We start from the raw sequence: 57671 nt of genomic DNA, 5'->3' as shown, positions 1-57671 counted from the left end.
GCTGGCTGCGGAAGTAGGCCGGCATCACCTTCTTCACCAGCCCTTCCAGCCCCGTGCTCTCCTGGCCCAGGTCGGCGGGCCAGCGCAGGATCAGCCCGGGACTCTGCGCGCGCTGTGGTGAGGGCGAACGGGTGTCGTGCACGGTGAGCTGTGCGATCAGGTCGTCGCCCACGGCCATGCCGAGGGCCTTCAGGTCGAGCGACGCACTGAAGCGACGGGATGTCGCCGGACCTGTGCCACGCAGCGTCATCACCTGTTCCTTGAAGGCGATGTTCTCGCCGCTGCCTTGCGCGAGCGTCAGCTTCAGCGTGGCGCTGGGCGTGATGCCGTAGTCGTCGCGGGCCTCGAAAGCGAGCGGCCACCGTGTCTGCCCCACCGTCACCTGGCTGAGGCCGCGATCCGGGGCCAGCACCTTCACTTCCGGCACGCGGTCGAGGATCGCATCCAGCCGGTGCAGCTTCGTCGGCGGTTGGCCCTCGGTGCCGGCGGCAACCACGCGATACAAGGTCGACTTCGCCAGCACGCGTGTCGCCTGCCAGGTATCGCCGTCGCGGGCCAGCGCGATCCGCTGCCCGTCGTGGAAGACCAGCGCCGCCGCGGTCGGTTGCGGATCGAAGCGCAGCGTCCACGCCAATCGCGAGCCGGCCGGGGCCTTCGCGTCCAGCGAGGGCTCGTCATGCGCTGCGATGCCAGTGTAGGCGGGCGGGGCCACATGCAGGCGCTGGGCCACGAGGTGCGGGATGCCGGGCGTGGTGGGGACAGGTTCGTCCGAGGGCTGGAGCACACCGGGCTCGCCGGCACGACCGGGCCATAGCAGCGCGGTTGCGATCACGACCGTCGCCGCGATCCACAGCGCCGCGATGCGCGCCCATGGCCACGGGGTACGCAGGTCCGGCGCCGGCCGCGTGCGCAGACGGTCGCGCACGCGTGCCTGCTGCAACTGTTGCAGGGGTGACAACGAAGCGGGCGGCGTCAGCAGCAGGTCGGCGCTGTCGTCGAGATCCTTGCGCCGCGCATCGAGCTGGCGCACCAGCCAGGGGGTGTCGAAGGCGCGCGTCCGTCGCCACGCGAGGACCGCGAGCAGCGCGATGCCCATGGCGACGATCCAGGTCGCGAGACCTGGCGACGCGGCGCGCCACAACACGCCGCCGACCGCCACCGGGATAGCCGCACCCAGCAGCACCTGGCCGAGCAGCGCATGCCGGCGTACCTGCGCCAGACGGTCGGTCGCCGAGAGCGTCATGGCGCCGCGCTCCGCGTGCGTCGCGTGGCCATCCAGCGCTCCACCAGCAGCAGCAGGGCAATCAGCAGCGCCAGCCACGGCTGCAGGTCGCGTGGCGCGACGGGATAGGTCTCGCCGCCGGTCACCGGTGCGTAGTCGGTGGCCCGCACACGACGGGGCGCCTCGACAGGAGCATCGAACAGGGCGCGCAGGCGCTGCGCAAAGTCGGCTTCGACCAGCGCCGGCATCGCATCGGGCCGCAGCGGCCGGGTGAAGCGCAGCACGCGTCCCTTGCCGCGGATGGCGGATTCGACCACGGCAGTGCCATCGGCATCGCGCCACGGCGTCGTGTCCGGCGCAAAGCCGTCGAACGTACTGTCGTTCGCCAACAACACGGTGCCGCCCGACGCGACCCACTGCACGACCGGTGTGGGCACCGGACCGGGGACCAGCCAGATCAAAGGACGCGTGTTCGCAGGCAGGGCGTCTTCACGCATGCCGATCTGCAAGGGTGATGGCCTGTCGGGATCCGGCTGCCAGGCACGCGCGGCGGCGCGCAGGTAACGAAGGCCGGTGACGTCGCCCGCCTCGTGGCGCAGGACGAGCGACGGAGGTGCCGACGGCGGCGCGGGCGACGCCGGCATCGCGCCATCGACCACCATCCACGTCACCGCGCGCGACAGCATCGGTCGCTCGGCATCCGCGCCTTGCAGCGTCGCAGGTACCACCACGGTCAGCGGCGTATCGGGCGGCAGCTCGGCGTCCAGTTGGCGCAACAGGCTGGCGATGGCGGGCGTTCCGCCGGGGACGGGTTCGTCCAGCGACGGAAAGCCGGGTGACAGCCAGCGCAGGCTCGCCTTCTGATCGCCGGTCTGTCCCCGGGCCATCGCGGCATCCACGCCGGGCACGGCGACGACCCACGGGCGCGCATCGTCCATGCCCGACAGCACCGGCCGGGCCAGCCAGAGCGCCAGCAGCGCAAGCAGCAGAAGACGAAGCAGCAGCAGCGGCCACTCGTCGAAGCGGATCTGGTGGCGGGGCTTGGGCTTCTGCCGCAACCAGCGCAGCGCGGCGAAGTCGGTCGGTGTCTGCTCATGCCGGCGCGCCAGGTGCAGCAGCAATGGCAGCAGCAACGCCACAAGCGCGACCAGCCCGGCAGGCAGCAGCAACGCCAGGCTCATGCGTACTCCGCCGCGTCGCGCGCGCCGAACAGCCGCCGCAGCGGCAGGTCCAGCGGTTGGTCGGTGTAGTAGCGCGCATGGCGGATCCCGCTGGCATCGAGTCGCGCATCCAACAGGCGCTGAGCCTCCGCGAAGCGTTGCAGGTAGTCCGCACGCAGCGCGGCGGCATCGCCCAGCAGTTCCTCGCCGGTTTCCGGATCGCGGAAGCGATGCCCGCCGGTGAACGGAAAGTCGCGCTCGTCCGCCGTCAGCAGCTGGATCGCGAGCACTTCGCGGCGCGCCGCCGCCAGGCGTTCCGCCAGAGCGGGAATCGCGTCGTCGAACCAATCGCTGAGCACCAGCACCAGATCGCCGACGCCGATGCGTTCGAACACAGGACCCAGCCGTCCCTGCGCGGGAAATGCGCCGTCCGCACGCAGGCTGTGCAAGGCGAGTAGCAGCTGGTCGCGCTGGCGCACGCCGTTGCCCGGCGAGACCAGGCGCACGCCATCACCATGCAGCACCAGCAGGCCGAAGCGGTCGCCCTGACGCAACGCCAGCTCGGCGATGCAGGCGGCCAGCCGGCGCGCGGCATCGAAGCGCGTGCCACGCTCGCCATCGCGCTGCGTCATCGAGGCGGTCGCATCGAGCACGATCCACACCGTCAGCGGACTCTCGCGCTCGGCTTCGCGCACGAAGAAGCGGTCCGAGCGTGCGTACAGCTTCCAGTCGATCTGGCGCAGTTCGTCGCCGGGTTCATAGGCGCGGTACTGCGCGAACTCCAGACCGGCACCGCGGCTGCGGCTATGGTGCACACCGATGCCCTGCGCACCGATGGCGCGGCGCGCGGTCAGCCGCAGGTCCTTCAACCGGCTGCGGACGTCGGCGGGGATCAGGTCGTGCGCCACGGTGCGTCGATCAGGCGGTCAATGGCACGCCGCGCAGCAGCGCGGCGATCACGTCGTCCGCGCCGACCTGCTCGGCTTCCGCCGCGAACGACAGCAGCAGGCGGTGGCGCATCACCGGCTTGGCCAGCGCGACGATGTCCTCGCGCGTGGCCGCCAGGCGGCCGTGCAGCAGCGCGCGCGCTTTCGCGGCGAGCACCAGCGATTGGCCCGCGCGCGGACCGGCGCCCCAGCGCACGTACTTGCGGACCTCGTCGGGCACCCCGTCGCCGGGACGGCTGGCGCGCACCAGTTTCGTGATCCAGCGCAGCAGGTCGTCGCTGACATGTACGTCGCGCACGTGCTTCTGCAGCGCCAGCACGGCTTCGCCCTCCATTACGCGGGGCACGTCGCCATCCGCGCGGCCTGTGGTCTGCGCCAGGATGTCGTGCTCTTCCTGTTCGGTCGGGTAGTCCACGCGGATGTGCAGCAGGAAACGGTCCAGCTGCGCTTCCGGCAGCGGATAGGTGCCGGCCTGCTCCAGCGGGTTCTGCGTGGCCAACACGAAGAACGGCGAGGGCAGTGCATGCGTGGTGCCGGCGTAGCTGACAGTGCGTTCCTGCATGGCTTCCAGCAGTGCGGCCTGGGTCTTGGGGGGCGTGCGGTTGAGTTCGTCGGCCAGCAGCAGGTTGGTGAAGATCGGTCCCGGCTGGAAGCGGAAATGGCGATGACCCGTGCCATGGTCTTCTTCGAGCAACTCGGTGCCCAGGATGTCGCTGGGCATCAGGTCGGGCGTGAACTGCACGCGCCGGAACTGCAGGTGCAACGCCTGGCCCAGCGAGCGCACCAGCAGGGTCTTGCCCAGGCCGGGCACGCCTTCGAGCAGGCAGTGGCCGCCGGCGAGCAGGCCGATCAGCAACTGCTCCACCACATCCTGCTGGCCCACGATGGCCTGGCCGATGGCGGCGCGGAGCTCGCCGAGTTTGGCGAGCTGTTGCTGGAGGTCGGATTCGGTGAGGGGGGTCATGGTCATGTCGTCAGGGGAGGCAATGTAGGAGGGGCTTCAGCCCCGATGCTTGCTGCGGATCGACGGTCGGGCCTGAAGGCCCTCCTACAGGGGTGGTTCGGTAGTCATGTCGTCAGCGCATAGATCACGAGGTTGACAGCGAACTTCGTATTGTCCTCCGCCAGGAATCGCTTGTTGCGCCAGTCGTAGTCCCACTCGCAGCCGTAGTCCTTGTTGCTGTAGAGCACGCCGAGGCGGCCATTGATCTCGATGCCCTGCAGGTATTCGTGCACCAGGTCGTCGCCCCAACCGTTGAGTTCGAAGCTGGTGGCCGGCGGGCCGTCGAACGTGAAGAACGAGGAATAGATGGCATGCGTGTTCGGCAGTTTCTTCATCGCCTTGGCACCGAAGATCGACGCCATCTGCGCTTCGAACGACTTGGCGAACAGGCCGTCGATGTCGTGGTTGCAGTCGTCCACGAACACGAAGCCGCCGTTGCGCACGTAGCGCTCGAAATTGCGCCGCTCCGCCGGGTTGAACTCCACCAGCTTGTGCCCGGCCAGGTAGCAGAACGGTGCCGTCAGCATGCGCGGGTCGGACAGCGCCAGCACATGTTCCTTCGGGTCCACGCGCAGGGTGGTGTAGTCGATCAGCGACGTGATGAGGTTGGACGGCATGCGCGCGTCCACGTCCCAGTCGCCGGAGTCGTATTTCAGCCGGGTGAACCAGAAGTCGTAGGCGCCGGCGGCGCGTGCCTGCCTGGTCAATGCAGCCGTCACCACGCCGCCGAGCATGAGGTGGAGGAATTGTGCTCGCGTTAGCCGGGAGTGGAGCAAAGCCGGGAGTCTCTGAAAGCCCCTCTCCCGACGGCGACCGGAGGAAGTCCCTGTGGGAGAGAGGGGTTGGGGTGAGGGGCGATGGCGTCCTGACGGTTCAGGCATCACGGACTGCGCTCGCCCCTCATCCGCCCTGCGGGCACCTTCTCCCGAGGGGAGAAGGAGAAAGCGTTACACCGCGTCCGACAGCGACGTGAACGTGAAGTCGCGCAGTTTCATCGGTGGGATCATCATCACGAAGCTGGACTCGTCGCCGGCCACGCGCACCGGCTTGCCGAGCTCTTCGATGTTGTTGAGCATGATCACCGGCGACTCGTTGAAGCGGAAGTTCTTCACCGGGTGCTTGATCTGTCCGTTCTCGATGTAGAACGTGCCGTCGCGGGTCAGGCCGGTCAGCAGCACGGTCTGCGGGTCGACCATGCGGATGTACCAGGTGCGCGTGACCAGGATGCCCTTCTGCGTGCCGGCGACCAGCTCGGCGGTGGACTTGGTGCCGCCGGCCACCAGCAGGTTGCCCGGCGAACCGATCGCGCGCTTGCCCTGCTTCTGCGCCCAGAAGCGCGAGTACTCCAGGTTGACCACCTTGCCGTTCTCGACGATGGCCATCTTCTCCCGCGGCAGGCCTTCGTTGTCCCAGGGCATCACTTCCGCGCCCGGGTGCCACGGGTCGGCACTGATGTTCACGCGCGGGTCGTAGACCTGCTCGCCCAGTTTGTTGCCGCCGCCCTTCTTGGACAGGAAGCTGCGGCCTTCATCGGCCTGGCGCGCGTCGAAGAAATTCATCATGAAGGAGATCAGGCCCGCGGCCGCGGCCGGTTCCAGGATCACCGTGTACTTGCCCGGTTCCAGCGCCTTGGCTTCGGCCGATTCGCTGGCCTTGCGCATGGCAGTGCGGATGTCGCTATCGGCCTTGAAGGTATTCGCGTCCTTCAGGTTGCGGCCCACCCAGCCGGAACCCCGGCCGTCTTCGGTGCGCACCGTGCAGGTGTAGTTGAACGCGGTGGCCTTCTGGTAGCCGAAGTTGCCCTTGCTGTTGGCGAAGGCGACGAAGCTCTGGCCATCTTCAAGGAAGCCGGCGGCAATCAGCTTCTCGGCCTTGCACGGGCCGATCGAGTCGGCGGCCACCTGCGCACGGAATTCCGGCGTGATGGCGGCGGTGGATTCGCTGAAGGTGGGCGAGGCCTTGTAGGTCTGCTTCTCGACGGCCGGCATGAACTCGGGGTTTTCCGGTGCCAGGCGGGCGAGGTCTTCGGCGCGGCGGACCACGCGCTCCAGCGCGGCGTCGTCGAACTCGTTGATCGTCGCCACGCCGGTGCGCTTGCCGAACGCCACCTGCACGGCCAGGTCGGTATTGCTGACGATGCCGCTGGTGGACACATTGTTGAGGGCGAAGCGGATGTTGCCTTCGATCGAGCCGGTGAGGGAGGCGGTGCACTCATCGGCCTTGGACAGCGCGATGACCTTGTCCAGGATGGCCTTGGCCTGCGCTTCGGTGAGGATGCTCATGTTCTGGTGATCTCCTTAAAGCGCCGGTCAGCCGAGCGAGCGGGCGGTGTTGATGACGTTGATGCCGTTGAAGCGCGCGGTGGACGATCCGTGCGAGACGGCGGATACCTGGCCGGGCTGGCCCTTGCCGTCGAAGAACGAACCGCCCAGGCGGTAGTCGCTCTCGTCGCAGACCGCGGCACAGGCATTCCAGAATTCCGGCGTGCGGATCTGGTAGGCAACGTCCTCGATCTGCTGGGTGATCCTGCCGTTCTTGATCTCATAGAACAGCTGGCCGCCGAACTGCGCGTTGTAGCGCTGCTGGTCGATGGAGAACGAACCGTCGCCGATGATGTAGATGCCGTTCTCGACATCCTTGACCATGTCGGCGACCGAGAGCTTCTGCTTGCCGGCCGCCAGCGACACGTTGGCCATGCGCTGGAACTGCACGCTGCTCCACGAGTCGGCGTAGCAGCAGCCGTCGGATTCGGTCTTGCCCAGGATATGGGCCTGGTCGCGGATGGTCTGGTAGTCGACCAGCTTGCCGGCGCTGACCAGGTCCCAGCGCTTGGTCTTGACGCCTTCGTCGTCGTAACCGACCGCGCCCAGGCTGCCGGGCTGGGTCTTGTCGGCGAACAGGTTGACCAGCTCGCTGCCGTACTGGAAGCGCTGCTCGCGCTTGTCCAGCGTGGCGAAGCTGGTACCGGCGTAGTTGGCCTCGTAGCCCAGCACGCGGTCCAGTTCGAGCGGATGGCCGACGGATTCGTGGATGGTCAGCCAGGTGTGCGACGGGTCCAGCACCAGGTCGTACTTGCCCGGCTTCACCGACGGCGCGGTCAGCTTGGCGCGCGCCTGTTTGGCCGAGGCGATGGCGTCCTCCTTCATGTCGTAGGAGAGGCCGTAGTTGATCACCCCGTTGGGCGTGGTGAACTTCTGCGAGGCGTCGCCGTCCAGGTACTCGTAGCCCAGGCCCATCGGCGAGGACAGGCCGTCGCGGGTGCGGAACTTGCCGCTGGCCTTGTCGATGGCGGTCACGGTCATCGGCACCCAGATGCGGTGCACGTCCTGGTCGATGTACGAGCCGTCGGTGCTGGCGAAGTACTTCTGCTCGTTGACCAGGAACATCATCGAGTTGACGAAGTCCGCGCCCGCGTTGATCGCGGCGGCGTTCACGCCCAGCAGCAGGTCGACCTTGTCCTTGATCGGCACCTCCATCGCGTTCTTCTTGATCGGCGTCTTCCACGACACCTCGCCGAAGCCCGGCGCCTTGGCCAGTTGCACCGGCGCGGTCTGGGTCTTGCTGTTGGCCTTGGCGATGGCGGCGGCCTGGCGCGCGGCGCTGGCCACGCCTTCGGCGGTGAGCGTATTGGTGGCGGCGAAGCCCCAGGCGCCGTTGGCGATCACACGGATGCCGGCACCGGTGGATTCGGTGTTCACCACGTTCTGCACCTTGTCCTCGCGCGTGATCACGAACTGGCGCAGGTAGCGGCCGATGCGCACGTCGCAGTAGGTCGCGCCGGCCTGCTTGGCCGCTGCCAGCGCCGCATCGGCGAGGCGCTTCTTGAAGGCGACGTCCAGGGTGGACTGCAGTTGTTCGGCGGCGATCGCCTTGCCGAAGAAGGACGGCACCATCAGGCCGCCTACGCTGAGGCCGGTCAGGGCCAGAAAGTCACGACGTTGCAAGGCTGTTCTCCACCGGTTGGGCCTGCATGGGCAGGCGGGGACTGCGACGGACGCGTTGTGGCCCGCGCCATCCCCGCGCAGGTCGTCCCCGATTCTTGCCCCGTGTGCCGACAGCGTCAAATGACTTTAGGCATACATGGACCCACATTGCCTGTAGGAGCGCCCTCGGGCGCGATGCTCTTATGTGGCGGAACGAAGAGCATCGCGCCCGAGGGCGCTCCTACGGCCCGGCGGTCATCCGAGGCTGCGCGCGGTGTTGATGATGTTGACGCCGTTGAAGCGCGTGGTGGCCGATCCATGCGACACCGCTGAGACCTGGCTGGGCTGGCCCTTGCCGTCGAAGAACGAACCGCCGAGGCGGAAGTCGCGTGCATCGCAGATCGCTGTGCACGCATTCCAGAATTCGGGCGTGCGGATCTGGTAGGCGGCGTCCTCGACCTGGCGGGCCACTTCGCCATTCTTGATCTCGAAGTACAGCTGTCCGCCGAACTGGGCGTTGTAGCGTTGCTGGTCGATCGAGTACGACCCGCGTCCATGGATGTAGAGGCCGTTCTCGACACCCTTCACCATTTCCGCCACCGTCAGCGGCGTCTTGCCCGGCGCCAGCGACACGTTGGCCATGCGCTGGAACTGCACGCTGCTCCACGAATCGGCGTAGCTGCAGCCGTGCGAGGCGTCCTCGCCGAGGATGTGCACTTCGTCGCGGGTCGCCTGGTAGTTCACCAGCACGCCGTCCCTGACCAGGTCCCAGCGCCGGGTCTTCACGCCCTCGTCGTCGTAGCCGACCGCGCCGAGGCTGCGCGGCTCGGTCTTGTCGGCGGTGAAGTTGACGATCGGGCTGCCCCACTGGAACTTCTGTTCGCGCTTGTCCAGGGTGGCGAAGCTGGTGCCGGCGTAGTTGGCCTCGTAGCCCAGCACGCGGTCCAGTTCCAGCGGATGGCCGACGTTCTCGTGGATGGTCAGGAACAGGTTGGACGGGTCCAGCACCAGGTCGTACTTGCCCGGCTTCACCGACGGCGCGGCCAGCTTCGCGCGCGCCTGCTTCGCCGCGGCCACGATGTCCTCGCGCAGGTCATACGACGCGCCATAAGCCACCACGCCGCCCGGCAGCGCGAACTTGTCGGCAGCGTTGGCATCCAGATACTCGTAGCCCATGCCCATCGGCGCGGACAGACCGTCGCGGGTCTTGAACCGGCCGGTGGCCTTGTCCACTACGGTCACCGTGAAGGGCACCCAGATGCGGTGCACATCCTGGTCGATGTACGACCCGTCGGTGCTGGCGAAGTACTTCTGTTCGTTGATCACGAACATGCGCGAGGCCGCGAAACTGGCCCCGGCGGCCAGCGCGGTGGCGTTGGCGCCCAGCAGCAGGTCCACCTTCTCCTTCACGGGGACCGCCATCGCGTTCTTCACGATCGGGGTGCGCCACGCCACCTCGCCCACGCCCTTCAAGGGCGCCAGCTGCACCGGCTTGCCCTGGATGCGGGCGTTCGCCTGCGCGATGGTCACGGCCTGCCTTGCCGCAGCGGCGACGCCGTCGGGGGTCTGGTCGTTCGTCGCCGCGAAACCCCATGCGCCCTGCGCGATCACGCGCACGCCGATGCCGGAAGATTCGGTGTTCACCACATTCTGCACCTTGTCCTCGCGCGTGATCAGCGACTGGCGCAGGTAGCGGCCGATGCGGACATCGCAATAACTTGCGCCTGCTGCCGTCGCAGCCGCCAGCGCGGCATCGGCCAGGCGCTTCTTCATCGCCACGTCGCCGGGTTCCAGCAACGCCTCGGCAGCGATCACGCGCGTGGCGGGCAGGGCGAGTCCGGCGAAGGCCAGTCCGCCCAGGGCGAGGAAGTCGCGTCGTTGCATGTCGGGGTCCGGAAGCGGAAGCCCCCGGACTGTCGTCGGCATGCAGCGCAGCGTCAAGTGACGCCGGTCATGCCATCGATACGTGGTGCACAATGCGCCGTATTCCGCACAGGAGTCACCCCGCATGAAATCCCGTCCGACCTCCCGGCCCGAGAACGACGAGGAGCAGCCACGACTCGCGGTGCTGATCGATGCCGACAACGCCCAGCCCGCCGTCATCGAAGGCCTGCTGGCGGAGGTGGCCAAGTACGGCGTGGCCAGCGTGAAACGCATCTATGGCGACTTCACCAGCACGCGCATGACCCAGTGGAAGCAGGCGTTGCTGAAGCATTCGATCAATCCCGTGCAGCAGTTCGCCTACACCAGCGGCAAGAACGCCACCGACAGCTCGCTGATCATCGATGCGATGGACCTGATGTACACGCGGCGCTTCGATGGCGTCTGCCTGGTGTCGAGCGACAGCGACTTCACCCGTCTGGCGCAGCGGCTGCGCGAGGAAGGCCTGACGGTGTATGGCTTCGGCGAACGCAAGACGCCGGACGCGTTCGTGCAGGCGTGCGACAAGTTCATCTACGTCGAAGTGTTGCGCAGCGAGGTGTCCGCGCCGCCGCCGCCGCCGCCGGCCAAGCCCGCGAAGAAGTCCACCAGGCCCGTTGCGAAGAAGCCTGTGCCGCAGGCCGAACCGACTGCGGCGCCGGTAGCCGACGTCGTCAAGCCGGAATCGCTGCCGCTGCGCCTGATCCGCCAGGCCATCGAGGAAGCCAGCGACGACCAGGGCTGGGCCTTCCTCGGCAGCGTCGGCAGTTACCTGAGCAAAGTGCGTCCGGACTTCGATACCCGCCTGTACGGCCACAAGAAGCTCAGCGACCTAATGAAGGCGCATCCGCGCCACTTCACCGTCGAGGAGCGTGCGGGTGAGGGCGGGGCGAAGCGCTTCTATGTCCGGTCGGTCGGGTGATGGCGACGGAGAAGCCGTTCGCGCCGTCATGCGAACGCAACCAGGGACCGATCCTCGAGGTCCTGTTGCGCCACTTCGGCGATACGCGAAGCGTCCTTGAGATCGGCAGCGGCACCGGCCAGCATGCGGTGCATTTCGCAAACGCGATGCCCTGGTTGGCCTGGCAGTGCAGTGATCGCGCCGAGAACCTGCCGGGCATCGCGCTGTGGCTGGACGAGGCGGCGCGGCCCAATACGCCGCCTGCCATGGAGCAGGATGTCGACGGACCGTGGCCCGACACCACGTTCGATGCCGTCTTCACCGCCAACAGCCTGCACATCATGGGCTGGCCGCAGGTGCAGGCGTTTTTCGCCGGCGTCGATGGCGTGCTCGATGCCGGCGGGCACCTGATCGCCTACGGGCCCTTCAACTACGGCGGCGACTTCACCAGCGACAGCAACCGCGTGTTCGATCAGTGGCTGAAGGATCGCGATCCCGCTTCGGGCATCCGGGACTTCGAGGCGGTCGATGCGCTGGCGCGCGGCATGGGACTGGGGCTGGTCGAAGACAACGCGATGCCGGCGAACAATCGTTGCCTCGTCTGGCGGCGCATCGCCTGACGCTCAGGGAATGAAGGTCTGTCCGGGATCGTCGAACGACTTGAACTCCAGCGCGTTGCCCGACGGATCGAACAGGAACATGGTGACGTGCTGGCCCGGCTTGCCCTTGAGCCGCAGGTGCGGCGCTTCGTGGAACCGAATGCCGGCAGCCTTCAGGCGCATCGCGAGCGCCTCCCACGCGGCGCGGTCCAGGTTCATGCCGAAGTGCGGCACCGGCACCGCCTCGCCATCGAAGCGCCCGCTGTGCAGCGGCTCGCCATCGCCCCCGATGTGGGCCACCAGGTGGTGGCCGAAGAAGTCGAAATCCTGGTAAGAGGCGTCGCTGCGGCCCATCGGGCAGCCCATCGTGCCGCCGTAGAAGCGGCGGGCCTCGTCCAGGTCGCGCACGGGGAAGGCCAGGTGGAACTGGCTGATCGTGGCGGTGACGGCGTTCACGAGGCGACCTCCAGCTGCGGTGCGTGCGCATCGAGGATGTTCTGCCAGAACAGGTTCCAGGCGGTAATGCTGCGTTCGTAGCCGCGCGCGAGTTCGGGCAGCACGCTCGGGTCCTGGCGCAGGTACTCGTCGATCGCCGCGCGCGTCAGCTCGCCGTGGACGATGTCCTCCTCGCCGGTGTGGATCGTCCAGAACTCCCAGTCGATCATGTCCTCGTGCGCGCGCAGGTACGGGTGCTCGCGCATGTGGTCGAACATCACCGACAGGTAGGTCTGGCACAGGCATTCCCCGCCCATGCCGCGCAGCCCCACGCCGTAGGCGACGGGATTGCGGGTCATGTCGCGGGTGAGGCCCTGCAGGATGCGCGCGTTCGCCGGAAGCACGCGCTCGATATCGCGCTCGTCCACGCCGATGCTGGCCAGGAAGCGGTCGTACACCGTCGGGTGCGCGCGTGCCGGGTCGCCTTCGCCAAGCTCCTCCGACAGGATCTGGCCGAGCAGGCTGCGCAGACCACCGAACGGCAGCCGCGAGACCAGCAGGGCGAGATCGGTGATGTAGTCGATGGTGAAGAACCGGTACTGCACGCAAAAGCCGCGCAGGTCGGCGATGTCGAGGCTGGGAAGGACCTTCATGCGCTGTACGGCCAGCGCTTCGGTGGCCTCCTTCGCGGCGTCGGCGAAGCGCCAGAATCGCTCCCGGGTCAAGGGCTGGTCTTGCATTGCATCGCTCCAGTGGGTGGGGCGGAGCGCAGCGCGGCGGAAGCGCGCGTGCACGCCGTCGTCACGGATGATGGAGATCGCCGGCGTGAGAAGAACGTGCACACACGAGATGAATGCGCGACGCGTGCGTGAACGAACGCGCGGCGTCGGGCAGCGCTCATCGATGTGAAGAGAAACCGCCGTACGTCCATGGCGGGATTGCTAGCATCGCCGCGACGAACCGGAGGTGGCCATTGCGATACGGCCCGCAGGAACCGCGACATGAACGACCCGGCAAGCGAAGGCGTGCGGCTGCTGTGGACCAGCGGCTGGGATTCCACCTTCCAGCTGCTGCGCCTGCTGCTGGTGCATCGTCTGCCGGTGACGCCCTACTACCTGGAAGATCCGACGCGGGCGTCGACGCCCACCGAACTCGCGGCGATCGCGCGGATCACCGACGCCGTGCATGCGCAGTACCCGCATACGCGCGCGCTGTTGCGGCCGCTGCGCCGCTTCCGGGTCGCCGACCTGGCGCCCGATGCCGGCATCGCCGACGCGCTGCGCGAGGTGCGTACGCGGATGTACATCGGCAGCCAGTACGCGTGGCTGCCGATGTTCTGCAAGCAGCATGGCGTGGACGGTATCGAGATGAGCGTGCACGTGGACGACAAGGTGCAGGCGCTGCTGTCCTCGCGCGTGGTCGCGTTCCAGCAGACGGGCGCGTATCGCAGCGTGCGCGTGGCGCCGGGCCAGGCCGGCACGCCGGAGCACACGCTGTTCCGCTACTTCAGCTTCCCCCTGTTCTCCATCGACAAGCGCGCGATGGAAACGGAGGCGCGCCTGGCCGGTTGGGGCGCGCTGATGGAAATGACGTGGTTCTGCCATCGTCCGCTGCGCGGCAAGCCCTGCGGTGCCTGTGCGCCGTGTATCTATACGATCGAAGAAGGATTGGCGTGGCGCGTACCGCGCGCACGGCGCGCGCTATCGTTCGTCTACCGTACGTTCGCGCGGCCACTCAAGCCGCCGCTGCGGCAGGCGCTGGCGTCACTGCGGGGAAACCGCGCCTAGGCGCATGGCGGATCGAAGACAACGCGATGCTGGCGAACAGCCTCCGTCTGGTGTCGTGGAAGGCCATCGAGACGTAGCGAGCACAGCAATAGCGGCGTGGAACGTCCTTCAATGGCCGGGTGCCATTCCTCGCAATCTGTCGCCCGCGCGTCGAAGGCCGTCGAAGATGGCGTGCGCCACTTCGACGGGAAAATCTGTGGGCAGCTGAGCGGCGACCGACGTGATCGCCGGCTCTATCCTTCCCAGGAGGTCTTCCAGCCAGGGTTCGGCGCCGTGGCGAACGCCGCACGCCCGAGCTGTTTCGTTCCAGTGGCGTCGGCGTACGTTCAGCAGTTTCCGGTGCTTGTTCTTGCCGACCACCGACATGGCCAGCACGGCCTCGTGGGGATCCAGCTGTTGAGGGCCATGGCCCAGAATGGGATAGACGGACAACACGTCGTAAAGTGGCGTCAGGCGGAACCGGCCCTGTGGCTCGATGTGCAGGCTGAAGTTCTTCGCGTGTCCGTCCGTTGCGGCAAGCAGCCAGAACAGGATCTGCGTCTTGAAGAAGATCTCGCGGTCGCGGGGCTCGATGGACTGACGCAGCAGATCCATGATCTGCACGACCCCAGGCCCGCCATCGTTTTCGTACTTGCGCGAAGAAGGCAGGCCGAACACCTGGCAAAGGTCTTCCTGCGGCAGGCGGATCCACCAGCTGCCGTCCCCGGACAATCGCCTGTCGAAACGCTCGACCACCAGGACGCGAAGCTCTTCGAATCTGCCGATGGACGTGTTCGCCACGGGCAGGCCGAATGCACGCAACAGTTGCATGCAAAGCCACTCGTTCTCTACCGACGAGGCCATGTCGGCGCGCATGTTTCCCACCCGTCCGAGCGGCAGTTTGAATATGTGCGTGCTGGGCGTGCTCCCCAGTGGGACGCACCACTGTCCGTTGTGAAACAGGAGCGCGGTCTTTTCCTGTGCGCCCGCCAACGACAGGCGGAACGAATCTCCGTCGTGGTTTCCGGGCAACAGAGGGGATGCCACGCCCCGGAGAAGGCGGGCGACACCGGCCTCATCCAGGGCTCGGGCCTGGATGGTGCGTACTTCGTCCGGCAGAGTGTTCGCGGGCAACAGCTGGATCGCGCCTACGCAGTCACGGCCGATCTGTTCCAGCAGCGCGAACGTGCTGTTGGAAGGAACGGCGAAGCGATTGCGAAGGCGCGCACGGATGTTCGTGCTGTCTGGCAGCAAATTGTCGAAGTAGTTCTCCACCACGTCGCCACGGTGCGACGTGCCCTCCGGCAGCAGGGGCAGCGACAGGGACAAAGGGCGCGCCAAAGATGAGGCCAGCCAACTGGAAACGTAAGTCAGGCGCGTGGGCTGCGCATCCTGCCAAGTGGCGGCCTCCACACCGTTCATCCATATCCGCAGCTCACCCATGAGCTACCACTCCACCGCATCCAGCGAGGGCGAAGGGGGCGTGCGTGGAGCCAGCAACACTTGCAGGCCCAGGACAGCCCAGACTTTCATCAGGCGCTCGAATGTCGCGGCTTCCGGTCGGGCCTCCAGAGCGGTTACTGCTTGTCGTGTGATACCGAGCTGCTCGGCCAGGTCGGCCTGGGTCAAGCCTTGCTTCTTGCGCAGGGCGCGCAACAAAGGGGCCAGCTGCTGAGGTGTCTGGATCGGATACTGCGCGGCCGTCATGTGCGTGCCCTGTTGGATAGCACGGGCAACCTAGCGCTTGCCTATCCGAAACGCAAGCGATACGTTGCATTTTCGTAAAGCAACATATAGCTTGCATCCCTGGGAGCCACGCAACGAAAACCCCGCCGAAGCGGGGTTCCCGGTCACGCGGCCTGCACGATGTGCAGGGCTTTGGGATTGCGCCACAGGCCCAGCAGCTCGGCCTCGCGTGCCTTGGCCGCGTGCAGGTGCTTCTCCTTGACGTGGCCGTAGCCGCGGATGTGCTCGGGGATGCTGGCGATCTCCACCGCCAAGCCCAAGCGGTCGGCGTCCAGCGCAGCCAGCAGCTCGTCCATGGTCTTGCCGTAGTCCGCGATCAGCTGGCGCTCGCCCTTGCGTTCGTCGGTGTAGCCGAACACGTCGAACGTGCCACCGCGCAGGAAGCGCAGCTTCGCCAGCAGGCCGAAGGCCTTGAACATCCACGGGCCGTATTCCTTCTTCATCAGGCGGCCGTGCGCATCCTTCTTGGCGAACAGCGGCGGCGCCAGGTGGAAGTGCACCTGGTAGTCGCCGTCGAACTGCTGCTGCAGGCGGCGCTGGAAGTCGCCGCTGGTGTACAGGCGCGCCACTTCGTACTCGTCCTTGTACGCCATCAGCTTGAAGAAGTAGCGGGCCACGGCCTCGGTCAATGCCGTCGACCCCGGCGCCTTGATGTTCTCGGCCGAGCGCACCTTCGCCACCAGGTCGGTGTAGCGGCGCGCGTAGGCGGCATCCTGGTATTCGGTGAGGAAGGCCGAGCGACGCGCGACCAGTTCGTCCAGCGAGCGCGAGAGGCGCAGGTCGTCCAGCGGCAGGAAGGCGACGTTGTCGCCGCTGCCCGCACCGTTGTCTGGCAGGCCGCGCAGTTCGCTCTCGTTGCCCGGGTTGCGCGGCGCGGCATTGGCGCCCCACTCGGTGCTTTCCCACTCGCCTGGCGGCAGGATCTGCAGCGTCCCCGGCGTACGCTCGCTCTCGGTTTGCGCGTTGTGGATCAAGCCGGCAGCTTCCTGCACGGCGAGCGGGTTGACCACCGCCAGGCGGCCCCAGGCGAAGGCGGTCTTGTTCATCTCGATGGCGGCGCCGTTGAGCTCGACCGCGCGCATGATGGCGTCGTACGAGATCGGCACCAGACCCTGCTGCCACGCGTATCCGAGCATGAAGAGGTTGCTGGCGATCGCGTCGCCCATCAGTGCGGTCGCCACCTGGGTGGCATCGACCAGCATCGGTTCGCGACCACCCAGGGCGACCTTCACGCCGGCGACGATGTCGTTGGCCGGGAACTGCATGTCCGGGTGGGTGGTGAACGTGCCCGGCATCGCCTCGTAGGTGTTCAGCACCACCTGCGAGCGTTCGCCCCGCACCTTCGACAGCACCCAGTAGTCGTTGACCACCACCATGTCGCAGCCCAGCACCAGGTCGGCTTCGCCGGCGGCGATGCGCACGGCGTGGATGTCTTCCGGCGTGCGCGCGATGCGGATGTGCGTGGTCACCGCGCCGCCCTTCTGCGCCAGGCCGGTCTGGTCGAGCACGCTGGCGCCCTTGCCTTCCAGGTGGCCGGCCATGCCGAGCAGCGCGCCGATGGTCACCACGCCGGTGCCGCCGACGCCGGTGATCAGGATGTTCCAGGGCTGGTCGAGGTCGGACTTGAATGTAGGTGCCGGCAACGCGGCCAACAGATCCGCCGCATTGGCTTTCTTGCCCTTGCGCGGCGTGCCGCCGTGCACGGTGACGAAGCTGGGGCAGAAGCCGTCGACGCAGCGGAAGTCCTTGTTGCAGTTGGACTGGTCGATCTCGCGCTTGCGGCCGAACTCGGTCTCCTTCGGCAGCACCGACACGCAGAAGCTCTTCACGCCGCAGTCGCCGCAGCCTTCGCAGACCAGCGTGTTGACCATCGTGCGCTTGGCCGGGTCCGGCAGCTTGCCGCGCTTGCGGCGGCGACGCTTCTCGGTGGCGCAGACCTGGTCGTAGATCAGGATCGAGACGCCCTTTACTTCACGCAGGTGGCGCTGCACGTCGTCCAGTTCCGCGCGGTCGAAGAACTCCACGCCGCTGGGGAACAGCTCGCGCTTGCTCCACTTGCCCACGTCGTCGCTGACCACGACGATGGTATCCACACCCTCGGCGCGCATCATGTGGGCGATCTGCGGCACCGACAGCGTGCCGTCCACCGGCTGGCCGCCGGTCATCGCCACGGCGTCGTTGTAGAGGATCTTGTAGGTGATGTTCACCCCGGTGGCCACCGACTGGCGTACCGCCAGCGAGCCGGAGTGGAAGAACGTGCCATCGCCCAGGTTCTGGAAGACGTGCTCGGTCTCGGTGAACGGTGCCTGCCCGGACCAGGTGACGCCTTCGCCGCCCATGTGGGTGAAGGTGTCGGTGTTACGGTCCATCCACGTGACCATGTAGTGGCAACCGATACCGCCGAGCGCGCGCGAACCTTCCGGTACCACCGTCGAGGTGTTGTGCGGGCAGCCGCTGCAGTAGTGCGGTACGCGCGGGAAGTTGGCGCGCGGCAGCGCCATTTCGGCTTCCTTCTCCTCCATCCAGCGCAGGCGCTGTTCGATGGACTCCGTCGTGAAGAAGCGCTGGATGCGGCGGCCGATCACGCCGGCGATGGTGGCCGGGGTCAGTTCGCCGGTGGACGGCAGGATCCACTCGCCGGCTTCGTCGTACTTGCCGACGATGGACGGGCGCGTGCCCGCATTCGCCGGCCAGTTGTAGAAGTATTCCTTCATCTGCCGCTCGATGAAGGCGCGCTTCTCCTCCACCACGACGATGTCTTCCAGGCCCTTGGCGAACTCGGTGATGCCCACCGGCTCCAGCGGCCAGGTCATGCCGACCTTGTAGACGCGGATGCCGATGTCGGCGCAGGCCTGTTCGTCCAGGCCGAGGTATTCCAGCGCCTGCAGCACGTCCAGGTAGCTCTTGCCGGTGGTGACGATGCCCAGCCGCGCTCGCGGCGAATCCAGCACGATGCGATCCACCTTGTTCGCCCGCGCGAACGCCTGCGCCGCGGCGACCGCGTACTTGTGCAGGCGCATCTCCTGGTCCAGCGGCGGATTCGGCCAGCGGATGTTGAGGCCGCCGGCCGGCATGGCGAAGTCCTCCGGCAGGATGATCTCGCGCGCGAACGGATCCACCTGCACTGAAGCCGACGATTCCACCGTCTCGGCGATCGTCTTGAAGCCGATCCAGCGGCCGGTGTAGCGGCTCATCGCCCAGCCCACCAGGCCCAGGTCGAGGATGTCCTGCACGCCGGCCGGGTTCAGCACCGGCATCATCGCGCTGACGAATTCGTCTTCCGACCCGTGCGGCAGCGTCGAGCTGCGGCAGTTGTGGTCGTCCGCCGCCAGTGCGAGCACGCCGCCGAACTTCGAAGTGCCGGCGGCGTTGCCGTGCTTGAACACATCGCCGCAGCGGTCCACGCCGGGCCCCTTGCCGTACCACATCGAATACACGCCATCGACCTTGGCGCCCGGGAACAGATTGGTCTGCTGCGTACCCCAGACCATCGTGGCGCCCAGATCCTCGTTGAGGCCCGGCGTGAACTTCACCGCGGCGGCTTCAAGATGTTTGCGCGCGCGCCACAGCTCCAGGTCGAAGCCGCCCAGCGGGCTGCCGCGGTAACCGCTGATGAAGCCGGCGGTGTTCAGCCCGGCGGCCTGGTCGCGCAGCCGCTGCATCAGCGGCAGGCGCACCAGCGCCTGCACACCGCTCAGGTAGATGCGGCCGTCGGTGCGGGTGTATTTGTGCTCCAGCGTGTAATCGCTGTCGATCACCCCGATCTGCGGCGTGTTGGCGGACGAGGGCGAGGTGAGTTCGGCGGTGCTGGTCATGGCGGGCCCAAAGCGGCTGGCGTGGCCCGAAAACCCCTCGGGCATGAAGGCGCGCATTGTAACAGCGGCTTTTTCTGTGACGCCGGTCACTCGGCTGTTGTGCGTTGCAGCGGTTAGGATGGCAGTCGGGGGAACACTGTTGTCTGGGGGATGCTGTGAAATCCGGTAAATATCTGCTGCTGGCCACCGTGCTGGCATTGAGCGTTTTTTCGGCGCAGGCGCAGAACCTGCCGAAGCCGAAGGAGTTCTACTTCGACGAAGACCGCGCGGCGGCACCCGTGGTGGCGATCACCGGCGTGGAGGGCGACGCGTTGATCGACCAGCTGATGAAGGCGCGCGAACGCGGCCGCAAGACGGTGGAAGCCACCGCCCAGCTGGCGCATGTCGCCATTGCGGGCGGCCGCGCCGATCTGGGCGTACAGCTGTATCAGCAGGCGCTGGCCGGTGCACAGGACGGCAGCCATACATGGCGGTCGATCCGCTGGAATTACGGCTGGGATCTCTACCGGCAGGGACAATTCCAGGAGGCGCTGGACCAATGGATCCCGCTGGTGGGCGCCGTAGGCGGGGCTTCGTGGGTGCCGCCTACGCTGGCGCTGGCGTTGTGGAAGCTGGACCGCAAGGACGAAGCCGTGCAGTGGTATGGCGCCGCCGTGCGCACCGAGCCCACGCAGTGGACCGACGCGCGGAACTTCGCGGCACTGCTGCCGGACTGGCGGCAGGAAGACCGCGACACCCTGGCCGAAGTGCTCGGCGCGTGGCAGGTCAATCCGCCGACGTGGCCGTAATGCGTAATATCGGCGGCTGAAGGCGCGCGCGGTGCGCGCCATCGTCCGACGATGATGCGCACTCTCCTGATGTCCTGCCTGGCGACGGCCTTGGCCGCCGCCGCCGTCCTGCCCGCTTCCGCCGCCGACCGCATCACCGGGCGTGCATTCGCCACGCGTTCGGACGTGATCGCGCCGCACGCGATGGCCGCCACTTCGCACCCGCTGGCCACGCAGATCGCGCTGGACGTGATGAAGCAGGGCGGTACCGCGATGGATGCGGCCATCGCCGCCAACGCGGCGCTCGGCCTGATGGAGCCCACCGGCAACGGCATCGGCGGCGACCTGTTCGCCATCGTCTGGGATCCGAAAACGAAGAAACTGCACGGCTACAACGGCTCGGGCCGTTCGCCGAAGTCGCTGACGCTGGACTACTTCAAGCAACAGGGCATCACCGACATTCCGCCGCACGGGCCGCTGCCGGTGAGCGTGCCGGGTACCGTCGACGGCTGGTTCGCGCTGCATGGCCGCTTCGGCAGATTGCCGATGCGCGACGTGCTGGCGCCGACCATCCGCTATGCGCGCGAAGGGCATCCCGTGCACCAGACGATTGCGTACTACTGGGAACGCTCGGTGCCGCGGCTGTCGAAGTTCCCGGGCTTCACCGAGCAGTTCACCCTCGATGGACGCGCGCCGCGTACCGGCGAGATGTGGAAGAACCCGTACCTCGCCGCCACATTGCAGAAGATCGCCGATGGCGGCCGCGACGCGTTCTACAAGGGCGACATCGCCCGCACCATCGACGCGTACTTCAAGGCCAACGGCGGCTTCCTGTCGTACGAGGACATGGCGGCGCACACCGGCGAATGGGTCACGCCCGTCAGTACCAACTATCGTGGCTACGACGTGTGGGAACTGCCGCCGAACGGGCAGGGCATCGCCGCGCTGCAGATGCTCAACGTGCTGGAAGGCTACGACTTCTCGAAGATTCCCTTCGGCAGTCCCGAGCACGTGCACCTGCTGGTGGAAGCCAAGAAGCTGGCATTCGCCGACCGCGCGCGCTGGTATGCCGATCCCGCCTTCCAGCCCGCGCCCGTTGCGCGCCTGATCTCCAAGCCCTACGCGCGCGATCGCGCGAAGCTGATCTCGTCCGACAAGGTGCTGCGCGAAGTGCAGCCCGGCACGCCGAAGGAACTGGACGAAGGCGACACCATCTACATGACCGTGGCCGACAAGGACGGGATGATGGTCTCGCTGATCCAGTCCAACTACCGCGGCATGGGCAGCGGCATGGCGCCGACCGGCCTGGGTTTCATCCTGCAGGACCGCGGCGAGATGTTCGTGCTGAACGGCTGCGACGGCGCCGCGCCGCATCCCAACTGCTACGCACCGGGCAAGCGCCCGTTCCAGACCATCATCCCGGCCTTCATCACGAAGGATGGCAAGCCGTGGGTCAGCTTCGGCGTGATGGGCGGCGCGATGCAGCCGCAGGGGCATGTGCAGATCGTGATGAACCTGGTCGACTTCGGCATGACCCTGCAGGAAGCCGGCGACGCCCCGCGCATCCAGCATGACGGCTCCACCGAACCGGTCGGCAGCGCCACCGCGATGACCGACGGCGGCGTGGTGCAGCTGGAGTCCGGCTTCCCCTACGAAACCGTGCGCGCACTGATGGACAAGGGCCACCACGTCGAATGGGCGCTGGGCCCGTACGGCGGCTACCAGGCGATCAAGCGCGACCCGGAGACCGGCGTGTACTACGGCGCCAGCGAGAGCCGCAAGGATGGGCAGGCGGCGGGGTATTGAGGGAGAGCATCGTGCTGAGACGCTACTGGTTCCAGACGGGCCACGGCCTCGGATACGGAGTGACCGCTATGTCGGTCGACGATGCACGCGACCTGCTCGCGAAGTACGGTTATCCGTCAGCAGATGTGCGGATCACCGGCATCATCGAAGATGTGGCCGTGGATACTCTCGATGCGAATCATGTCTTGCCGAATGCCGGACCGCTGGTCGTACGAGGAATATGGTACCCGCGGCATAACCTCTAGCTGCGTAGGATGGGTTGAGCCGCAGGCGATACCCATCATTTCCTCATCAGAAGAGAAACACGTGGGCAAGTCGGCATCGTCGTTGAAAGCCGCTTCGCTCTATCCATCCTACGAGCCTCTCCGCCCGACCGAACAAGGACTGCTCGATGAGTGCCCTCGCCAGCTTCTTTGGCTTCGACCCTGAGTCGAATTGGCCGGAATGAATGATGATCCTTCCAACCTTCTAAACTCACCAGCGAAAATAAAGGCCTTCATTGAGAAGGGCCCTGAAGACCACTACGGCGAGGTCTTCATCAATATTGATCTGCAGTCGGGAACCTTGGCGTTCCGGGACAAGGATGTCGAATATCATGCAGGCATCCTTAGCTCGTTGGCGCAAAGCTCGTATGACGGACTGAGCGAAGCAGCTTTCAATGGCGACCCTTACCTGCCAGCACGCCACCCTCAAACCTACGACGATGGGTATCGCTTCGCTCAACCCATCCTACGAACCTGGATGCACGCCATGGCCACACTCCCCGCCCTTCCCGCACTCGCCCCCGGCCTCTACCGCCACTACAAAGGCAACGACTACGAAGTGGTCGCAGTGGCGCGGCACAGCGAGACGCTGGAGCCGGTGGTGGTGTACCGCGCGCTGTATGGCGAAGGCGGGCTGTGGGTGCGGCCGTACGCGATGTTCTGCGAAGAAGTGGCGGTAGACGGGCGGAGCGTGCGGCGCTTCGCGCCGGTCGAATGAGGCGGGCATGACCACCTGCATCGCCCTCCTCCGCGGCATCAATGTCGGCAAGGCCAAGCGCATCGCCATGGCGGACCTGCGCGTGCTCCTGGAAGGGCTCGGCTACACCGATGTCGCCACGCTGCTCAACAGCGGCAACGTGGTGTTCAAAGCGGGCAAGGGCACGCCGAAGAAGCTCGCTGCCGACATCTCGGCCGCCATCGCGACGCGCCTCGGCATTGAGGTCCCCGTCATTGTGGCATCGGCCAAGGAACTGGCGCTCATCGTCCGCGAGAACCCGTTCGCCTCGGTCGACGATCCCTCGCGCCTGCTGGTCGCCTTCGTGGCGGAAACCGGCATGCTGTCGGCCATGTCGGCGATCGAGCCGCACGTCGTCGCGCCGGAGAAGTTCCACGTCGGCACGCACGCCGCCTACCTGCATTGCGCCAGCGGCATCCTGGAAAGCAAGGCGGCCGAAACGCTGCTGGGCAAGGCAGGCAAAGCCGCCACCACCCGCAACTGGGCCACCGTGTTGAAACTGCAGGCGCTGGTCGACAAGATCGATGCCTGACCTCCGTTCCTTTCCCTGCCGATGCCATCGCCCATGACGATCGCTCGCTTCCGTCTGTTCCTGATCGCTTCCGCGACCCTCTCCATCGCGGCCATCGCGACGGTCTTCCTGCCCGATGGCTACTCGCAGGCGCTGGCGGATGCCTATGCCAGTGAGCCGCCGCCGTGGTTGTTCAAGAAGGAAGGGATCGCGACCGGGGTGGGTATGGCGGCACTCGCCATCACGGTAGTGGGGTTCGCGGGCCTCTTCCTGTTGAAGCGCTGGGGTCGCGCGCTGTCGCTGGGCATCACCGTGCTCTGCTTACCCCTGTATCTGCTGACCGGCCCCACGTTATCGTCGCCGATCGAGGCGATGCTGACTGATGCGTCGACGCTGGCGTGGGGCGCATGCCTGGCGCTGGCCTACTGCTCGCCGGTCGCTGCGCGCATCGAGGGCCGGGTTGCGCCGGGCCCATAGACGCCGCCGATGTCCTTCTGTGCCATGACGAAGTAATTTTCTTCGACGTCGAAGCTCGGAACTCTGCGGGCGAGGCTCTTTTGTTCGTCATGGCACAAGAAAGCTTCGTCATCTCACCCCAAAGCCTTGTCATCGCACAATGGAACAGCGACGACGCACCTCCGAGGTGCGGCATCTCACCTGAATGCATCGTCGACTCACTTCAAAGCTTCGTCAAGGCACCTGAATGCTTCGTCGATGGGGAGAAAATAACTTCGTCAGCGCACATCAGAACTTCGATGTCGCACATCGAAGCTTGAGTGAGGCCTGCGGGCGCATCGCCGGGTCTGCGTCAGAGATCGAAGCCGAGCAGCAGCGGATCGTGGTCGGAGCTGCGGAAGGGCACGGCGGGGTCGCCGTCGGCGTAGCCCTGCGCATCCTGTTCGTCGGCATTGATGTGCCACTCGGCGGCGCCGCGCAGCTGCTTCGCCAGTGAGGGGCTGAGCAGGGCGTGGTCGAGCCGGCCGGTCAGGCCGCTGTAGACGTAGCTGTAGGGCTGTTCCACGCCGGCCTGTTTGAAGGCATCCACCCAGCCGGCGTCGTCGCGCAGCCAGCGCACCGGCGCTTCCATCGCATAGGCGTTGAAGTCGCCGAGCATGACGATGCGGTCAGTGCGCGTGCGGGTCGGGTCGGCTTTCAACCACGCATCCAGACGCTTGGCCGAATCCAGGCGCAGCGCATTCCAGCAGCCCGCACCGTCCTTCTGGTCGGCGTCCGGGCCGGTGGCTTCCGAGCAGCCCTTGGACTTCAGGTGGTTGGCGACCACGACGAAGGGTTTGCCGCTGCCGTGCACGAACGCCTGTGCCAGCGGACTGCGGCTGCGTTCGCCGAACGGACCTTCCTGCAACGTCGCAGGCTTGCCGGTGGGCTTCACGCGGTCGCTGCGATAGATCAGGCCTACACGGATGGTGTCGGGGCCCGGGCCCTGCTTCGCGTCGATGAAGCGCCACGTACCGCCGCCCGCATTGAGCACGGCGACCAGCTGCGCCAGGCTGGAATCCGCGCCGTAGCCGTCGTTCTCCAGCTCCATCAGCGCGGCGATGTCGGGGTTCAGGCCGCGGATCGTGGCGGTGAGCTTGGCTAGCTGGGCTTTCAGCTGCGCGGGCGTCTTCGCACCGCGTTCGGTGGGAAAGCCGCCGCCCTTGCCGTCGCCGTTGAAGAGGTTTTCCAGATTGAAGGCGGCGACGCGCACATTGCCGGCGACCTGCGGAGTGGCCGGGCGTTCCGGCGCGGCGATCGTCGGCGCGGCGGTGAGCTGCAGGCGCCAACTGCCCAGGCGCTGCTCGACGATGCCCTGCACGCCGGTCAGCACGGTGCCGGTGCGCAGTGGCTGGCCGTCCTTCACGTACCAGACGGTGGACGGATCGCGCTTGGCGCTGCCGTCGTCCAGCAGCAGGGTGCGGCGCGCATTGTCGGCGGCGAGGCGCTTGGCCTCGGCGCTGCCGGGTGCGGCGAGTTCGCTGGGCTGCCAGAGGCGGCCGTCGAAGCTGGCGATCAGTTCGCCGAAGCGCTCGAGCGTATGCGTGCCACTGAGCGTGAGCGGGGCGTCGATGCGGACGAGCATGCCTTCCAGCGCTTCCCAGTCGCCGGGTACCGAGGTCAGCACGGTGGGCGGGATGCTGCCTTTGCCGCGCGGCTGGATCACAGGCGCGTGGAGTGCGGTCAGCGTGTCGTCTCCACCTGCCTTGCGCTCCCCGACGATGCCGCGCACGCGGACGCGATCGCCTGCGGTGACGGCCGGCACGGGTGCGCCCTCCTCGAAGGCCACGAACAGGGCGTCGGAGGTCGCCGCCTTCCCGTCACCGGCGTCCTGCACGAAGAAGCCGCCCAGATCCGGGAAGGCCCCAGTGACGATGCCTTCGACCGTGACGGTCTGGCCGTCGAGCGCGCTGCGCGTGCTTTCACCCTGCACCTGGCCGATGGGCATGACGCGCTCCTTCGGTGTGGCCGCGCACGCGGGCAGCGTCAGGGAGGCGAGCAGGGCGGGGATGAGCAACGAGCGGGGAGACGTCATCGTGGGGCGACCTTTGGAGCGAGGCGGCAAGGGTAAACGGAATGGGTGACGGCAGATGCGATGCCGGTGCGCCGCCGCGTCCCGCGTGCTGGGCGAGGGTCGACGCGCTATCGCGCGCGGGTGTCGGGTGCCCTTGGACAAGAGGCAGCGGGACTTCGTTCGCCCCTCATCCGCCTTCGGCACCTTCTCCCCGCAGGCGGGGAGAAGGGAGTGTTCGGGCCCCCTAGTGCGGCACAAACAAAAACGCCGCCCGGAGGCGGCGTTTCGTGGAAGGCGGTGTGCCTTACTTGCTGTTGGACAGCATCCAGTCGACGGTGGCGTGCACCTGCTCGTCGGTGAGGGCCGGGTTGCCGCCCTTGGGGGGCATGATGCCGCCGTCCGGGCCGGTGAAGCCTTCGATAGCGTGCTTGTACAGCGTGTCCACGCCCTTGGCGGCGCGTGCGCCCATGCCGGCGGCCGTCAGCATCGGAGCCTTGCCCACGCCATTGGTGTGGCAGGCGCCGCACAGGTTCTTGTAGATCTCGCCACCATCCAGCGTGCCGCCGTAGGCGACCTGCGAGGCCGCGGCAGCTTGCGCTGCAGCGGCGGCGGCGGCCTGGGCAGCGGCACCGGTTTCACCGGCATAGACGGCGCCGGCCGGGGCGATGCGCGCCTCGGTGATCTGCACGGCCTTGGGGTTCACTTCCGGCGGCAGGGTGTCGTGCAGGAAGTACGCACCGACGATCAGGCCGCCGGTGACCAGCACCAGGAAGCCGATCACCATTGAGAAATGCTTGAGGAATTCGAGGTCGTAGTTACGCACTTTCCACCTTTGGCAGCACGGCCGTGGGGCCGCGCATGGCTACGAAAACGGGGGCCGACGGACAACGCGCTGCGCGATCCAGGCGGGACCGGGCGCCGGAGCGCCGCGGGCAAGGACGCATTATAAGCAGTGAGGCCGTCTTTGCCTCAACACCGGCGCATCGCGATCACTGCGCCAGATAGACCTGCAATGGCGCGCGCAACGCCTGCATCAGCGTACGGATCGGATAGCTGGCGCCCGCGCCGTGGCCCGACAGGGCCTGCTGGAGCACCTGGCGCTTCTCGCCGCCTTCGATGTGCAGGTACAGATGGCCGGCATCGCGCAGCATGGGAAGGGTCAGGGTGATGCGGGGTTCGCCGGCACCGGGTGCGCGCATCGGCAGCACGGCGGCGGTCGTGGCCGGGTCCATCGCGTCGGCGAGGCGGTCGCCGCCGGGGAAGAACGAGGCGGTGTGCCCGTCGCCACCCATGCCCAGCACGACCACGTCCAGCGCCGGCGGCAGGTCGGCGGCGACGTCAGCGAGGGCGTCGTCCGGGGTGGCGGTGGACCGGTGGAGTGGAATGAAGCGCGCGCTGGCGGCGGCGTTCTGGAGCAGGTGTTCCTTCACCAGGCGGGCGTTGGAGCGCTCGTGGTCGTCGGGTACCCAGCGTTCGTCGACCAGGGTGACGGTGACCTTCGCCCAATCCAGCGGCTGCCGCGACAGTGCCTGCAGGAAGCGGCGCGGGGTGGTGCCGCCGGACAGGGCGATGCTGGCCTGGCCTCGCTGGGCGAGCGCGGCAAGCAGGTCGTCGGCCACCGCCTGGGCAAGCGCGGTCGCGACGGCGTCGCCGTCGGGGAACGGGTGCAGCTGGATCTGCAGCGATAGATCGGTGGGGGGCATGGGGCGACTCGGGAGTGGGGGCTTCCCGGGGGAAGACAGGCCGGCCGGTGGCCGGAGCTAGGCCCCGCAGGAGCGGGGCCGGCAGCGTCAGACGGTGTCTTCGTGCCAGGTGCGGCCGTCGCGTTCGACCAGGGCCACGGCGGCGCTGGGGCCCCACGAACCGGCGGTGTACGGCTTGGGGGCTTCGCGCAGGTTTTCCCAGGCGGCCAGGATCGGGTCGACCCACTTCCAGGCCGCTTCCACTTCGTCGCGGCGCATGAAGAGCGTCTGGTTGCCGCGCACCACGTCCATCAGCAGGCGTTCGTAGGCTTCCGGCTGGTGCACGCCGAAGGCTTCGGCGAAGCTCATGTCCAGCGGCACGTGCTGCAGGCGCAGGCCGCCGGGGCCCGGGTCCTTGATCATCAGCCACAGCTTGACGCCTTCGTCCGGCTGCAGGCGCAGCACCAGCTTGTTGCCCATCACCGGGCCGGCGCTGTCGTCGAAGATGGAATGCGGCACGTGCTTGAAGGCGATGACGATTTCCGACACGCGCTCGGACAGGCGCTTGCCGGTGCGCAGGTAGAACGGCACGCCGGCCCAGCGCCAGTTGTCCACTTCGGCCTTGATGGCCACGAAGGTCTCGGTGCGCGAATCATCGCGGCCCAGTTCGTCCAGGTAGCCGGGCACGGCCGCGCCATTGCTGGCGCCGGCGCGGTACTGGCCACGCACGGTCAGTTGGCCGGCGTCTTCGGCGGTGATCGGGCGCAGCGAACGCAGCACCTTCAGTTTCTCGTCGCGCACGGCGTCGGCCTGCAGGGCGGCGGGCGGTTCCATCGCCACCATGCACAGCAGCTGCAGCAGGTGGTTCTGCACCATGTCGCGCAGCGCGCCGGAAGTGTCGTAGTAGCCGGCGCGCTTCTCCAGGCCGACGGTCTCGGCCACGGTGATCTGCACGTGGTCGATGCGGCTGGCATTCCACAGCGGCTCGAACAGGATGTTGGCGAAGCGCAGCGCCAGCAGGTTCTGGACGGTTTCTTTGCCCAGGTAGTGGTCGATGCGGAAGATCTGGCTTTCCGCGAACGCGCTGCCGACGGCGTCGTTGATGACAGCAGCGCTGGCCGAGTCGTGGCCGATGGGTTTCTCGATGACCACGCGGGCGCCGCCGGTATTCAGGCCGTGCGTGCGCAGGCGGTCGCAGATGTTCACGAACAGCGTGGGGCTGGTGGACAGGTAGAACACGCGGATGCGGTCGCCGGGGGTCTGCAGGCGGGCGGCGAAATCGTCCCAGCCCTCGTCCTTGGTGGCATCCAGGGCCTGATAGCCCAACTTCTCGAGGAACGCCGGCAGCTTGGCCTTCAGCGATTCATCGTTGCCGCAGGCGCGGGCCAGCGCGTCACCGACCTTCGCCCGGTACTCGGCATCGCCCTGCTTGTCGCGGGCCACGCCCAGGATGCGGCTGTCTTCGGGGATCTGGCCGTCGGCGTAGCGGCGCAGCAGCCCGGGCAGGAGCTTGCGCAGCGCCAGATCGCCGGTGCCACCGAAGATGACGAGATCGAAGATATCGACGGGCAGGGTCTTCGCAGTCACGGGGTGTCTCGGTGCAACGGGAATGAGCGTTTACAATACCACCGCGGTACCACGTGATGCCAACAGGTCCGCCATGTGAAAGGATTGTTGCGATATTGGTACGGCACTGGTATCTTGATTCTCATGCAAAAGAACCTGCTCGAGGAATACCAGCGGTTGCAGACCGGCGAGTCCACCCGCGCCGTGGCCTACCTGCGCCTGCGCCGCGCGCTGCAGAACCTGATGGACGCGGGCGTGCTGAAGCCGGGTCAGGCGCTTCCCAGCGAGCGCGACCTGGCCCAGTTGCTGGATCTCTCGCGGGTGACCATTCGCAAGGCGCTGGCCGGGTTGATCGAAAGTGGTCTGCTCGTGCAGCGTCAAGGCGCCGGCACCTTCGTGGCCGAGCGCATCCTGCGCCAGTTCTCGCGCCTGACCAGTTTCACCGACGACCTGCGCGAGCGTGGGCTCAATCCACAGGTGAAGTTCCTGGAGCGCTCCGTGGGTGAAGTGACTCCGGAAGAGTCGATGGCGCTGAACCTGTCACCCGGCAGCGGCGTGGTGCGCATGTATCGCCTGCGCCACGTGGACGGGGCGCCGATCGCCATCGAACGGACCCTGGTGCCCTATCTGCTGCTGCCGGACCCCGACAGCGTCACCACGTCCTTGTATGAGGCGCTGGATGCCTACGGCCATCGGCCGCGGCGCGCCCTCCAGCGCTTGCGTGCGGTCGCCCTGGACGAGGAGGCCGCCCGCCATCTCGAGCTGCCGGTCGGCGCCCCCGGCCTCCTGGTCGAGCGTCGCGCCTTTCTTGAAGATGGCCGGGTCGTCGAATCCACCCGGTCCTTCTACCGCGGCGACGCTTACGATTTCGTCGCCGAACTCCAGAGCGACTGACCCACCCCGACCGGACTGACTGGCTGGACTGCCGGGTCCGCTTCTCCATACCGCATCGCCCATCCCCTTCGCCTGCTGGCCCTCTGTGCCTGCGGGCTGTCTGCGTTGTTCTGGCTTCACGCGGCCGCCCGTCCGCCAAAAGAAGCCTTTGGTCAGTCGTGTCGATTTCCTGGCGTCCGACACTTTATTTATGTGATGAAGTTCACGTGTTTACCTATTGACGTCGACTTATTGACGTTAAGAAGATGTGAATGTGTAATGCGTGCCTCATTTTGTTGTGACGAATGTCCTCTTGCGAGGGCCCAGTGCGATTTGTGACGTAATCCCGCTCAGACCGGGCCTCCCAGAGGCTGTCGAGGGGATTTGCGACTTTCAAGACAGCCTTGGGGGAGGCAGTCCCTGGCTGGCTTTTCTCCCGATTCAGCGTAAGGGACCACCCGTGTACGTCACGACTCAATTCCACCGTATGGCTCTGAAAAGCCGCTCCTTCCTCGTCATGGGGGTGTTGGCTGCCTGCGGCATGTTCGCGACACCGGTGCTTGCGCAGACCCAGGTCACCAACACGGCCAACGTCGCGGTGCCGGCTGGAATTGTCGACACCAACACGGCGAACAACACGTCCAGCGTGACGGTGGGTGCCCTGGCGCTGCCCCGCCTGACGCTGATCAAACAGGTCATCAACGACAACGGCGGCACAGCGGTCGCCACGGCGTGGACGCTTACGGCCACCGGTCCGGCCACCACGATTTCGGGCGCGACGGGTAGCGCCGCGGTCACGTCCGTGGCGGTGCCCGCGGGTTCGTACGCATTGTCGGAATCGGGCGGACCGGCGGGATACACGGCCGCCACATGGAGTTGCGTCAAGAACGGTGGTGCGGCCGTCGCCGCCGACACGGTCAGCTTGGTGGGGGGCGACGTGGCCACCTGCACCATCGTCAACGACGACCAGGCGGCGACGCTGACGCTGGTCAAGACGGTGACCAACGACAACGGCGGCACGGCCACGGTGGCGGACTTCCCGCTGACGGCCACGGGCCCGACGACGATCACGGGCGTGAGCGGTACCGCGACGGTGACCAATGCGCCGGTGAGCGCGGGCGTCTACACCCTGTCGGAAGTGACGGCGGCCGGCTACACGGCCGGCGCCTGGAGCTGCGACGCGGGCACGCTGTCCGGCGACCAGCTGACGCTGGCCAATGGTCAGAGCGCGACCTGCACCATCGTCAACGACGACCAGGCGGCGACGCTGACGCTGGTCAAGACGGTCGACAACACCGGCGGCGGCACCGCAATCGCAACTGACTGGACGCTCACCGCGACCGGCACCACCACGATCACTGGCGCGGGCGGCGTGGCCAGTACGGCAGTCTCCGCGGGCACCTATACGCTTTCCGAATCCACCGGCCCGACTGGGTATGTGGCAGGCGCCTGGTCGTGCGAAAGCGACGGCATCCCCGTAGGTTCGGCCAATCAGGTCACGCTCGCCAGCGGCCAGCCGGCGACGTGCACCATCGTCAACACCTTCCAGCCCGCCCCCGCACTGATACTGGACAAGACGGCCTCGCCGACGACGGTGTCGGCGGCGGGCCAGACGGTGGCGTACTCGTTCCTGGTGAACAACACCGGCAACGTGACGATCACAGGCCTGCAGATCAACGAGACGGCCTTCAGCGGCACGGGTGCTGCGCCGGTGATCACCTGCCCGGTGACCACGCTGGCCCCGACCGAAAGCACGACCTGCACGGCCACCTATGCGGTGACCCAGCAGGACATCGATGCCGGTTCGGTCAACAACACGGCCACGGCTTCGGGTACCAACCCGGCGGGCGGCACGACCACGTCGCCCGCGGACAGCGCGACGGTGACCTCGACCGCGACGCCCAATGTCTCGGTGGTGAAGACCGGTCCGGCGTCGGTGGATGTGGACAGCAGCTTCCAGTACACGCTGACGTTGACCAACAACGGCGGCAGCACCACCGGCACGAACCTGATCGTGCAGGACCAGCTGCCGGCGGGGATGCAGGCCACGGCCGCCTCGGGCGCGACGTGCACCAACCTCAACGTGTTGGGCGCGCTGCTGACCTGCACCGTGCCGGGCCCGCTTGCGCCGGGTGGCAATGCTATGGTGACCCTGACGGTGACGGCGCCGCCGAGCACCGGCTTCGCACCCTCCACCGAGACGTACACCAACTACGCGGCCACCAATCCGTCGGGAACGGGCAATCCGGGCACGCCGCCGGGCACGGGTTGCGTCAACAGCGCGACCACCAGCTGCAGCAGCGTCGATACGGACGTCCTGTCGCCGTACCTGCAATTCTCCAAGTTCGCCAGCGCCGCCAGCTTCAGTATCGGTGTGCCGGCCAGCTACACGCTGCAGCTCAACAACAGTGGTTCGACGGCGACGACGGCGGTGGCGACCATCACCGATGTGGTGCCGTCCAGTCTGACCCTTGGCACCTTGCCGGCCGGTTGTACGGCGGCGGGCCAGACGGTGACGTGCACCATCCCGGCCGGGTTGGCAGCGGGCAGCACGACCAGCTTCATCATTCCGGTGACGCCGACGGAAGCAGCGGTACCGCAAGTCACCAACACGGCGAGCGTGAGCGGCGGTGGCGATCCGGGTTGCCCGGCCCAGGGCCGCTGCGAGAACGGTGTCACCACGCCAGTGGACTTCACCTCGACGCTGACGCTGGACAAGACGGCCTCGCCGACGACGGTGTCGGCGGTGGGCCAAACGGTGACGTACTCGTTCCTGGTGACCAACACCGGCGACGTGACTGTCACGGGCCTGCAGATCAACGAGACCGCGTTCAGTGGCACGGGTCCGGCGCCGGTGATCACCTGCCCGGTGACCACGCTGGCCCCGACCGAAAGCACGACCTGCACGGCCACCTATGCGGTGACCCAGCAGGACATCGATGCCGGTTCGATCACCAATACGGCCACGGCCTCGGGTACGGATCCGATCGATGGCACGACGACCTCGCCGCCGGACACGGTGACGGTGACGGCGACGCAGAATCCTGCGCTGACGATCGACAAGACGACGACCACGCCGAGCTATGCGGCGGTGGGTGACGTGCTGTCGTACAGCTACCTGGTGACCAACAGCGGCAACACGACGATCACGGCGGCCATCACGGTGACCGACGACCGGATCGCGACGGTGACCTGCCCGGCGCTGCCGGCCGGTGGCCTGTTGCCGACGCAGTCGATCACGTGTTCGGCGACGTACACGGTGGTGCAGGCGGACATCGATGCGGGCACGGTGACGAACATCGCCAGCGCCAGCGATGGCACGACGACCTCGCCGCCGGACACGGTGACGGTGACGGCGACGCAGAATCCTGCGCTGACGATCGACAAGACGACGACCACGCCGAGCTATGCGGCGGTGGGTGACGTGCTGTCGTACAGCTACCTGGTGACCAACAGCGGCAACACGACGATCACGGCGGCCATCACGGTGACCGACGACCGGATCGCGACGGTGACCTGCCCGGCGCTGCCGGCCGGTGGCCTGTTGCCGACGCAGTCGATCACGTGTTCGGCGACGTACACGGTGGTGCAGGCGGACATCGATGCGGGCACGGTGACGAACATCGCCAGCGCCAGCGATGGCACGACGACCTCGCCGCCGGACACGGTGACGGTGACGGCGACGCAGAATCCTGCGCTGACGATCGACAAGACGACGACCACGCCGAGCTATGCGGCGGTGGGTGACGTGCTGTCGTACAGCTACCTGGTGACCAACAGCGGCAACACGACGATCACGGCGGCCATCACGGTGACCGACGACCGGATCGCGACGGTGACCTGCCCGGCGCTGCCGGCCGGTGGCCTGTTGCCGACGCAGTCGATCACGTGTTCGGCGACGTACACGGTGGTGCAGGCGGACATCGATGCGGGCACGGTGACGAACATCGCCAGCGCCAGCGATGGCACGACGACCTCGCCGCCGGACACGGTGACGGTGACGGCGACGCAGAATCCTGCGCTGACGATCGACAAGACGACGACCACGCCGAGCTATGCGGCGGTGGGTGACGTGCTGTCGTACAGCTACCTGGTGACCAACAGCGGCAACACGACGATCACGGCGGCCATCACGGTGACCGACGACCGGATCGCGACGGTGACCTGCCCGGCGCTGCCGGCCGGTGGCCTGTTGCCGACGCAGTCGATCACGTGTTCGGCGACGTACACGGTGGTGCAGGCGGACATCGATGCGGGCACGGTGACGAACATCGCCAGCGCCAGCGATGGCACGACGACCTCGCCGCCGGACACGGTGACGGTGACGGCGACGCAGAATCCTGCGCTGACGATCGACAAGACGACGACCACGCCGAGCTATGCGGCGGTGGGTGACGTGCTGTCGTACAGCTACCTGGTGACCAACAGCGGCAACACGACGATCACGGCGGCCATCACGGTGACCGACGACCGGATCGCGACGGTGACCTGCCCGGCGCTGCCGGCCGGTGGCCTGTTGCCGACGCAGTCGATCACGTGTTCGGCGACGTACACGGTGGTGCAGGCGGACATCGATGCGGGCACGGTGACGAACATCGCCAGCGCCAGCGATGGCACGACGACCTCGCCGCCGGACACGGTGACGGTGACGGCGACGCAGAATCCTGCGCTGACGATCGACAAGACGACGACCACGCCGAGCTATGCGGCGGTGGGTGACGTGCTGTCGTACAGCTACCTGGTGACCAACAGCGGCAACACGACGATCACGGCGGCCATCACGGTGACCGACGACCGGATCGCGACGGTGACCTGCCCGGCGCTGCCGGCCGGTGGCCTGTTGCCGACGCAGTCGATCACGTGTTCGGCGACGTACACGGTGGTGCAGGCGGACATCGATGCGGGCACGGTGACGAACATCGCCAGCGCCAGCGATGGCACGACGACCTCGCCGCCGGACACGGTGACGGTGACGGCGACGCAGAATCCTGCGCTGACGATCGACAAGACGACGACCACGCCGAGCTATGCGGCGGTGGGTGACGTGCTGTCGTACAGCTACCTGGTGACCAACAGCGGCAACACGACGATCACGGCGGCCATCACGGTGACCGACGACCGGATCGCGACGGTGACCTGCCCGGCGCTGCCGGCCGGTGGCCTGTTGCCGACGCAGTCGATCACGTGTTCGGCGACGTACACGGTGGTGCAGGCGGACATCGATGCGGGCACGGTGACGAACATCGCCAGCGCCAGCGATGGCACGACGACCTCGCCGCCGGACACGGTGACGGTGACGGCGACGCAGAATCCTGCGCTGACGATCGACAAGACGACGACCACGCCGAGCTATGCGGCGGTGGGTGACGTGCTGTCGTACAGCTACCTGGTGACCAACAGCGGCAACACGACGATCACGGCGGCCATCACGGTGACCGACGACCGGATCGCGACGGTGACCTGCCCGGCGCTGCCGGCCGGTGGCCTGTTGCCGACGCAGTCGATCACGTGTTCGGCGACGTACACGGTGGTGCAGGCGGACATCGATGCGGGCACGGTGACGAACATCGCCAGCGCCAGCGATGGCACGACGACCTCGCCGCCGGACACGGTGACGGTGACGGCGACGCAGAATCCTGCGCTGACGATCGACAAGACGACGACCACGCCGAGCTATGCGGCGGTGGGTGACGTGCTGTCGTACAGCTACCTGGTGACCAACAGCGGCAACACGACGATCACGGCGGCCATCACGGTGACCGACGACCGGATCGCGACGGTGACCTGCCCGGCGCTGCCGGCCGGTGGCCTGTTGCCGACGCAGTCGATCACGTGTTCGGCGACGTACACGGTGGTGCAGGCGGACATCGATGCGGGCACGGTGACGAACATCGCCAGCGCCAGCGATGGCACGACGACCTCGCCGCCGGACACGGTGACGGTGACGGCGACGCAGAATCCTGCGCTGACGATCGACAAGACGACGACCACGCCGAGCTATGCGGCGGTGGGTGACGTGCTGTCGTACAGCTACCTGGTGACCAACAGCGGCAACACGACGATCACGGCGGCCATCACGGTGACCGACGACCGGATCGCGACGGTGACCTGCCCGGCGCTGCCGGCCGGTGGCCTGTTGCCGACGCAGTCGATCACGTGTTCGGCGACGTACACGGTGGTGCAGGCGGACATCGATGCGGGCACGGTGACGAACATCGCCAGCGCCAGCGATGGCACGACGACCTCGCCGCCGGACACGGTGACGGTGACGGCGACGCAGAATCCTGCGCTGACGATCGACAAGACGACGACCACGCCGAGCTATGCGGCGGTGGGTGACGTGCTGTCGTACAGCTACCTGGTGACCAACAGCGGCAACACGACGATCACGGCGGCCATCACGGTGACCGACGACCGGATCGCGACGGTGACCTGCCCGGCGCTGCCGGCCGGTGGCCTGTTGCCGACGCAGTCGATCACGTGTTCGGCGACGTACACGGTGGTGCAGGCGGACATCGATGCGGGCACGGTGACGAACATCGCCAGCGCCAGCGATGGCACGACGACCTCGCCGCCGGACACGGTGACGGTGACGGCGACGCAGAATCCTGCGCTGACGATCGACAAGACGACGACCACGCCGAGCTATGCGGCGGTGGGTGACGTGCTGTCGTACAGCTACCTGGTGACCAACAGCGGCAACACGACGATCACGGCGGCCATCACGGTGACCGACGACCGGATCGCGACGGTGACCTGCCCGGCGCTGCCGGCCGGTGGCCTGTTGCCGACGCAGTCGATCACGTGTTCGGCGACGTACACGGTGGTGCAGGCGGACATCGATGCGGGCACGGTGACGAACATCGCCAGCGCCAGCGATGGCACGACGACCTCGCCGCCGGACACGGTGACGGTGACGGCGACGCAGAATCCTGCGCTGACGATCGACAAGACGACGACCACGCCGAGCTATGCGGCGGTGGGTGACGTGCTGTCGTACAGCTACCTGGTGACCAACAGCGGCAACACGACGATCACGGCGGCCATCACGGTGACCGACGACCGGATCGCGACGGTGACCTGCCCGGCGCTGCCGGCCGGTGGCCTGTTGCCGACGCAGTCGATCACGTGTTCGGCGACGTACACGGTGGTGCAGGCGGACATCGATGCGGGCACGGTGACGAACATCGCCAGCGCCAGCGATGGCACGACGACCTCGCCGCCGGACACGGTGACGGTGACGGCGACGCAGAATCCTGCGCTGACGATCGACAAGACGACGACCACGCCGAGCTATGCGGCGGTGGGTGACGTGCTGTCGTACAGCTACCTGGTGACCAACAGCGGCAACACGACGATCACGGCGGCCATCACGGTGACCGACGACCGGATCGCGACGGTGACCTGCCCGGCGCTGCCGGCCGGTGGCCTGTTGCCGACGCAGTCGATCACGTGTTCGGCGACGTACACGGTGGTGCAGGCGGACATCGATGCGGGCACGGTGACGAACATCGCCAGCGCCAGCGATGGCACGACGACCTCGCCGCCGGACACGGTGACGGTGACGGCGACGCAGAATCCTGCGCTGACGATCGACAAGACGACGACCACGCCGAGCTATGCGGCGGTGGGTGACGTGCTGTCGTACAGCTACCTGGTGACCAACAGCGGCAACACGACGATCACGGCGGCCATCACGGTGACCGACGACCGGATCGCGACGGTGACCTGCCCGGCGCTGCCGGCCGGTGGCCTGTTGCCGACGCAGTCGATCACGTGTTCGGCGACGTACACGGTGGTGCAGGCGGACATCGATGCGGGCACGGTGACGAACATCGCCAGCGCCAGCGATGGCACGACGACCTCGCCGCCGGACACGGTGACGGTGACGGCGACGCAGAATCCTGCGCTGACGATCGACAAGACGACGACCACGCCGAGCTATGCGGCGGTGGGTGACGTGCTGTCGTACAGCTACCTGGTGACCAACAGCGGCAACACGACGATCACGGCGGCCATCACGGTGACCGACGACCGGATCGCGACGGTGACCTGCCCGGCGCTGCCGGCCGGTGGCCTGTTGCCGACGCAGTCGATCACGTGTTCGGCGACGTACACGGTGGTGCAGGCGGACATCGATGCGGGCACGGTGACGAACATCGCCAGCGCCAGCGATGGCACGACGACCTCGCCGCCGGACACGGTGACGGTGACGGCGACGCAGAATCCTGCGCTGACGATCGACAAGACGACGACCACGCCGAGCTATGCGGCGGTGGGTGACGTGCTGTCGTACAGCTACCTGGTGACCAACAGCGGCAACACGACGATCACGGCGGCCATCACGGTGACCGACGACCGGATCGCGACGGTGACCTGCCCGGCGCTGCCGGCCGGTGGCCTGTTGCCGACGCAGTCGATCACGTGTTCGGCGACGTACACGGTGGTGCAGGCGGACATCGATGCGGGCACGGTGACGAACATCGCCAGCGCCAGCGATGGCACGACGACCTCGCCGCCGGACACGGTGACGGTGACGGCGACGCAGAATCCTGCGCTGACGATCGACAAGACGACGACCACGCCGAGCTATGCGGCGGTGGGTGACGTGCTGTCGTACAGCTACCTGGTGACCAACAGCGGCAACACGACGATCACGGCGGCCATCACGGTGACCGACGACCGGATCGCGACGGTGACCTGCCCGGCGCTGCCGGCCGGTGGCCTGTTGCCGACGCAGTCGATCACGTGTTCGGCGACGTACACGGTGGTGCAGGCGGACATCGATGCGGGCACGGTGACGAACATCGCCAGCGCCAGCGATGGCACGACGACCTCGCCGCCGGACACGGTGACGGTGACGGCGACGCAGAATCCTGCGCAAACACTGGCCAAGGCACTGACCAGCAACGCCGACGGTGATGCCAGTGGCACGGTGAGCGAAGGTGACGTGCTGACCTACACCATCACGATGACCAACATCGGCAACACGACGCTGACCAACGTGGTGGTCAGCGATCCGATAATCACGCCGAGCACGACCACCTGCGCCAGCGTGGCGCCGGGCGCGACGTGCGTGCTGACGGGCACCTATGTGGTGACGGCGGCGGACGTGACGGCGGGCAGCATCAGCAACACCGCCGTGGTGACCAGCCCGGTCTGCCCGGTGGGCAGCACCGATCCGGACTGCACCACGACCGTGGTGACGCCGGTGGTCGAGCTGAGCCAGACGCTGGCCAAGGCGCTGAGCACCAACGCTGACGAAGACGGCAGCAACACGGTGAGCCTGGGCGACACGCTGACCTACACGGTCACCGTGACCAACACCAGCACCAGCGGCAACCTGACCAATGTGGTGGTCAGCGATCCGATGATCACGCCGAGCACGACCACCTGCGCCAGCGTGGCGCCGGGCGCGACCTGCGTGCTGACGGGCACCTATACGGTGACGGCGGCAGACGTGACGGCGGGCAGCATCAGCAACACCGCCGTGGCGACCAGTCCGGTCTGCCCGGTGGGCAGCACGGATCCGGACTGCACCACGACCGTGGTGACGCCGGTGGTCGAGCCTTTGGTGACCTACAGCAAGACGGTCGTCCTGCCAGCAGGACAAACCGAAGTCTCGGCAGGGGACACCCTGGTGTACACGCTGAGCCTGGCGATCACCAATTCCCGCACGACGGCCGTGCAGACCCTGACCGACACCTTGGGTCCGGGCCTGGATCTGGGCACGGTGACGGCGGGCACCTTCACCTGCGGTAGCGCCAACCCGCTGGTCTGCACCCTGCCGACCGGCACGGTGCCGGGGACCTACACCGTGACCTACACGGCCACGGTCAACGACCAGGCCTCGGGCACGGTGGACAACGCAGTGGTGGGCACCGGTGACGACGCGCCGACCTGTGCGGGCAGCTGCAGCACCGAAACCCCGGTGACGGAGCCGTTGCCGCCGCTGGTGACGTATGCCAAGGGCGTGACATTGCCTGCGGATCAGACGGAAGTCAGCGTTGGCGACACGATCACCTACACATTGACGGCAACGGTGATCAATGCCGCCACCACGGCGGATCTGGTGCTGACCGACACGCTGGGCACCGGCCTGACGTTCGGTGCGGTGACCAATGCGGGCGCGTACACGGCCAACACCAGCGGTGCGCCGGTGCTGACGTTCACGCTGCCTGCGGGCACGGCGCCGGGTACCTATACGGTGACCTATACCACCACGGTGAATCCCGCAGCCTCGGGCACGGTGAACAACGCGGTAGTGGGCACCGGCGACGACACGCCGACCTGTGCCGATCGTTGCGATACCGTCACGCCGGTGGCAGAGCCGCGCGTGACCGTAACGAAGTCCTCGGATCCGGGTAGCGGTGCGCAGGTGCAGATCGGCCAGACGGTCCGTTACACCCTGTCCGTGGAGATCGGTGCTTCCGCGCTGACCGAGGAACTGGTGCTGGTGGACACGCCGGATCGCGGGCTGACGCTGGGCGTGCTGCCTGCGGGCTGCACGTTCGACGGCACCACGCTGACCTGCCGCCTGCCTGCGGGCACCGCTGCCGGCGTGCATGCGCTGAGCTACGACACCATCGTCAATGCGAACGCGGGTGCCACTGTAGGCAACCAGGTAGTCGCCTCGGGCGGCGGTGGCGAGCCGCCGGTATGCACCACCTGCAGCACGGAGCATGAGCTGGAGGCGCCGGAGATTCGCCTGAGCAAGTCGGCAGGCACCCGCGAGGTGCGCATTGGCGACCTGGTCCGCTACACGCTCACCATCGAGAATGTGGGCAGTGTGAATCTGGTCAACGGCAGCGTGGTGGATACGCCCGCGGCAGGCTTCAGCTACGTTGAAGGTTCCCTGTTGGCGAACGATGCCGATGCAATGGCCACGGTCTCCGGCGGCAATCCGCTCCGCTTCGCCGGCGTGGACGTGGCGGCGGGTGAGACTGCGACTCTGGTCTATGTGATGCGCGTCGGTGCGGGCGTCCGCCCGGGCACGCACGTCAACCAGGCCCAGGTGCGCTCGGCCACCGATGAACCGGTGTCCAACGTGGCCACGGCGGAGGTCATGCTGACGGCGGATCCGCTGCTGGAGGACAGCCTGGTGTTCGGTACGGTCTTCAACGACCGTGACGGCGACGGCTGGCAGGACAGCGCCGCGCTGAGCGACGTGAAGGTGCAGGGCGGCTTCGCCCCGACGGCTTACATCGCCAACTCCACCACGGTGGATCGTGGCGCCGGTCCCCAGCCGGAGCCCGACGCCAGCTCGCCGTTGCTGCATGGCATCGCGGTGGGTGCCATCAGTGGCCGTCAGTCGGTCGCCGATCCGGTCGAGGACCATGAAGTCGTCATCCGCCAGCGCCTGAGCGAAGCGGCCTTCACCGACGATTTCATCCTCACCACGGCACAGGGCGTCACGGTGCGCATGGATGCGACGGGGAACACGACCGTGGAGAAGAGCGGCGAAGCGGCCAAGGGGCTGAATGCAGCCACGCCGACGGTCGAACGCCGCGTGTCGCAGGGTGAAGGCGGTTATGTCGTCGATTACGTCATCCGCAACACGGGCATCGACGAACGCGGTATCCCGGGCGTGCGTATCGCCTCGGTGGAAGGCTTGCTGATCGAAACCGACCAGTACGGTCGCTATCACCTGGCAGGTGTGCCGGGTGGGGCGTGGGAGCGTGGGCGCAACTTCATCCTGAAGGTCGACCCGTCCACGTTGCCGGCCGGTGCCGAGTTCACCACCGACAACCCACTGTTGCGCCGGATCACGCCGGGTGTGCCGGTCCGCTTCGACTGGGGCGTCAAGCTTCCTGAGCAGGTCATCGAAGGCGGTACCGAGCAGGTTGAGCTGGAAATGGGTGAGGTGTTCTTCGCCCCAGGCAGCGCCGAGGTGCGTGCGCAGTACCTGCCGGTGATCGAGGCGGTGGCGGCCAAGGTGCGCGAGTACCAGGGTGGCGAAGTGGTGATCAATGCCAATGCCGATGGCGAAGTGCTGGCCTTCGAGCGTGCCAACGCGGTCAAGGCTGCCCTGCTGGCCAAGCTGGACGCGGGCGCGGCAAAGGGACTGGTGGTCAGTGCCCGCGGCAATGTCGACGATCCGGGCTCGCTCATCGTCGGTGTCGACGAAGGCGGCGCATTGCTTGGAACGGTGCTGTTCGACACGGACAAGTCGAACATCCGTCCGGAGTTCGAGCCGTTGCTGGACAAGGTCGCGGCCGCGCTGGAAAAGATGGGAGGCGGCAGCATCGCGATCGTCGGGCATACCGATGTGCGCGCGTCGCATGCCTACAACGTCGCGTTGGGCATGCGCCGCGCCAAGGCGGTCTACGAAGCGCTTGCCAAACGCCTGAGTCCGGAGGTGCGTGCGAAGGTTCGCGTGGAAGCCAGTAACGATCCGACAGCCCCTGTCGGCGTGCGGAAGTGAGGGGGCGTGTCATGAAGAAGCGTATGAAGATGAAGTTGCTGGATGTCACGCTGATCAGTCTGCTGGCGGGCACGGCCCCGCTGGCGGGCGCCCAGACGGATGCCGGCGCGCAGGCGGCGAAGGACCGTGCTGAAGGCATGGCCGCACCCGTGGATTGCGATGCCGACACATGCACGGGCGAGGAGGGTCTGCTGTTCCGCCTGAGGACGCGCAGCTACGACAAGCCGGTCACGCGCGAAACGAGCGAGCGGTCGTCATCGGAGGCCCTGCAGCCTGATCGCCGCGTCACGGTCGCAATGGAGCAGCCGGGCAAGGCGACGGCCGTGGGCAAGTTTTCCATCGACCTCCCCGGTGGCGGCGTTATCTGGGCGACTGAAGATCCGACGCTCGGCCAGCCCGAACTGTCGGTTTCCGCGCCGTCCGTGGTAGCGTTCGATGGCGAACGCATCACCAAGCCGGTGCAGTTCTACGTGCGTGGCAACTATCCGGCTTTCATCAAGCGTCTGGAGATCTCCCTGTATCGCAGCAGCGACGGGGACCTGATCGAGCCGATCGCCACTGTTCCCATGGACGTGGCGGCGGTCAGCCAAGCGGAATGGAATGGCGCGTTGCCGGCGAAGTATCCGTTCCGCAAGGGCGACGAGCTGGTGTACGTACTGCGTGCCTATGGCGAGAACGACAGCTTCGACGAGACGCATCCGCGCGCCCTGCAGCTGGTCTCGCCCGAGGAGGCCGAGCGCGGCTCCAACCTGCTGCGAAACAGTGTCGAGCGTTCGCTCGGCAGCGCGTTGACCAGCGAGCAGGCGCAGACGCAGAGTCTCCTGGGCGACGTGTTCGCCGAGAACGGCCTGCGCCAACAGAACATCGCGATGTACGGCTCCCGCATCCGCATCCAGGGGCGCAACATTCCCCAGACGTCATCGCTGACGATCAACGGCGAAAGCTATCCGGTCGACCAGGAGCGCAAGTTCGTCGCCGAGTATCTTGTGCCCGTGGGTCGGCACCGCTTCGATATCGGGCTGGGGGGTGAGCGCGCGGAAGGCAAAGGCGGACCGGCGGCTTCGCATACGTTGGACGTGGATGTCACCGGTCGCTATTTCTTCGGTGTCGGCCTGGCCGACGTCACCATCGCGCAGAACAAGGTCAGCGGTTCGGTTGAACCGTTCGCCAACGACAGCCGCTACCAGGATGATGTCATCAGTGATGGCCGCCTGGCCTTCTACGGCAAGGCGAAGTACCGCGGCAAGTACCTGGTGACGGCACAGGCGGACACCACCCAGCGCGACCTGGATCGACTGTTCAACGGCTTCACCCAAGCCGATCCGCAGGACGTGTTCCGCCGACTGGACCCGGACCTCTACTACCCGGTCTACGGCGACGATTCCACGACCTATCGCGATGTCGACACGATGGGTCGCTTCTACCTGCGCGTGGACTGGGACAAGAACCAGGCGCTGTGGGGCAACTACAGCACCGGGATCAGCGGCACCGAGTATGCGCAGTACCAGCGCTCGCTGTACGGCGCGGCGTTGAATTGGCGCTCCATGCAGACCAATCGCTGGGGCGACCCGGGAACCGAACTGCGCATGTTCGGCTCGCAGGCTGAAACGGCACCCGGGCACAACGAGTTCATCGGTACGGGCGGCAGTCTCTATTACCTGCGGCACACCGACCTGCTGCCGGGCTCGGACATCGTGACACTGGAGATCCGCGACCTGACCACCGGGCGCACGGAAAACCGTGTCGTCCTGCAGCGTGGCGCGGATTACGAGATCGACGAGCTGCAGGGCCGCATCCTGCTGACGCGACCCCTGGCACAGATCACCCGCGAGAACATTCCCACGCTCACGCGCGACACGCCGCTGGACGGGTTCGAGCAGCGCCTGATGGTGGATTACGAATGGGTGCCGTCGAGCTTCGATGCGGACGATGTCACCGCGGGTTTCCGTGGCAAGCACTGGTTCGGGAATCATGTCGGCGTGGGTGCCACCTACGTGCAGGAGAACCGCGCGGGTCAGGACTACACCCTGGCAGCCGGCGACCTCACGCTGCAGGCGGGCAAGGGTACCTACGTCAAGGCCGAGTACGCCCAGACCGAATCGTTCGGCGCGCCCGTATTCTTCTCCGACAACGGCGGCCTGAGCTTCATCCAGCAGAACGACACGGCACTGTTCCGCGAGGGCGAAGCCAAGTCGCTCGAAGCACGCGCCAACTTCAAGGAGCTGGGCTGGACGGAGCAGGACTGGAGCGTCGGCGCCTGGTGGCGGAACACCAGCGCCGGTTATTCCATTTCGCGCTACGACACCGGGCGTCCGGTGACCGAGTATGGTGCCGAGCTGCTGGGCCAGTTCACGCCAAACCTTGGCCTGTACACGCGCTACACGCGGGCCGAGAGTGGTGCCGAATCACTGACGCAGGCGCAGGCTACGCTGGAATGGCGCATCGATGATGCCAGCACCTTCAGCGCGGAATTGCGCCGTGTGGATCAGGAAGGCGCCTCGACCGACGCCGCAGGCACGCTGGGCGCACTGAAGTACCAGCGCCGCTTCGGCAGCACGCTGGAACTGTACGGCGTCGGCCAGTTCACGCTGGACGACGATGGCGGCCAGTACGCCGACAACAACGCGCTGACCCTGGGCGGCAAGTATCTGTACGGCAACCAGTCCTCGGTCGGTGCGGAACTGACCACGGGCGACCGCGGCGAAGGCGCCACCGTGTCGGCGGAGCATCGCCTCACGGCCGAGCACTCCGTTTACGGCGCTTACACATATTCCACCGACACCACCGCCTACGACTCGCTGTTCAATCGCAGCGCGCAGAATGGCTGGACGCTGGGTCAGCGCTGGCGCCTGTCGAACCAGGTCAACCTGTACAACGAAAGCCAGTTCCTGAAGGAACGCAACGAGTCGGGCCTGGCGCACACCTTCGGCATGGACTTCTATCCGGCGCAGGGCTGGAACCTGGGCTTCACGCTGTCTGACGGGGAGCTGACGAACTCGACCGGAGGCAACGTCGATCGTCGTGCCATCAGCGTGTCGGGTGGACGCACCTCGCCGGATACCGATTGGCAGAGCAAGCTGGAATGGCGCGAGGATACCGGTGCAGAGCAGCGTGAGCAGTGGGTCAGCACCAACCGTCTGACCCACAAGATCAACGAAAGCTGGCGCATTGCGGCCCGCTTGAACTACGCCGATACCGACGACCAGCTCAATCCGCTGGCCGGCGCGAAGTTCATCGAGGGCAACGTAGGCTTCGCTTACCGCCCGTGGAACAGCCAGCGCTGGGGCCTGTTCGGTCGCTATACCTATCTGTACGACCTGGCCACATTGGGGCAGTTGGGCGGCGCGGACTACGACCAGAAATCGCAGATCCTGTCGTTCGAGGGCGTCTACAAGCTGGACCAGCACTGGGAGTTCGCCGGCAAACTGGCGCGCCGCGACGGCGAAGTGCGCATGGGACGCGGCACGGGTGCGTGGCTGGATTCGGCCACCACCTTCGGTGCCGCGCAGGTGCGTTACGAATTGCGCACGCAGTGGCACGCGCTGGCCGAGTACCGCTGGCTCGATGTTGACAACGGCGGCACGAAGCAGGGCTTCCTGGTGGGCGTCGACCGCGATCTCAACAAGAACTTCCGCATCGGTGTGGGCTACAACTTCACCGACTTCAGCGACGACCTGACCGATTTCGATTACGACCACAAGGGATGGTTCCTCAACCTGGTCGGAACCTACTGACCGCATGAAGGGCGAGGGATCGCCTGTGGTCCGGCGCGCGCGGAGATCCCGCGCGCCATGAGCATCGGAGCCAAAGGCTAGGGGCCAGGCAGGGCCTGCGCGGTATCGGGAGTTCCGGGCTGGTAGTTCCGTACCAGCGATTCGCGGATCCGGGCCGTCATGGCATGGTCAGTGCCCAGGTGGCGGCTTGCTTCCACCAGTGCGTCCTGCAACACCGTCTCCGCCCGCTGCCTGTCGGTCACGTCCCCAGGCTCGCCGCGACCGGCGCGCCGGAGCAACGCCTGTGCCAGCGTGTGCTTGGCTGCGGGGGAGGGCAGGCGGTGCTGCCGTGTGGCGTGGACGACCTCCTGCAGAAGGCCGATGGCTTGCGTCAACGATGCGTTGGCATTGGTGCCAGACTGACGGGATGCAGCCGCCATGAGTGCGCGGGCCTGCTGTTCCTTGGCTTCGAGCGTGGCCTGATGGCGCGGACCGAGCATCTGCTCCAGCAGGTGGGCAGCCTGGGCGGCAAGCGCAAGCGCGCTGGCCGGATCGTCGAGCAGGTGCAGGCGGGCCTCCAGCATGAGCAGGCGCCCGTACTCCGGATGCCGTGTTCCGTAGGCCGCGATGATGGCGTTGCGTACCTTCTGCATCGTGGCGGGTTCGATGGCGACGGCGGTCGGCTGCTGGGACATCACCTCCAGCAGCAGTCGCTGGCTGCGCGCGGTGTCGGGATGCGTCGGTCCCAGTCGCTGGCGGCGCGAGGCCAGCAGCGATTCCGCCAGCTGGTTGGCTTCGACGTAGCGCCCCTGCAACAGCAGCAGCGACACGCGTGCTTCGCGCGCATTGTCTGCCAGCGCGGGTGATGTCGAGCCTGCCTGATCGATGGCAAGCTGAAGATCGCGTGCCGCATCCGGCAGGTTCAACAGCTGCAGGTGCCACTGGCCGCGCAGGATCAACAGTTCGGCGCGGGTGTCGAGCGCCACACGGGAAGGCATGCCGGCGGCGGCTTCCTGCGCGAAGGTCAGGGCATCGAATGCGGACTCGTATTCCGACAGGCTCCAGTTCGCGCGCGCCAGCTCCGTCAGAAGACTGAGGGTGGCCATGTCGGCGGTCGGGCGAGCTGAAGTCGCCTGCTGCAGGCCCGCTGACGCAACTTCGCGCGCTTCTGCATGGCGTGACTGCAGGTTGAGCAGGGTGGCGAGCGTCGCCTGCGTGTCGGACTGGTGCGCGCGATCGTCCGCCAGCAGGAGGTTGGCTTCGCTTGCCAGTGCAAGGGCATGCTCATAGTCGCCAAGCAATGCATAGCTCCGGGCCAGCGACGCGAGTGCGCGTGCCTTGATGGCGGGGCTGGACCGCAGCGGAAGTTCACGCAGATGCGCTTCGGATTTCTCGAGCAACTGCCGAGAAGAAGGACGCGCCTCGGCGAGGCCCGACAGCGTTGCGGCGCCCAGTGTCTGTTCGAACATCGATGACACGGCCTGCATGTCGCGCATTTCCTGCCGGTCGCGGAGGTGGAACCAGGTCAACACGCCGGCGCCGGTCGCTGCGACCACGACCACGCTGACGGCCAGCGCGCTGGCGAGCGCGTTGCGCTGCAGGAAACGTCGCACGACATAGCTGCGCCCGCCTCTGCGTGCCGCTACCGGTCGCCGCTCGAGCCAGCGCTCCAGATCGTCCACCAGCGCGCCGATGCCGGGATAGCGCCCGTCAGGCGAGCGATCGACGCACTTCAGTGCGATGGCGTCCAGGTCACCCCGCAGGCGCTTGCAGAGGTGCCGCCCATCTCGGCACTTTCGCTTCCACGCGACGTCGGAGGAGGCCGCGATGGCCAAAGCCGAAGGCGCGCGGGCGGGCGTCGTGGGTTGCGTGATCAGGCTGGCATGCAATGGCAGCAGTGGGCGCGGCCAATCCGCGACCAGCAGCTGGTAAAGCACCACGCCGATCGAATAGATGTCGCTGGCCGCAGACGCCGTTGCGCCAGCGAGCACTTCGGGTGCGGTGTAGCCATTGGAGACCGCGATCCGGGGTGCTGACGCGCCTTCCCTTCCGTCAATCACGGTCGACAGCCCGAAATCGAGCAGATGGACGCGTCCATCCGTCGACACCAGCACGTTGCTTGGCTTGATGTCCTGGTGCAGCACGCCGTGCGCGTGCGCGTATTGCAGCGCATGGCACGCCTGCAGAAGCAGCGCCACGCGCTCGTGCAGTGTCAGGCGCTGCTGGTCTGCCCAGAGGTCGATCGAGATGCCATGCACCAGTCGCATCGCGAACCAGGGCCGACCATCTTCTTCAACGCCGCCGTCGAGCAGTGGAGCGATGTGGGGGTGATCGAGTTGCGCGAGGTGGTTGCGTTCGCGCATGAAGGCGTCGATCAATGCCGGCGAGGACATCTCGGCCCGGATGCACTTGAGTGCGACGCGCTTGTTGTACTGCCCGTCGACGCGACTGGCTTCGTAGACCGTGCCCATGCCGCCGGTCCCCAGCACGCTGTCGATGCGCCATGGCCCCAGGCGGTTGCCTATGCGGGCCGAGGAAGGATCTGGATCTTCACTTCCCGAGAGTCCGACAAGGGCATCGAATGCAATGCCTTGCAGCGCATCGTCCGCAGCGTCGGCGGCCAGGAGCCTGTGCAGGGCATCGTGGAGCGCGGGATCTTCCGCCTTGAGGCGCGCAAGAGCGACCGAACGCTGCGGTGGCGTGAGATCGACGTATTCGTCGAACAGTTCAAGCGCACGGGCCGCTAGGTCGGACATCGGTGACTGTCGGGAGAGTGCGCGGCAGCGGGCGCCACGAGTGCGGAGAGCGGTGGATGCGCGAGCAGCCCAGGATCCATCGCTGCGAGGGTATCGCTTTCGTGGCCGCGCGAGTCGATGCCGCGGAGAAATGGCGCGCCTGGAGGGATTCGAACCCCCGACCAATGGCTTCGGAAGCCACTACTCTATCCGGCTGAGCTACAGGCGCACGGGAGGGGCATTCTAGCCGCAAACCGGCAGATTGGCCCACTTCCTCGCGCATGCCGGGAGAATCGGGGCTGGCGACGGGCCTGCTACCCTTTCCTCCATGACATACGAGCGTTTTGAAGCGACGGCTGTACCGCGCTGGCGGGAGCGCCTGGGGCAGTACTGGAAACTGGTGCGTGGCGATCGTCCGATCGGCGTGCTGCTGTTGCTGTGGCCCACGTGGTGGGCGCTGTGGCTGGCCGCCGACGGGGTCCCGCCGCTGTGGACGCTGTTCGTGTTCACCGCCGGGGTATGGCTGACGCGATCGGCGGGCTGCGTCATCAATGACTATGCCGACCGCTGGCTGGACCCGCAGGTGGAACGCACCCGTGATCGCCCTCTGGCAACAGGGGCCGTGAGTGGGCGTGAGGCGCTGACCGTGTTCGCCGTGCTGATGCTGGTCGCGTTCGGGCTGGTGCTGACGTTGAACAGGCTCACCGTCTGGCTGAGCGTCGTCGGCGTGTTCCTGGCGGCGAGCTACCCGTACCTGAAGCGATACACCTACCTGCCCCAGGTCTACCTGGGGCTGGCGTTCGGCTGGGGCATCCCGATGGCGTTTGCCGCGGTGCAGGGCGAGGTGCCGCCGGTGGCGTGGGTGTTGTATGGCGCCAACATCCTGTGGGCCACCGCTTACGACACCTGGTATGCGATGGTGGACCGTGAGGACGATATCCGGGCGGGGTCGAAATCCACCGCCATCCTCTTCGGCGATCTCGATCTTGTCATCCAGGGCGTGCTGTATGCGCTGGTGCTGGTGGCTTTGTACCTGGTGGGAAGACAGGCGGGCCTGGGCCCTGCTTACTGGGCCGCCCTGGGTGTCGCCGTGCTCCTGGTCGCGTGGGAGTTCGTCATCGCCCGCCACCGGGGACGGGAAGCATGCTTCCGGGCATTCCTGCACAACAACTGGGTGGGGGCCGTGGTGTTCGCCGGCCTGGCCTTGGATCTGTCCGGACTGGCGGCGTAGCCGCGCGCACGGCGGCCCGGCACGACCCGGGTGATGATCCCGGCACGTCGTTCGTACCGTTCATGGCGCCCGCGCGCAGACCCATGCATCCACCCGTTGCACGCCAGCGCCCCGCAGGGCGCGCGCCGCCGCCTCCAGGGTGGCGCCCGTCGTCATCACATCGTCGACCAGTGCCACGTGCCGCAGAGGGGTGGCCTCGTTCCGCGCTGCGAACGCCTTGGCTAGGTTGCGCTGGCGCTGCCCGGCATCGAGCTCGGACTGCGGCGCGGTGGCACGGACCCGCTGCAGCAGGTCGCTGCGCAGCGGCAGGTCCAGCGTTGCAGCCAACGGGCGCGCCAGCTCCAGCGCCTGGTCGTAGCCGCGCTCGCGCATGCGCCGCGCGTGCAGCGGGACCGGCACGATCGCGTCAGGGCGCGGTGTGGACCCCAGCGCACCCGCCATCAACTCGGCCATCAGGCGTCCGGCCGCCAGGTCGCGGTGGAACTTGAAGCGCGGGATCAGCCGGTCCAGCGGAAAGCCATAGACGAAAACGGCGCAGGTATGCGTCAACGCCGGAGACCGGCGCAGGCAGTCTCCGCACTCGCCGGGGGCCGGCATCGGGAGCCCGCAGCGAAGGCAGGAAGAGCGGTTCCATGGAAGCTGTTTCCTGCACGAAGTGCACAGATCGACGCCATTGGCGCCGCGTTCGCGGCAGACAAGGCAGCGTGGTGCCAGCAGCAGTGTGCTGGCCCATCGATACCAACCGTCAACTTTGAGAGCATCCATGCGGTTGACAGGGCCGGTCCCGGTTTCCAGACTTCCCCGACTCTAATTCCCCAAGGCCATCATGTCCTCTCACATTTCGATCGATGCGCCGGTGCTGCGTCATGACTGGGGGCGAGAGGAACTGCTGGCCTTGTTCGACCTGCCGTTCCCCGAGTTGCTGCACCGGGCATCGGCCGTGCACCGTCGCCATTTCGATCCGGCCGAGGTGCAGGTTTCGACCCTGCTGTCGGTGAAGACCGGTGGCTGCCCGGAGGACTGCGCGTACTGCCCGCAGGCCCAGCGCTACGACACCGGCGTGAACGCGCAGAAACTGATGGATGCCGAACAGGTGCTGGCGAAGGCTGCGCAGGCCAAGGCCGCTGGCGCGTCGCGCTTCTGCATGGGCGCAGCCTGGCGCTCGCCCAAGGACCGCGACATCCCCAAGGTCGCCGAGATGATCCGCGGCGTGAAGGCGCTGGGCCTGGAGACCTGCGCCACGCTGGGCATGCTGAGCGGCGCGCAGGCGAACGCGTTGAAGGATGCCGGCCTGGACTACTACAACCACAACCTCGACACCGCACCCGACTTTTACGGCGACATCATCCACACGCGCCAGTACCAGGACCGCCTGGACACGCTGGCGCACGTGCGGGATGCCGGCATGAAGACCTGCTGTGGCGGCATCGTCGGCATGGGCGAGTCGCGCGACCAGCGCGCCGGCCTGCTGCGGGCACTGGCGAACTTGCCGGCGCATCCGGATTCGGTACCGGTCAACCGCCTGGTGCAGGTGGCCGGCACCCCGCTGCATGGGACGACCGAACTGGATCCGTTCGAATTCGTCCGCACCATCGCCGTGGCCCGCATCACGATGCCGGCCTCCATGGTGCGGCTGTCGGCAGGACGCGAGTCCATGAGCGACGAACTGCAGGCACTGTGCTTCCTGGCGGGCGCCAACTCGATCTTCTACGGCGAGAAGCTGCTGACCACCGGCAACCCGGACACTGCGCGTGACCAGGCCCTGTTCGCGCGCCTCGGATTGCGGCCGATGGCCGTGCAGGTGGAAAACGTGCACGACCATCACAGAACCGATGCCCCCGGCAGCGGTACGGTGCATGCCGACATCACCCACCCTGCGCCGGATTGCGGCCAGGCGGCGTAGTCGGGGGCACGACAGGGGCAGGACGAAGGCCATCACGCCGGCGCGGGCATCGCGGACCGGCGTGTCGGCGTCGCCGCATCCTGGCCGCGTCCGCCGACGAGATCCTTCGTATCCGGTGCCGACACCATGACCCGTCCTGACCTGCACGACCGCATCCTTGCCCAGCGCCAGCAACGCGTGGCGCTGGCGCGCCAGCGCACACGCCGCATCGTCAGCCGGCGCGATGGCGTGCGCGTGGAGGTCGATGGCCGCTGGCTGACCGAGTTCAGCAGCAACGACTACCTGGGCCTGGCGCAGCAGTTCGAAGTGACCAACGCACTGCAGGACGCCGCTGCGCGCGAAGGTACGGGTGCCGGGGCATCGCACCTGGTCAGCGGCCACCATGCCATCCACGAAGGACTCGAGCGCGACGTGGCGGAATGGCTGGGCTATCCGCGTGCGCTGCTGTTCGGCAGCGGCTTCCTCGCCAATCTCGCCGTGCAGCAGGCTTTGCTGGAAGACGGAGACGTCTGCGTGCAGGACCGGCTCAACCACGCCAGTCTGCTCGATGCGACGCGACTGGCGGGAGCCAAGCTGCGGCGTTACCCGCACCTCGATCCGGAAGGCGCTCTGCGCCAGCTCAAGTTGCAGGCGGACGGCGCGGCGATGCTGGTGACGGACGGTGTCTTCAGCATGGACGGCGACACCGCCCCGTTGCGCGCCTTGAGTCTGGTGGCGCGCATGCAGCAGGCATTGCTGTTCGTCGACGACGCACATGGCGTCGGCGTGCGTGGGCCGGACGGACGCGGCAGCGTGGCGGAAGCGCGCATGGGCGTGGCCGACGTGCCCCTGCAACTGGTTACGCTTGGCAAGGCGCTTGGCGGTTACGGCGCCGTCGTCGTGGGGGAAGAAATGCTGATCCAGCATCTCGCCGAAACCGCGCGCCCCTACATCTACACCACCGCGCTGCCGCCGGCGCTGGCAGCGGCCACCCGCGTTGCGGTGAAGCACGCCCGCCGCGACCACTGGCGCCGCGAGAAGCTGCAATCGCTGGTGGATCGCTTCCGCAGCGGAGCCCAGCGCGCGGGCCTGCAATTGATGGCGTCAGAGTCGCCGATCCAGCCGGTGCTGTGCGGCAGCGACGCCAATGCGCTGGCCCTGTCCGCGGCGCTGGACAGTGCCGGTTACCTCGTGCCCGCCATCCGCCCGCCGACGGTGCCGGATGGCAAGGCACGCCTGCGCATCACCCTGTCCGCGCTGCACTCGGCGCAGGACGTGGACGGCCTGGTGGTGACGCTGGCGCGCTCCTGGGATGCCGTACAGCGCGTGCACGGGGCCGTCGCCTGACGCGACGCGCCATCCCGTCTGCGTGATCCCGCATCGGGCGGGATCGGCGACAATACGCGCATGCATATCGAATCCATCGGCAACGGCCCATCCCTGGTGCTGCTGCACGGTTGGGCGCTGCATGGCGGGGTGTTCGCACCGCTGGTGCAGCGGCTCTCCGACCGCTACACCCTCCATCTCGTCGACCTGCCCGGGCACGGCCACAGCCGCGAAAGCGATGTCGCGCTGACGCTGGAGGCCACCGCCGAAGCCATTCTCGCCAGTACGCCGCCCGCAGCGTGGCTGGCATGGTCGCTGGGCGGGTTGTTCGCGTTGCAGGCCGCCGCGCGGTCGCCGCAGGTGCGTGGACTGGCGATGGTCGCCTCCACCCCGCGCTTCGTCCGCAGCGACGCATGGACACACGCGGTCGATGCCAGCGTGTTCGCGCAGTTCGGCACCGACCTGCGCAACGACTATGCGGGCACCCTGGAGCGCTTTCTCGCGCTGGACACCATGGGCTCCGAACATGCGCGCAGCGAGCTGCGCACGTTGAAGCACGATCTCTATGCGCGCGGCGAACCCGCGCCCGAAGCACTACAGGCGGGACTGCAATTGCTGGAACAATCCGACATGCGTTCGACGCTGCCGACGCTGTCCGTGCCCAGCCTGTGGCTGGCCGGTCGCCGCGACCTGCTGGTGCCGTCGAAGGCGATGCGCACAGCAGCGGAACTTGCGCCGCAGGCGCACTTCGTCGAGATCGCCGGGGGCGGCCACGCGCCGTTCCTGGGGCACGCCGACCGGGTGGCTGAAGAAGTCGATCGCTTCATGCAGTCGCTGGCGCAGGAGGTGGCGGCATGACCACCTTCGACCAACGCCATATCCGGCGCGCCTTCTCGCGTTCCGCTGCCGGTTACGACGCGGCGGCGGCCCTGCAGCATGAAGTGGAAAAGCGGTTGATGGAGTCGCTGGACTATTTCACCCTGCGAACAGGACAGGAAGCCGCAGCGCCCAGCGTGGTGCTGGACGTGGGGTGCGGTCCCGGGCACGCGGCGGCTGCGATGCGCAAGCGCTGGCCGAAGGCGCAGGTGGTCGCCCTGGACCTGGCGTTGCCGATGCTGCGCGAAGCGAAGAAGCAAGCCGGCTGGTGGAAGCCGTTCCAGCGCGTGTGCGCCGACCTGCGTGCATTGCCATTGGCCGAAGGCAGCGTGGATGTACTGTTCTGCAACCTCAGCCTGCAGTGGGTGGACGATCTGCCTGCTGCATTCAATGGATTCCGTCGAGTATTGAAGCCCGGTGGCCTGCTGGTGTGCTCGACCTTCGGCCCGGAGACGTTGCAGGAACTGCGCGATGCCTTCGCGCATGCCGATGCCGTGCCGCATGTCAGTCCGTTCCCGCCGATCGCCCAGTTCGGCGATGCGCTGATGATGGCCGGCTTCCGCGATCCGGTGCTCGATCGCGACCGCTTCACGTTGACCTACGACGACCTGCCCGCCCTGATGCGTGAGTTGCGCGCGATGGGTGCGACCAATGCGCTGCAACAACGTCGGCATACGCTGACCGGGCGTGCGCGTTTCGCGGCCGCTGCCGATGCGTACGAGCCGCTGCGGCGCGCAGACGGCAAGCTGCCCAGCACGTGGGATGTCATCTATGCCCATGCCTGGGCGCCGCCGCCGGGCGCGCCAATCCGCGGGCAGGGTGAAGACATCGCAGCCGTGCCGCTGGCGAAGATCCCGATCCGGCGCAAGCTGTAGGAGAGGCTTCAGCCCCGACCGCGTGCCTTCAGCGCCTTAGGGGTGCCAGGGTGCGCATCATGGAATCAGCCGCCGACCTGTGCGATCCAGTCCTGCAGGTTGTAGTAGTTGGTGACGCGCGCGATGCGGTCGTCGCGGATATCGAAGAACGCACCGCCCGGCAGCACGTACGTCTGGCCGCTCGCGGCTGGCAGGCCCTCGTCGGTGTGGTGGTATTCGCCATGCACCACGTACTCCGCGGCGGCATGCTGGCCGTCCTGCGTGACCAGCACCACGATGTCGCGCAACTGTTCGCGATAACTGGCGTTCATGCGGCCGAGGAAGGCGGCGAAGGCGTCGCGCCCGATCTCGCGCGCACCCTGGTTGAGGTCGTGCACCACATCGTCCGTCAGCAATGCCAGCATGGTCGCCCAATCGCCGCGATTGAACGCGGCGTAGTAGCTGAGGACGAGTTCGGTGGCGCGATCCTGCCGGCGCGTGCCGTCGATCTTCATGGTGGATTCCCGGGGGGGGGCGACGCACCGATGATACGCCAGGCCATCAGCGTGGCAGACGGTCGCGATGGAAGAAATAGACTTCCTGCAACAGGAAGCGCCAGCGCGTGGCGAACGTGCGGAAACGGCTGGTCGGCGTGGGCGAGCCGACGGCACGGACGCCCAGGCCGCGACTGATCCTCAGCGCGCGTGCCATGTGCAGCGGATCGCTCACGATGATGACGCTGTGCAGGTTGTGTTGCTGCATCAGCAGCGATGCCTGGCGCAGATTCTCGTGCGTATTGCGCGACAGCGATTCGATCAGGATCGCTTTCTCCGGCACGCCCTGGCGCAACGCGTAGCGGCGCGCGACCTGCGATTCCGAGAAGCGCGCGCCCGAACCGCCGTAGCCGCCGGTGAAGATCAGCGTCGGCGCCATGCCGCGCTTGTACAGATCGATGCCGTGGCGGATGCGCTCCTCGAACACGGGCGATGGCTTGGCGTCGTAAGCGGCGGCGCCCAACACGATGATCGCATCGGCGCGCGCCGCGTCGTCCCGCTGCCCCACCCACACGATGTAGGCCGCCACGCCGACCAGCCACACCAGGGCAAGCAACAGCAGGCGCCACATCCAGCCCGCAAGGCCACGCTTCGATTTGCGGCCCCGCGTGCTCATGCCGCCGCCTCCCAGGGAAGCGCATCCAGGTCGACGTTGCCTCCGGACAGGAGCACGCCGACTTGCAGTCCCGCGAAGCGCTCCCGGTGCCGCAGGATCGCGGCCAGCGCGATGGCGGACGAAGGTTCGACCACCAGTTTCAGGCATTGCCACAGCAGCCGCATCGCGGAGAGCGTTTCGGCGTCGGGCACGGTCAACACTTCTGCGGCGTGCAGGCGCAGCAGGGTGAAGTTGGGTTCGCCGAGTGCGCCACGCAGGCCATCGCAGACCGTGTCTGGCACGAAGTCCACCCGGCGCTCGCCAGCCGCCAGCGAGTCGGCAGCATCGGCAGCCCCTTCCGGCTCGGCGCCGTAGATGCGGCAATCCACGGCCGTCGCCGCCGCGGCGATCGCAGTGCCGGAGAGAAGTCCGCCTCCACCGACCGGCGCGACCAGCGCATCCAGCGGTCCGTGGGCGTTCAGCAGCTCCAGCGCCGCCGTACCCTGGCCGGCGATGACGTGCGGATGGGTGTAGGGATGGATCAGGCTGGCACCGGTTTCGGCCTGCACGCGCTCCGCCGCCGCTTCGCGGGCGGCTATCGTCGGCGCGCAGGTGTGCAGATGGGCGCCATAGCGGGCGATGTTGGCCAGCTTCGCGGCATTTGCGCCTTCGGGCACGACCACATGGCACGCGATGCCGCGCGTCCGTGCCGCCAGCGCCAGTGCGGCGCCGTGGTTGCCCGAGGAGTGCGTCACCACGCCACGCGCTGCCGTCGTGTCGTCGAGCGCCCAGACGGCGTTGCAGGCGCCGCGGAACTTGAACGCGCCCGTCCGCTGCAGCGGTTCAGCCTTGAAATGGAGCACGCAGCCCGCCAGGGCATCCAGTGCACTGGAATGCAGGACGGGGGTGGTGTGTGCATGGGGGGCGATACGGGCGGCCGCGGCGAGGACGTCGTCGAAGGTAGGCAAGGGCATCGGCATGCAGAAAGGTTAACGCATCATCCGCGCGCGGGCCCTGTGTTGGCGGGCTTTTCGCCACATGGGCGGTACCGGCGGGGTTAAGCACTGATTCAATGCGCCGGGCCGATGCTGCAAGAGCAAAGTAACGGGGGTTCCGCCATGAAGCGCACATCTCTTCTCGCCATCGCATTCGCCAGCCTCGCGCTGGGCGGTTGTGCGACCTATGACTACGTGGGTGATACCGCACCGGGCGGCTACTACCACGGCCGCCCCAGCACCCAGTACTACGACCCCTACGGTGGCTACTATGGTGGTGTCGGATCGTACGGTGGTTATGGCTATGGCGGTCCCTACCGCTACAGCAGCTATTAC

The 57671-nt window shown here is 67.1% G+C and carries 39 protein-coding genes, 1 tRNA gene and 1 pseudogene (2 of these 41 running past the window's edge); 18 read left to right on the top strand and 23 right to left on the bottom strand.

Features of this window, described 5'->3' with window-relative positions; genetic code table 11:
* The 8 genes from OY559_RS19500 to OY559_RS19465 all read right to left on the bottom strand — a co-directional run.
* A protein-coding gene (locus OY559_RS19500) for a hypothetical protein (RefSeq protein ID WP_277727950.1) crosses the window boundary here: on the bottom strand, nucleotides 1-1243 show its 5' portion. The gene continues 932 nt to the left of window position 1, outside the view; 1243 of the gene's 2175 nt are visible here — the first part of the coding sequence; it begins with the start codon at nucleotides 1241-1243; its stop codon lies beyond the left edge, outside the window.
* Nucleotides 1240-2403 (bottom strand): N-terminal double-transmembrane domain-containing protein, encoded by a 1164-nt coding sequence (locus OY559_RS19495; RefSeq protein WP_277727949.1) that lies wholly within the window; start codon nucleotides 2401-2403, stop codon nucleotides 1240-1242. Before OY559_RS19495 ends, OY559_RS19500 begins: the two co-directional genes overlap by 4 nt.
* Complete coding sequence (locus tag OY559_RS19490) at nucleotides 2400-3290, bottom strand: DUF58 domain-containing protein (protein WP_277727948.1); 891 nt, start codon at nucleotides 3288-3290, stop codon at nucleotides 2400-2402. Before OY559_RS19490 ends, OY559_RS19495 begins: the two co-directional genes overlap by 4 nt.
* 10 nt (nucleotides 3291-3300) lie before the next feature.
* Nucleotides 3301-4293 carry an AAA family ATPase gene (locus OY559_RS19485; RefSeq protein ID WP_277730069.1) on the bottom strand — a complete coding sequence of 331 codons (993 nt, stop codon included), beginning with the start codon at nucleotides 4291-4293 and terminating at the stop codon, nucleotides 3301-3303.
* Between the two features lie 104 nt (nucleotides 4294-4397).
* Nucleotides 4398-5066: a DUF4159 domain-containing protein gene (locus tag OY559_RS19480; RefSeq protein WP_277727946.1), complete on the bottom strand. Its 669-nt coding sequence runs from the start codon at nucleotides 5064-5066 to the stop codon at nucleotides 4398-4400.
* 213 nt (nucleotides 5067-5279) lie between these two features.
* A complete protein-coding gene (locus OY559_RS19475) occupies nucleotides 5280-6614 on the bottom strand; it encodes a TldD/PmbA family protein (protein ID WP_277727945.1) in 1335 nt (444 codons plus the stop codon).
* Nucleotides 6615-6641: 27 nt separating this feature from the next.
* Nucleotides 6642-8276, bottom strand: a complete 1635-nt coding sequence (locus tag OY559_RS19470) for a TldD/PmbA family protein (protein WP_277727944.1) — start codon at nucleotides 8274-8276, stop codon at nucleotides 6642-6644.
* A 234-nt stretch (nucleotides 8277-8510) separates the two neighbouring features.
* A complete protein-coding gene (locus OY559_RS19465; protein ID WP_277727943.1) occupies nucleotides 8511-10139 on the bottom strand; it encodes a TldD/PmbA family protein in 1629 nt (542 codons plus the stop codon).
* Between the two features lie 124 nt (nucleotides 10140-10263).
* On the opposite strand from OY559_RS19465, the gene OY559_RS19460 reads away from it, so the two are divergent.
* Entirely contained in the window at nucleotides 10264-11097 is an 834-nt protein-coding gene (locus OY559_RS19460) for an NYN domain-containing protein (protein WP_277727942.1), read from the top strand.
* Complete coding sequence (locus OY559_RS19455; protein WP_277727941.1) at nucleotides 11097-11696, top strand: DUF938 domain-containing protein; 600 nt, start codon at nucleotides 11097-11099, stop codon at nucleotides 11694-11696. The genes OY559_RS19460 and OY559_RS19455 overlap by 1 nt, the downstream gene beginning before the upstream one ends.
* 3 nt (nucleotides 11697-11699) lie before the next feature.
* Here the strand turns inward: OY559_RS19455 and OY559_RS19450 are convergent, their stop codons facing one another.
* On the bottom strand, nucleotides 11700-12131 hold the full coding sequence (locus OY559_RS19450) for a VOC family protein (protein WP_277727940.1): 432 nt from the start codon (nucleotides 12129-12131) through the stop codon (nucleotides 11700-11702).
* Nucleotides 12128-12850 carry an iron-containing redox enzyme family protein gene (locus tag OY559_RS19445; protein ID WP_277727939.1) on the bottom strand — a complete coding sequence of 241 codons (723 nt, stop codon included), beginning with the start codon at nucleotides 12848-12850 and terminating at the stop codon, nucleotides 12128-12130. Before OY559_RS19445 ends, OY559_RS19450 begins: the two co-directional genes overlap by 4 nt.
* Before the next feature lie 261 nt (nucleotides 12851-13111).
* On the opposite strand from OY559_RS19445, the gene OY559_RS19440 reads away from it, so the two are divergent.
* The gene (locus tag OY559_RS19440; protein ID WP_277727938.1) at nucleotides 13112-13897 is read left to right on the top strand and encodes a hypothetical protein; all 786 of its coding nucleotides are present in this window, start codon (nucleotides 13112-13114) and stop codon (nucleotides 13895-13897) included.
* A 108-nt stretch (nucleotides 13898-14005) separates the two neighbouring features.
* Here the strand turns inward: OY559_RS19440 and OY559_RS19435 are convergent, their stop codons facing one another.
* The 3 genes from OY559_RS19435 to OY559_RS19425 form a co-directional block, all read right to left on the bottom strand.
* Nucleotides 14006-15319: a type II toxin-antitoxin system HipA family toxin gene (locus OY559_RS19435; protein WP_277727937.1), complete on the bottom strand. Its 1314-nt coding sequence runs from the start codon at nucleotides 15317-15319 to the stop codon at nucleotides 14006-14008.
* Nucleotides 15320-15322: 3 nt separating this feature from the next.
* Nucleotides 15323-15583 carry a type II toxin-antitoxin system RelB family anti-toxin gene (locus OY559_RS19430; RefSeq protein ID WP_277727935.1) on the bottom strand — a complete coding sequence of 87 codons (261 nt, stop codon included), beginning with the start codon at nucleotides 15581-15583 and terminating at the stop codon, nucleotides 15323-15325.
* A 143-nt stretch (nucleotides 15584-15726) separates the two neighbouring features.
* On the bottom strand, nucleotides 15727-19437 hold the full coding sequence (locus tag OY559_RS19425) for an indolepyruvate ferredoxin oxidoreductase family protein (protein ID WP_277727934.1): 3711 nt from the start codon (nucleotides 19435-19437) through the stop codon (nucleotides 15727-15729).
* Between the two features lie 155 nt (nucleotides 19438-19592).
* Between OY559_RS19425 and OY559_RS19420 the strand changes: the two genes are divergently transcribed.
* The 6 genes from OY559_RS19420 to OY559_RS19395 all read left to right on the top strand — a co-directional run bounded on the left by OY559_RS19420 (nucleotide 19593) and on the right by OY559_RS19395 (nucleotide 23997).
* Nucleotides 19593-20225, top strand: coding sequence for a tetratricopeptide repeat protein (locus OY559_RS19420; RefSeq protein ID WP_277727933.1), 633 nt, complete (start codon nucleotides 19593-19595; stop codon nucleotides 20223-20225).
* Nucleotides 20226-20276: 51 nt separating this feature from the next.
* Nucleotides 20277-22010 (top strand): gamma-glutamyltransferase, encoded by a 1734-nt coding sequence (gene ggt, locus OY559_RS19415; RefSeq protein WP_277727932.1) that lies wholly within the window; start codon nucleotides 20277-20279, stop codon nucleotides 22008-22010.
* A gap of 68 nt (nucleotides 22011-22078) precedes the next feature.
* Nucleotides 22079-22255 carry a hypothetical protein gene (locus OY559_RS19410; RefSeq protein WP_277727931.1) on the top strand — a complete coding sequence of 59 codons (177 nt, stop codon included), beginning with the start codon at nucleotides 22079-22081 and terminating at the stop codon, nucleotides 22253-22255.
* 505 nt (nucleotides 22256-22760) lie between these two features.
* Nucleotides 22761-22991: a DUF1653 domain-containing protein gene (locus OY559_RS19405; protein WP_277730068.1), complete on the top strand. Its 231-nt coding sequence runs from the start codon at nucleotides 22761-22763 to the stop codon at nucleotides 22989-22991.
* 7 nt (nucleotides 22992-22998) lie between these two features.
* Complete coding sequence (locus tag OY559_RS19400) at nucleotides 22999-23541, top strand: DUF1697 domain-containing protein (RefSeq protein WP_277727930.1); 543 nt, start codon at nucleotides 22999-23001, stop codon at nucleotides 23539-23541.
* Nucleotides 23542-23574: 33 nt separating this feature from the next.
* Entirely contained in the window at nucleotides 23575-23997 is a 423-nt protein-coding gene (locus OY559_RS19395; protein ID WP_277727928.1) for a hypothetical protein, read from the top strand.
* A gap of 331 nt (nucleotides 23998-24328) precedes the next feature.
* Here OY559_RS19395 and OY559_RS19390 read toward each other — a convergent pair whose 3' ends face one another.
* The 4 genes from OY559_RS19390 to zwf form a co-directional block, all read right to left on the bottom strand.
* The gene (locus OY559_RS19390) at nucleotides 24329-26050 is read right to left on the bottom strand and encodes an ExeM/NucH family extracellular endonuclease (protein ID WP_277727927.1); all 1722 of its coding nucleotides are present in this window, start codon (nucleotides 26048-26050) and stop codon (nucleotides 24329-24331) included.
* Nucleotides 26051-26333: 283 nt separating this feature from the next.
* The gene (locus OY559_RS19385; RefSeq protein ID WP_277727925.1) at nucleotides 26334-26852 is read right to left on the bottom strand and encodes a c-type cytochrome; all 519 of its coding nucleotides are present in this window, start codon (nucleotides 26850-26852) and stop codon (nucleotides 26334-26336) included.
* A gap of 166 nt (nucleotides 26853-27018) precedes the next feature.
* Nucleotides 27019-27732, bottom strand: coding sequence for a 6-phosphogluconolactonase (gene pgl, locus OY559_RS19380; RefSeq protein WP_277727924.1), 714 nt, complete (start codon nucleotides 27730-27732; stop codon nucleotides 27019-27021).
* Between the two features lie 87 nt (nucleotides 27733-27819).
* Nucleotides 27820-29298, bottom strand: a complete 1479-nt coding sequence (gene zwf / locus OY559_RS19375) for a glucose-6-phosphate dehydrogenase (protein WP_277727923.1) — start codon at nucleotides 29296-29298, stop codon at nucleotides 27820-27822.
* A 123-nt stretch (nucleotides 29299-29421) separates the two neighbouring features.
* Between zwf and OY559_RS19370 the strand changes: the two genes are divergently transcribed.
* From OY559_RS19370 to OY559_RS19360, 3 genes are all read left to right on the top strand, one after another.
* Nucleotides 29422-30171 carry a GntR family transcriptional regulator gene (locus tag OY559_RS19370; protein ID WP_277727922.1) on the top strand — a complete coding sequence of 250 codons (750 nt, stop codon included), beginning with the start codon at nucleotides 29422-29424 and terminating at the stop codon, nucleotides 30169-30171.
* Nucleotides 30172-30637: 466 nt separating this feature from the next.
* Nucleotides 30638-42574 carry a CLIPPER-2 domain-containing protein gene (locus OY559_RS19365; RefSeq protein WP_277727921.1) on the top strand — a complete coding sequence of 3979 codons (11937 nt, stop codon included), beginning with the start codon at nucleotides 30638-30640 and terminating at the stop codon, nucleotides 42572-42574.
* A gap of 11 nt (nucleotides 42575-42585) precedes the next feature.
* Nucleotides 42586-46308, top strand: a complete 3723-nt coding sequence (locus OY559_RS19360) for a TonB-dependent receptor (protein WP_277727920.1) — start codon at nucleotides 42586-42588, stop codon at nucleotides 46306-46308.
* A 77-nt stretch (nucleotides 46309-46385) separates the two neighbouring features.
* On the opposite strand, the gene OY559_RS19355 is transcribed toward OY559_RS19360, so the two are convergent.
* A complete protein-coding gene (locus OY559_RS19355) occupies nucleotides 46386-49043 on the bottom strand; it encodes a serine/threonine-protein kinase (protein WP_277727919.1) in 2658 nt (885 codons plus the stop codon).
* Nucleotides 49044-49174: 131 nt separating this feature from the next.
* A tRNA-Arg gene (locus OY559_RS19350) sits at nucleotides 49175-49251 on the bottom strand.
* 99 nt (nucleotides 49252-49350) lie between these two features.
* Between OY559_RS19350 and ubiA the strand changes: the two genes are divergently transcribed.
* The gene (ubiA, locus tag OY559_RS19345; RefSeq protein WP_277727918.1) at nucleotides 49351-50253 is read left to right on the top strand and encodes a 4-hydroxybenzoate octaprenyltransferase; all 903 of its coding nucleotides are present in this window, start codon (nucleotides 49351-49353) and stop codon (nucleotides 50251-50253) included.
* 60 nt (nucleotides 50254-50313) lie between these two features.
* Here ubiA and OY559_RS19340 read toward each other — a convergent pair whose 3' ends face one another.
* Nucleotides 50314-51018 (bottom strand): ComF family protein, encoded by a 705-nt coding sequence (locus OY559_RS19340; RefSeq protein WP_277727917.1) that lies wholly within the window; start codon nucleotides 51016-51018, stop codon nucleotides 50314-50316.
* 61 nt (nucleotides 51019-51079) lie between these two features.
* On the opposite strand from OY559_RS19340, the gene bioB reads away from it, so the two are divergent.
* From bioB to bioC, 4 genes are all read left to right on the top strand, one after another.
* On the top strand, nucleotides 51080-52156 hold the full coding sequence (gene bioB / locus OY559_RS19335; protein ID WP_277727915.1) for a biotin synthase BioB: 1077 nt from the start codon (nucleotides 51080-51082) through the stop codon (nucleotides 52154-52156).
* Nucleotides 52157-52282: 126 nt separating this feature from the next.
* A complete protein-coding gene (gene bioF, locus OY559_RS19330) occupies nucleotides 52283-53482 on the top strand; it encodes an 8-amino-7-oxononanoate synthase (protein WP_277727914.1) in 1200 nt (399 codons plus the stop codon).
* 60 nt (nucleotides 53483-53542) lie between these two features.
* On the top strand, nucleotides 53543-54319 hold the full coding sequence (bioH, locus tag OY559_RS19325; protein ID WP_277727913.1) for a pimeloyl-ACP methyl ester esterase BioH: 777 nt from the start codon (nucleotides 53543-53545) through the stop codon (nucleotides 54317-54319).
* On the top strand, nucleotides 54316-55212 hold the full coding sequence (bioC, locus tag OY559_RS19320) for a malonyl-ACP O-methyltransferase BioC (protein WP_277727912.1): 897 nt from the start codon (nucleotides 54316-54318) through the stop codon (nucleotides 55210-55212). The genes bioH and bioC overlap by 4 nt, the downstream gene beginning before the upstream one ends.
* Before the next feature lie 65 nt (nucleotides 55213-55277).
* On the opposite strand, the gene OY559_RS19315 is transcribed toward bioC, so the two are convergent.
* Genes OY559_RS19315 through OY559_RS19305 form a run of 3 tightly spaced genes read right to left on the bottom strand, consistent with a single transcriptional unit; the run spans nucleotide 55278 to nucleotide 57320 of the window.
* Complete coding sequence (locus OY559_RS19315) at nucleotides 55278-55706, bottom strand: ketosteroid isomerase-related protein (RefSeq protein ID WP_277727910.1); 429 nt, start codon at nucleotides 55704-55706, stop codon at nucleotides 55278-55280.
* Nucleotides 55707-55752: 46 nt separating this feature from the next.
* Nucleotides 55753-56361 carry a YdcF family protein gene (locus OY559_RS19310; RefSeq protein ID WP_277727909.1) on the bottom strand — a complete coding sequence of 203 codons (609 nt, stop codon included), beginning with the start codon at nucleotides 56359-56361 and terminating at the stop codon, nucleotides 55753-55755.
* Entirely contained in the window at nucleotides 56358-57320 is a 963-nt protein-coding gene (locus tag OY559_RS19305) for a pyridoxal-phosphate dependent enzyme (RefSeq protein ID WP_277727908.1), read from the bottom strand. The genes OY559_RS19310 and OY559_RS19305 overlap by 4 nt, the downstream gene beginning before the upstream one ends.
* Before the next feature lie 138 nt (nucleotides 57321-57458).
* Between OY559_RS19305 and OY559_RS19300 the strand changes: the two are divergent.
* Nucleotides 57459-57671: pseudogene (locus tag OY559_RS19300) on the top strand (hypothetical protein) (its annotated part continues 102 nt past the right edge of the window); the annotation flags it as partial.

The organism is Pseudoxanthomonas sp. SE1 (assembly GCF_029542205.1).
In the GTDB taxonomy this organism is placed as follows: Bacteria; Pseudomonadota; Gammaproteobacteria; order Xanthomonadales; family Xanthomonadaceae; genus Pseudoxanthomonas_A.
Note: the sequence above shows the minus strand (reverse complement) of the source record. Positions and strands in the feature narration are given on the sequence as shown.

Excerpts from the sequence above, each read along its gene's own strand:
- OY559_RS19365 (WP_277727921.1), top strand. The coding sequence starts at position 30,638 with ATGGCTCTGAAAAGCCGCTCCTTCCTCGTCATGGGGGTGTTGGCTGCC.
- OY559_RS19360 (WP_277727920.1), top strand. The coding sequence starts at position 42,586 with ATGAAGAAGCGTATGAAGATGAAGTTGCTGGATGTCACGCTGATCAGT.
- OY559_RS19405 (WP_277730068.1), top strand. The coding sequence starts at position 22,761 with ATGGCCACACTCCCCGCCCTTCCCGCACTCGCCCCCGGCCTCTACCGC.
- OY559_RS19455 (WP_277727941.1), top strand. The coding sequence starts at position 11,097 with ATGGCGACGGAGAAGCCGTTCGCGCCGTCATGCGAACGCAACCAGGGA.
- OY559_RS19390 (WP_277727927.1), bottom strand. The coding sequence starts at position 26,050 with ATGACGTCTCCCCGCTCGTTGCTCATCCCCGCCCTGCTCGCCTCCCTG.
- OY559_RS19495 (WP_277727949.1), bottom strand. The coding sequence starts at position 2,403 with ATGAGCCTGGCGTTGCTGCTGCCTGCCGGGCTGGTCGCGCTTGTGGCG.
- pgl (WP_277727924.1), bottom strand. The coding sequence starts at position 27,732 with ATGCCCCCCACCGATCTATCGCTGCAGATCCAGCTGCACCCGTTCCCC.
- OY559_RS19480 (WP_277727946.1), bottom strand. The coding sequence starts at position 5,066 with ATGCTCGGCGGCGTGGTGACGGCTGCATTGACCAGGCAGGCACGCGCC.
- OY559_RS19370 (WP_277727922.1), top strand. The coding sequence starts at position 29,422 with ATGCAAAAGAACCTGCTCGAGGAATACCAGCGGTTGCAGACCGGCGAG.
- OY559_RS19430 (WP_277727935.1), bottom strand. The coding sequence starts at position 15,583 with ATGACGGCCGCGCAGTATCCGATCCAGACACCTCAGCAGCTGGCCCCT.
- OY559_RS19485 (WP_277730069.1), bottom strand. The coding sequence starts at position 4,293 with ATGACCCCCCTCACCGAATCCGACCTCCAGCAACAGCTCGCCAAACTC.
- OY559_RS19425 (WP_277727934.1), bottom strand. The coding sequence starts at position 19,437 with ATGACCAGCACCGCCGAACTCACCTCGCCCTCGTCCGCCAACACGCCG.
- OY559_RS19310 (WP_277727909.1), bottom strand. The coding sequence starts at position 56,361 with ATGAGCACGCGGGGCCGCAAATCGAAGCGTGGCCTTGCGGGCTGGATG.
- ubiA (WP_277727918.1), top strand. The coding sequence starts at position 49,351 with ATGACATACGAGCGTTTTGAAGCGACGGCTGTACCGCGCTGGCGGGAG.
- OY559_RS19440 (WP_277727938.1), top strand. The coding sequence starts at position 13,112 with ATGAACGACCCGGCAAGCGAAGGCGTGCGGCTGCTGTGGACCAGCGGC.
- OY559_RS19400 (WP_277727930.1), top strand. The coding sequence starts at position 22,999 with ATGACCACCTGCATCGCCCTCCTCCGCGGCATCAATGTCGGCAAGGCC.
- OY559_RS19445 (WP_277727939.1), bottom strand. The coding sequence starts at position 12,850 with ATGCAAGACCAGCCCTTGACCCGGGAGCGATTCTGGCGCTTCGCCGAC.
- OY559_RS19435 (WP_277727937.1), bottom strand. The coding sequence starts at position 15,319 with ATGGGTGAGCTGCGGATATGGATGAACGGTGTGGAGGCCGCCACTTGG.
- bioH (WP_277727913.1), top strand. The coding sequence starts at position 53,543 with ATGCATATCGAATCCATCGGCAACGGCCCATCCCTGGTGCTGCTGCAC.
- OY559_RS19340 (WP_277727917.1), bottom strand. The coding sequence starts at position 51,018 with ATGGATGCTCTCAAAGTTGACGGTTGGTATCGATGGGCCAGCACACTG.
- bioC (WP_277727912.1), top strand. The coding sequence starts at position 54,316 with ATGACCACCTTCGACCAACGCCATATCCGGCGCGCCTTCTCGCGTTCC.
- OY559_RS19475 (WP_277727945.1), bottom strand. The coding sequence starts at position 6,614 with ATGAGCATCCTCACCGAAGCGCAGGCCAAGGCCATCCTGGACAAGGTC.
- OY559_RS19465 (WP_277727943.1), bottom strand. The coding sequence starts at position 10,139 with ATGCAACGACGCGACTTCCTCGCCCTGGGCGGACTGGCCTTCGCCGGA.
- ggt (WP_277727932.1), top strand. The coding sequence starts at position 20,277 with ATGATGCGCACTCTCCTGATGTCCTGCCTGGCGACGGCCTTGGCCGCC.
- OY559_RS19410 (WP_277727931.1), top strand. The coding sequence starts at position 22,079 with ATGTCGGTCGACGATGCACGCGACCTGCTCGCGAAGTACGGTTATCCG.
- bioF (WP_277727914.1), top strand. The coding sequence starts at position 52,283 with ATGACCCGTCCTGACCTGCACGACCGCATCCTTGCCCAGCGCCAGCAA.
- OY559_RS19305 (WP_277727908.1), bottom strand. The coding sequence starts at position 57,320 with ATGCCGATGCCCTTGCCTACCTTCGACGACGTCCTCGCCGCGGCCGCC.
- bioB (WP_277727915.1), top strand. The coding sequence starts at position 51,080 with ATGTCCTCTCACATTTCGATCGATGCGCCGGTGCTGCGTCATGACTGG.
- OY559_RS19315 (WP_277727910.1), bottom strand. The coding sequence starts at position 55,706 with ATGAAGATCGACGGCACGCGCCGGCAGGATCGCGCCACCGAACTCGTC.
- OY559_RS19395 (WP_277727928.1), top strand. The coding sequence starts at position 23,575 with ATGACGATCGCTCGCTTCCGTCTGTTCCTGATCGCTTCCGCGACCCTC.
- OY559_RS19460 (WP_277727942.1), top strand. The coding sequence starts at position 10,264 with ATGAAATCCCGTCCGACCTCCCGGCCCGAGAACGACGAGGAGCAGCCA.
- OY559_RS19355 (WP_277727919.1), bottom strand. The coding sequence starts at position 49,043 with ATGTCCGACCTAGCGGCCCGTGCGCTTGAACTGTTCGACGAATACGTC.